Annotated in this window: 42 protein-coding genes and 1 tRNA gene; 8 read left to right on the forward strand and 35 right to left on the reverse strand. The window is 51.6% G+C overall.

Annotated elements, in window-relative coordinates; translation table 11 throughout:
- Window positions 1–102: 102 nt before the first annotated feature.
- On the reverse strand, window positions 103–327 hold the full coding sequence (locus CSA35_09260; GenBank protein PIE53784.1) for a hypothetical protein: 225 nt from the start codon (window positions 325–327) through the stop codon (window positions 103–105).
- A 177-nt stretch (window positions 328–504) separates the two neighbouring features.
- Between CSA35_09260 and CSA35_09265 the strand changes: the two genes are divergently transcribed.
- Window positions 505–726: a hypothetical protein gene (locus CSA35_09265; GenBank protein PIE53785.1), complete on the forward strand. Its 222-nt coding sequence runs from the start codon at window positions 505–507 to the stop codon at window positions 724–726.
- Window positions 727–985: 259 nt separating this feature from the next.
- Here CSA35_09265 and CSA35_09270 read toward each other — a convergent pair whose 3' ends face one another.
- The 15 genes from CSA35_09270 to CSA35_09340 all read right to left on the reverse strand — a co-directional run bounded on the left by CSA35_09270 (window position 986) and on the right by CSA35_09340 (window position 16,237).
- A complete protein-coding gene (locus CSA35_09270) occupies window positions 986–2,107 on the reverse strand; it encodes an integrase (GenBank protein ID PIE53786.1) in 1,122 nt (373 codons plus the stop codon).
- A 177-nt stretch (window positions 2,108–2,284) separates the two neighbouring features.
- A tRNA-Leu gene (locus CSA35_09275) sits at window positions 2,285–2,370 on the reverse strand.
- Window positions 2,371–2,472: 102 nt separating this feature from the next.
- Window positions 2,473–2,949 (reverse strand): hypothetical protein, encoded by a 477-nt coding sequence (locus CSA35_09280; GenBank protein PIE53787.1) that lies wholly within the window; start codon window positions 2,947–2,949, stop codon window positions 2,473–2,475.
- A gap of 51 nt (window positions 2,950–3,000) precedes the next feature.
- On the reverse strand, window positions 3,001–4,290 hold the full coding sequence (locus CSA35_09285) for an adenylosuccinate synthase (protein ID PIE53788.1): 1,290 nt from the start codon (window positions 4,288–4,290) through the stop codon (window positions 3,001–3,003).
- A gap of 100 nt (window positions 4,291–4,390) precedes the next feature.
- Window positions 4,391–5,659, reverse strand: a complete 1,269-nt coding sequence (locus CSA35_09290; GenBank protein PIE53789.1) for a carboxyl-terminal protease — start codon at window positions 5,657–5,659, stop codon at window positions 4,391–4,393.
- Window positions 5,660–5,690: 31 nt separating this feature from the next.
- Window positions 5,691–6,893, reverse strand: a complete 1,203-nt coding sequence (locus tag CSA35_09295; protein PIE53790.1) for a peptidase M23 — start codon at window positions 6,891–6,893, stop codon at window positions 5,691–5,693.
- Complete coding sequence (locus CSA35_09300) at window positions 6,893–7,777, reverse strand: cell division protein FtsX (protein ID PIE53791.1); 885 nt, start codon at window positions 7,775–7,777, stop codon at window positions 6,893–6,895. Before CSA35_09300 ends, CSA35_09295 begins: the two co-directional genes overlap by 1 nt.
- Complete coding sequence (locus CSA35_09305) at window positions 7,764–8,459, reverse strand: cell division ATP-binding protein FtsE (protein ID PIE53792.1); 696 nt, start codon at window positions 8,457–8,459, stop codon at window positions 7,764–7,766. Before CSA35_09305 ends, CSA35_09300 begins: the two co-directional genes overlap by 14 nt.
- A 1-nt stretch (window position 8,460) precedes the next feature.
- Window positions 8,461–9,402: a transketolase gene (locus CSA35_09310; GenBank protein ID PIE53793.1), complete on the reverse strand. Its 942-nt coding sequence runs from the start codon at window positions 9,400–9,402 to the stop codon at window positions 8,461–8,463.
- Window positions 9,395–10,210 (reverse strand): transketolase, encoded by an 816-nt coding sequence (locus CSA35_09315; GenBank protein ID PIE53794.1) that lies wholly within the window; start codon window positions 10,208–10,210, stop codon window positions 9,395–9,397. The genes CSA35_09310 and CSA35_09315 overlap by 8 nt, the downstream gene beginning before the upstream one ends.
- The gene (gene csaB / locus CSA35_09320) at window positions 10,207–11,295 is read right to left on the reverse strand and encodes a polysaccharide pyruvyl transferase CsaB (GenBank protein ID PIE53795.1); all 1,089 of its coding nucleotides are present in this window, start codon (window positions 11,293–11,295) and stop codon (window positions 10,207–10,209) included. The genes CSA35_09315 and csaB overlap by 4 nt, the downstream gene beginning before the upstream one ends.
- A complete protein-coding gene (locus CSA35_09325; protein ID PIE53796.1) occupies window positions 11,208–13,118 on the reverse strand; it encodes a hypothetical protein in 1,911 nt (636 codons plus the stop codon). The genes csaB and CSA35_09325 overlap by 88 nt, the downstream gene beginning before the upstream one ends.
- Entirely contained in the window at window positions 13,103–13,690 is a 588-nt protein-coding gene (locus CSA35_09330) for a septum formation inhibitor Maf (GenBank protein ID PIE53797.1), read from the reverse strand. The genes CSA35_09325 and CSA35_09330 overlap by 16 nt, the downstream gene beginning before the upstream one ends.
- Window positions 13,691–13,694: 4 nt before the next feature.
- Window positions 13,695–14,474 (reverse strand): bacitracin resistance protein, encoded by a 780-nt coding sequence (locus CSA35_09335; GenBank protein PIE53798.1) that lies wholly within the window; start codon window positions 14,472–14,474, stop codon window positions 13,695–13,697.
- A complete protein-coding gene (locus tag CSA35_09340) occupies window positions 14,474–16,237 on the reverse strand; it encodes a ribonuclease J (protein ID PIE53799.1) in 1,764 nt (587 codons plus the stop codon). The genes CSA35_09335 and CSA35_09340 overlap by 1 nt, the downstream gene beginning before the upstream one ends.
- A gap of 178 nt (window positions 16,238–16,415) precedes the next feature.
- Between CSA35_09340 and CSA35_09345 the strand changes: the two genes are divergently transcribed.
- A complete protein-coding gene (locus tag CSA35_09345; GenBank protein ID PIE53825.1) occupies window positions 16,416–16,877 on the forward strand; it encodes a transcription elongation factor GreA in 462 nt (153 codons plus the stop codon).
- Window positions 16,878–16,921: 44 nt separating this feature from the next.
- Here the strand turns inward: CSA35_09345 and CSA35_09350 are convergent, their stop codons facing one another.
- The 8 genes from CSA35_09350 to CSA35_09385 all read right to left on the reverse strand — a co-directional run bounded on the left by CSA35_09350 (window position 16,922) and on the right by CSA35_09385 (window position 25,449).
- Window positions 16,922–18,628, reverse strand: coding sequence for a hypothetical protein (locus CSA35_09350; GenBank protein ID PIE53800.1), 1,707 nt, complete (start codon window positions 18,626–18,628; stop codon window positions 16,922–16,924).
- On the reverse strand, window positions 18,598–19,098 hold the full coding sequence (locus CSA35_09355) for a hypothetical protein (GenBank protein PIE53801.1): 501 nt from the start codon (window positions 19,096–19,098) through the stop codon (window positions 18,598–18,600). The genes CSA35_09350 and CSA35_09355 overlap by 31 nt, the downstream gene beginning before the upstream one ends.
- A 31-nt stretch (window positions 19,099–19,129) precedes the next feature.
- Complete coding sequence (locus CSA35_09360; protein ID PIE53802.1) at window positions 19,130–20,272, reverse strand: hypothetical protein; 1,143 nt, start codon at window positions 20,270–20,272, stop codon at window positions 19,130–19,132.
- A gap of 23 nt (window positions 20,273–20,295) precedes the next feature.
- Complete coding sequence (locus CSA35_09365; protein ID PIE53803.1) at window positions 20,296–20,751, reverse strand: hypothetical protein; 456 nt, start codon at window positions 20,749–20,751, stop codon at window positions 20,296–20,298.
- Entirely contained in the window at window positions 20,748–21,752 is a 1,005-nt protein-coding gene (locus CSA35_09370; protein ID PIE53804.1) for a hypothetical protein, read from the reverse strand. Before CSA35_09370 ends, CSA35_09365 begins: the two co-directional genes overlap by 4 nt.
- Before the next feature lie 143 nt (window positions 21,753–21,895).
- A complete protein-coding gene (locus CSA35_09375) occupies window positions 21,896–23,383 on the reverse strand; it encodes a peptidase M23 (protein ID PIE53805.1) in 1,488 nt (495 codons plus the stop codon).
- 91 nt (window positions 23,384–23,474) lie between these two features.
- Complete coding sequence (locus CSA35_09380; protein ID PIE53806.1) at window positions 23,475–24,824, reverse strand: transcription termination factor Rho; 1,350 nt, start codon at window positions 24,822–24,824, stop codon at window positions 23,475–23,477.
- A 16-nt stretch (window positions 24,825–24,840) separates the two neighbouring features.
- Window positions 24,841–25,449, reverse strand: a complete 609-nt coding sequence (locus tag CSA35_09385) for a hypothetical protein (protein ID PIE53807.1) — start codon at window positions 25,447–25,449, stop codon at window positions 24,841–24,843.
- A gap of 34 nt (window positions 25,450–25,483) precedes the next feature.
- On the opposite strand from CSA35_09385, the gene CSA35_09390 reads away from it, so the two are divergent.
- A complete protein-coding gene (locus tag CSA35_09390) occupies window positions 25,484–25,972 on the forward strand; it encodes an ECF transporter S component (protein PIE53808.1) in 489 nt (162 codons plus the stop codon).
- Here the strand turns inward: CSA35_09390 and CSA35_09395 are convergent.
- The 5 genes from CSA35_09395 to CSA35_09415 all read right to left on the reverse strand — a co-directional run bounded on the left by CSA35_09395 (window position 25,969) and on the right by CSA35_09415 (window position 31,437).
- A complete protein-coding gene (locus CSA35_09395; GenBank protein PIE53809.1) occupies window positions 25,969–26,793 on the reverse strand; it encodes a hypothetical protein in 825 nt (274 codons plus the stop codon). The two genes, CSA35_09390 and CSA35_09395, sit on opposite strands and share 4 nt — an antisense overlap.
- Entirely contained in the window at window positions 26,790–27,749 is a 960-nt protein-coding gene (gene pfkA, locus CSA35_09400; protein ID PIE53810.1) for a 6-phosphofructokinase, read from the reverse strand. The genes CSA35_09395 and pfkA overlap by 4 nt, the downstream gene beginning before the upstream one ends.
- A 109-nt stretch (window positions 27,750–27,858) precedes the next feature.
- A complete protein-coding gene (locus tag CSA35_09405) occupies window positions 27,859–28,608 on the reverse strand; it encodes a hypothetical protein (protein PIE53811.1) in 750 nt (249 codons plus the stop codon).
- Between the two features lie 336 nt (window positions 28,609–28,944).
- Window positions 28,945–29,694 (reverse strand): SAM-dependent methyltransferase, encoded by a 750-nt coding sequence (locus CSA35_09410; protein PIE53812.1) that lies wholly within the window; start codon window positions 29,692–29,694, stop codon window positions 28,945–28,947.
- A gap of 714 nt (window positions 29,695–30,408) precedes the next feature.
- Window positions 30,409–31,437, reverse strand: a complete 1,029-nt coding sequence (locus tag CSA35_09415; GenBank protein PIE53813.1) for a hypothetical protein — start codon at window positions 31,435–31,437, stop codon at window positions 30,409–30,411.
- A gap of 266 nt (window positions 31,438–31,703) precedes the next feature.
- On the opposite strand from CSA35_09415, the gene CSA35_09420 reads away from it, so the two are divergent.
- Together CSA35_09420 and CSA35_09425 are read left to right on the forward strand one after the other, a co-directional pair.
- A complete protein-coding gene (locus CSA35_09420; protein PIE53814.1) occupies window positions 31,704–31,907 on the forward strand; it encodes a hypothetical protein in 204 nt (67 codons plus the stop codon).
- A 377-nt stretch (window positions 31,908–32,284) separates the two neighbouring features.
- Window positions 32,285–33,034 carry a hypothetical protein gene (locus CSA35_09425; GenBank protein PIE53815.1) on the forward strand — a complete coding sequence of 250 codons (750 nt, stop codon included), beginning with the start codon at window positions 32,285–32,287 and terminating at the stop codon, window positions 33,032–33,034.
- A gap of 177 nt (window positions 33,035–33,211) precedes the next feature.
- Here the strand turns inward: CSA35_09425 and CSA35_09430 are convergent, their stop codons facing one another.
- Window positions 33,212–34,009, reverse strand: coding sequence for a sirohydrochlorin cobaltochelatase (locus CSA35_09430; protein ID PIE53816.1), 798 nt, complete (start codon window positions 34,007–34,009; stop codon window positions 33,212–33,214).
- Window positions 34,010–34,384: 375 nt separating this feature from the next.
- Here CSA35_09430 and CSA35_09435 point away from each other — a divergent pair, with 375 nt between their 5' ends.
- Window positions 34,385–35,413, forward strand: coding sequence for a glycerol-3-phosphate dehydrogenase (locus tag CSA35_09435; protein ID PIE53817.1), 1,029 nt, complete (start codon window positions 34,385–34,387; stop codon window positions 35,411–35,413).
- A gap of 121 nt (window positions 35,414–35,534) precedes the next feature.
- Window positions 35,535–35,825 carry a hypothetical protein gene (locus CSA35_09440; GenBank protein ID PIE53818.1) on the forward strand — a complete coding sequence of 97 codons (291 nt, stop codon included), beginning with the start codon at window positions 35,535–35,537 and terminating at the stop codon, window positions 35,823–35,825.
- Between the two features lie 65 nt (window positions 35,826–35,890).
- Here CSA35_09440 and rpoD read toward each other — a convergent pair whose 3' ends face one another.
- From rpoD to CSA35_09455, 3 genes are all read right to left on the reverse strand, one after another.
- Entirely contained in the window at window positions 35,891–37,030 is a 1,140-nt protein-coding gene (gene rpoD / locus CSA35_09445; protein PIE53819.1) for an RNA polymerase sigma factor RpoD, read from the reverse strand.
- A 194-nt stretch (window positions 37,031–37,224) separates the two neighbouring features.
- Complete coding sequence (locus tag CSA35_09450) at window positions 37,225–37,905, reverse strand: hypothetical protein (GenBank protein PIE53820.1); 681 nt, start codon at window positions 37,903–37,905, stop codon at window positions 37,225–37,227.
- A 76-nt stretch (window positions 37,906–37,981) separates the two neighbouring features.
- The gene (locus tag CSA35_09455; protein PIE53821.1) at window positions 37,982–38,911 is read right to left on the reverse strand and encodes a histidine kinase; all 930 of its coding nucleotides are present in this window, start codon (window positions 38,909–38,911) and stop codon (window positions 37,982–37,984) included.
- A gap of 209 nt (window positions 38,912–39,120) precedes the next feature.
- On the opposite strand from CSA35_09455, the gene CSA35_09460 reads away from it, so the two are divergent.
- Window positions 39,121–39,804 (forward strand): DedA family protein, encoded by a 684-nt coding sequence (locus CSA35_09460; protein PIE53822.1) that lies wholly within the window; start codon window positions 39,121–39,123, stop codon window positions 39,802–39,804.
- Between the two features lie 9 nt (window positions 39,805–39,813).
- On the opposite strand, the gene CSA35_09465 is transcribed toward CSA35_09460, so the two are convergent.
- Together CSA35_09465 and CSA35_09470 are read right to left on the reverse strand one after the other, a co-directional pair.
- Entirely contained in the window at window positions 39,814–41,610 is a 1,797-nt protein-coding gene (locus CSA35_09465; GenBank protein ID PIE53823.1) for a hypothetical protein, read from the reverse strand.
- A complete protein-coding gene (locus tag CSA35_09470; protein ID PIE53824.1) occupies window positions 41,574–42,314 on the reverse strand; it encodes a haloacid dehalogenase in 741 nt (246 codons plus the stop codon). The genes CSA35_09465 and CSA35_09470 overlap by 37 nt, the downstream gene beginning before the upstream one ends.
- Window positions 42,315–42,459 lie beyond the last annotated feature (145 nt).

Below are 42,459 nucleotides of genomic sequence, written 5' to 3' on the forward strand. Positions count from 1 at the left end.
TTGAGAACAAAATCAACTTCTCCAACACGCTACAAGAAGCTCTTCGAGAAAGGTTAGGGGTATAATAAAAAGTCAGCCCTCCGAATAATCGGGGGGCTGACTTTATGCTCTTTTTAGCTCAACAAGCACCCTGGCAAGCCTGTCTATAGCCTGGTCGAAGACAGCCTCCTCAACCCCTGGAGCTGGCTTCTGATGGGCAAAAACCAGATGCAGCAACTCATGAACAATAGACTGCTCCTCATCCGAACCAAAGCCCTCAATCAATTCCCTGTCCTCAATTCGCTTGATACGGATAAGAGCCTGCTCCTGAGCTATTACATACATCACATTGCCATCAACACCAGGCGCAAGCTCTCCTTTCTCAGCATACCTGATCTTGATATCCTAATTAGAAACGCCCAGAATCGAGGCCCATTTCTTGCATAACACACTAAGTGTATCGTCCACTACACAAACACCTCCACTATATATGTGTTAGCATTAGTCAGGGAAGGAGGTGATTCTATGGCGAAACAACATCACGTAATCCCCCAAAACGGGGGATGGGCTGTTAAGACTGACCACGCCGAAAGAGCTTCAAAGGTGACCGACACCAAAGCAGAAGCAACCGCATTCGCACGTCAAGTCAGTCAAAACCAGGGGACGGAGCTAATCATCCATAACAAGGATGGACGCATTGCCCAGAAAGACAGCCATGGCAACGATCCCTATCCCCCAAAAGGATAGGAAGAAGTAAAGGCCCCGCCGAGCGCACCGGTGGGCGGGGGAGTGAAATTCAGCGTCTTGCGAGCCGGTCTCCACGATACACAAATCACTTTGCGACTAAGAGGATAGACACAAAAAGCCCCGCAGCCATCACCACTCATACATAATCGCTTGTGCCTATTCTACTAGGCATCAGTTTGTCTTTCAAGGGGCAATCTCCGTAGGTCACTTTTTATTTTCTTACTTACCCCCTCACCCCATCCAACCAATCAGCCCACCACTACATCATTTCTCTTCTCTGTGGCAGGTATTCGGCATGGTTGTAGGCAGCTCGAACGGTGTTGCGCTGCACGTGGGCAAGCTGTCGCTCGATCACATCCGGTGACCAGCCGTTCTCATTGAGAATCGTGCTTGCCATGCTGCGGAACCCATGCCCTGTCATCTGCTCTTTGGTATATCCCATACGCCTGAGAGCAGCGTTGATAGTATTCTCCGAGATCGGCTTGCCCCATGCACGAATAGAGGGGAAGACAAGCTGAGCATGTCCTGTCAGAGGGTACAGGTCTCTCAAAGCGTTGACGGCCTGTTTTGACAGGGGAACTATATGAAGCCGCTTCATCTTCATTTTCTCCGCAGGAATTCTCCACTCTGCCTTATCAAGATCGATCTCGCCCCACTCAGCCGACCTGAGCTCACCTTGCCGGACAAAGCAATACGCCAATATCTGCATGGCGATCCTCACCACCGCAGAACCGCCCATGGTCTCAATCGCCCGCATCAGGGCCCCTATCTCCTTCGGGTCTTTCACTGACGGGTGGTGCTTATGATTCAACGGAGTCAAAGCCCCTCTTAGGGCTGCCGCCGAATCCACCTCCACAGTCCCCGTCGCAAGCCCATAGCGGAATATCTGAGAGCAGATATGGAGAATCCTGTGAGCCGTATCATGGTGGCCTCTATCGTCTATAGCCTTCAATATCGGCAAAAGAGTACGCGGAGAAATGCCCTGTATCGGCTCATCTGCTAAATGAGGATACACGAACCGTTCAAGACAATATCGAGTCCTCTGAGTTGTCCCAGGGGCCAAAACGGGCACAACTTGCCGTGCATGCCATTCCTCCGCCACATCTCGAAACGAAAGGCCCCCTGAAGCAGGGGTGAAGGGACTTTCCCCCTTCGAAATCTCCAGCTTGATACGATCCCTTTCCTCCCTGGCCTCTTTCAACCCCACACCAGGATACCGCCCCAAGCTTTTCTTTCTCTCCTTGCCATTTACCCAGAAGCGAAGCCGCCACAGCTTGCTCCCCCTCGGGGTAATTTCGAGATACAAGCCACGGTCATCTCTCATCATGTATGACTTCTCTTTAGGCTTTGCCTTCCGTATTGCCACGTCACTCAGAGCCATGGGTTCGCCCTCCTGACCGTACATATTTCACCACCACCGTGCAGATGTACGGTTTTATGTACGGTGATATGTCCGGTTTTGTACGATTTTAGGCGAACCTCTACGTCAGGTCAAATAAGAAAAAACCCGCCGTCAGGCGGGTTTACGTACTCATATGACACTATGTGTTTTGATAACTGGTGCCGGAGGGGAGACTCGAACTCCCACGGAGTTACCCCCGGCGGATTTTGAATCCGCTGCGTCTACCATTCCGCCACTCCGGCACGAGAACTACTTTTACCATAGAATAGCTCTTATGTCCAGAGTCTTTCAGAGAGCTCGAACAACACAGGCCTCCTGCAAAAGTCAGAAAGGGATCGAATGGCTCACCCCATATGTGGAGCAGATAAAGACCGCCGGACCATCCGTATGCCGTGCTCTCCGTTTCTGTAATATCGCTCTAAAGCCCTGCTCACTCGAAAACCGTGACGTTTGTAAAAAGCCAGAGCTTCTCTATTGGATAATCGAACGGTGAGCTCCACCAATCTGCACCCCCATTCTTCCCCGAGGACGTAGCTCCCACAGAGAAGCTGACTTCCCGCCCCCATCCTTCTCCATTTCGGATGAACCGATAGCTCCATAATCCATAAGGATTTTCTCCAGCGCTCCACAGCTATAAATCCCCGAAGCTCCTTGCGATAGAAAGCTCCCAGATACCCCGTGACGTTTTCCAATTTTCTGAGATCAGCCATGATAGCCGAGGGAGGCCAGGGTGACACTTGGGAGATGTCCTCTATCTCTGCCATAGCAGGGACATCCCCGGGAGAGCAAAAATAGATATCGAACATCAGCACGGGGATCATCCTTTCGGAGCAACGAAAAAGGCGAGATCATTCGACTCCGCCTTGTCTTAATCACAGGCCCCGAATGATCATCTGATCTCGGCCAGGACCAACGCCAATCAAGACAACGGGAACCCCGGTGATTTTTTCGATATATTCCACATATTCCCGAGCCGCTTTCGGAAGATCGTCGAAACTCCGTATATGGGAGATATCCTCGGTCCACCCAGGGAATGAACGATATTCTGGCACAACGTTCTCAAGAAAACTGATATTTCCCAAAAACTCGGTACACCGTTCTCCGGCAACGGTGTAAGCTTCGCAGACTTTTATCTCGTTCAGCCCCGTCAACACATCCAGCTTGGTTAAAGTGATGCGGGTCATGCCGTTAATCCGAACGGCATACCGAAGAGCCACCATGTCCAACCATCCACATCGCCTGGGACGACCGGTGGTTGCCCCGTATTCACCACCCTGATCCCGAAGATATTGCCCGAGATCTCCCTTATCCTCCGAGGGGAAAGGTCCCTCACCAACTCTGGTGAGATACGCTTTGACCACGCCAAACACTCGCTGTATATATTGGGGGGCCACCCCCAAGCCAACACATCCGCCAGCAGCAGTCGGACTGGAGCTGGTCACCATAGGGTACGTTCCGTAATCCACGTCCAGAAGGGTCCCCTGAGCCCCCTCAAGAAGCACGGTCTGCCCCTTCTCCAAGGCCGTATGGACAACTAAGGAGGTGTCGTCCACGTAGGGAGCTAAGGCCTTACCCCAGGCTAAAGCCTGTCGATAGACCTCATCAAAGGATAAGGGGGATTCATCGTATATCTTGGAGAGAAGCTCATTTTTCTCGTCCAAATTCAGCTCAAGTTTCGTTCGAAGCACTTGGACATCCAAGAGGTCCTCAACACGGATGCCGCTTCTGTTGTATTTATCCACATAGCACGGACCGATCCCACGGCCTGTTGTACCGATTTTATTCCCCTGACGCCGGGCCTCTTGGGCTTTATCCAGCTTTTTATGGTATGGCATCACCACGTGGGCTGCTCCACTGATCACCAATCGAGCCCGGTCTTTCCCCTTGGCTTGAAGTTCTGACAGTTCCCCTAAAAGCTGCTCTGGATCGAGCACCACGCCATTCCCGATCACACAGGTCTTGCCCGAATAGAGCATACCAGACGGCAGGAGATGGAACACGTGCTTCTCACCCTGGACAATCACCGTATGTCCTGCATTAGCTCCTCCCTGATATCGAGCAAAAATATCTACCCGATCCCCCAAGGAATCGACGATTCGTCCCTTACCCTCATCGCCCCACTGTGCACCTATAATGGCATCTACTTTGCCCTTTAAAGCCATTGCTGTTGCCTCCTCACTAAAACGGCATTATACGCCTCGTTCTGATTTGATGGCATATTCTGACGCTCTTTTTACTAAAGATGACACAACCGATACGATATTATGGCTTCATAGTGCCATCGTCTTCAGAAATCACCTGGTCACCTGAGATCATTATTGGATAGAGATCCTCAGAGAGGGGGAGAACAATCTCCCCACTGATCAATTGCAATATCGCCTTTACGCCCCACGAAAGCTGAGTATCCTTTTGACGATCCTTGGTCCACTCGCCTGGAACGTCTATATCCGGTGAAATACCGACATGGTCGATCACAGTGCCATCGGGCGTGTGATACCGAGCGATGGTCACATAAATGGCAGATCCATCCAACAGGTTGAACAAGGTCTGAACCGACCCTTTCCCAAAGGTCTTCCGCCCCACGAGAAGAGCTCTATCTCTGTCTCGGAGCGCTCCAGCCACAATTTCCGATGCGCTGGCACTCCCCTCATTAACGAGCACAGCCAAGGGCAAGTCAGTGATGGTACCGGAAGTACCGTAAATCTCGTCGTTAGCGCGATCCACTCGACCCTTAGTGCCGACGATCAACCCACTGTCAAGGAACATGTCGGATATTTCAACAGCAGCATTGAGAAGCCCTCCACCGTTATTCCTCAAATCCAGGATCAAACCTCTGGCATGATCCTCCGTTAAGGAGAGGACAGCCTTTTTCAGATCTGCCGGGCTGGTATCCTTAAACTGAGAGAGGCGGACATATCCTATATCGTCGCTCAACATCTCGAATCGAACCGATTTGAGTTTGATCTCCTCACGGATCATTTCCTTTTTGAGAAGCTCCGATTCGCCCTCTCGGCGGATCCACACCGTTACGGAAGTTCCAGGTTTCCCTCGTAATGAATCGACTATCTTATGAAGATCCCACCCCAAAACCACCGTCTCGCCGATCTTCACGATCTGATCCTGAGGCTTGAGACCAGCACGGTCAGCGGGAGTGTCCTCTATGGGACTAATTACGAGAACGGCACCATCCCGCTGCCCGATATAAATACCCAAACCACCGTACTTACCTCGCAAATCAGTCTGCTCCTGCTCCAATTGTTCTGGATCTACAAACCGCGTGTAGGGGTCACCCCACGCAGAGACCATACCGTTCATCGCACCGTATACCAAGTCTTTTTCTGTAACGTCCGTACTGGCTCCGTCCACCTGATAGGCTTCAATAATGGCCCGAGCTTGCTTCATAAGCCACAGAGAGTTCAAGGAAAAGGGTGCCACTCGATCCAGAGTTTTTGCATGACCCCCATCACATATGGAGAAGATCGAAACTACGACCACCAAACCTATGAGCAACGATCTTGCTCTATTCAACATCAATCGGATCCTCCGTTTCTTATTTGCGTGATCACAAATACTTAAGGGGGTTCTTGGCATTCCCGTTCACTCGAACCTCAAAGTGCAGATGGGGCCCGGTAGTCACGCCCGTATCTCCCACGTTTCCTACAACTTTTCCTTCTGATATCCGCTGCCCCTCCGAGACAAGAATTCGACTGAGATGAGCGTACACAGTGGAAAAGCCCCCCCCATGATCCAAAATGACGATTTGGCCGTATCCCCGAAGCCACCCGGCATACAGGACATCCCCAGTTGCCGCAGCATGTACGGCAGTTCCCCTGGGAGCGCTGACGTCGATGCCAGTATGCATAGTTTTGGTCTTAAACTTAGGGTGAACCCTGTACCCAAACCGACTAGTGATCTTCCCCCGAAGAGGCCACCGAAATCGACCTTTGTGAGCGGGAAGAGGAGGAGTTTTTGGCGAACTCGGTCTTCCCTTATTGGTCAACCTCGCTTTCGCTTTCACGTATTCTTTGATCTTCCGCTGGACTTCTCGCTGATCCGCTTCGGCCTCTTTCATGCTGATTATGTAAGCTTTTCGATTACCCCGAAGCTGAGCCAACAGATTGTTCCTCTTGATGACCGCCGCTTCCAGTTTCTTTTTCTGGACAGCTAACGCTTTTTTTTTCGCAAGGAGATCCTTCTCTCTCATGGACAACCCTTCAACCAGCCCCTCGATTCGCTGGCTCTCTCGCTCTACCGAACGAATCAGAGACTCGTCTTGAATCGCCAGCTTCTGAAGAAGATATCCCGTGTTCATTGCGTCAATAACGTTTTGAGACGACAGAAGGAGGTTCAACTCGGCCATACCACCAAACTTGTAGATAGCTACCAACCGTTCTCCCAAAAAAAACTTTAATTTTTTCCTCTTTTCTTCAAGTTTGGCGATACTCTTCTCCATGGTCGAGATCTCCAAAAGTAACTTCTTTCTTTTCAAATTTAAAAGAGAGACACTCTGCGCCGCTACTTGACGTTTTTGATCAAACCGAGCCAGCTCTCGAAGGTATCCAGCCTCCATTTTTTTCGAGGCCTTGATCAATGTCTGCTGCCGTAGGATTTGACGTTTGAGGATCCCCATATGGTGCTCCTCTTCTCGAATCTTGCGATCCAGTTCCTCCATAGTTATTCCACCCGAAGCGACTCCTGCAAAGAAAAGCAGCAGGAGGGAAAACAACGACACCCCGCATAGCAGCCACCGACGATTATCGATCATCACAAGGGCCTCAAAGCCTGACGAATAAAGCGATTTATGGCCAGCCAGCTGCAGAGCCACCCCACGACAACACCCGTCCCTACCAAGGTACCATACAAGCGATAGAGGATATCACCTACTTGGACGAATTGAAGAAGAGGCAAGGCCGAAGAGATGGAGGATATAACGTCAGCGTAGAACAGATGGATAATGGCTACGGCAAGCAAGGCACCATTCAGGCCCAAGAAAATACCCTGCAACACGAAGGGAAGCGCCACATAAGATCGCGTAGCTCCCACAAGAAGCATCACGGATATTTCCTGTCGTCGAGAGTATATTGCAATTCGGATGGTGTTAAAGAGAACCAAGGCACTGACCAAAACGGCAGTCAGAAGAACGACAAAAGCGACCTTCCCCGAGAGTAAGGACACTCGAGTCAGCCTCTCGGCAAGAGCCCCAGCATAGACGACATCGTCCACCGAGGAATAGGTCAAAAGCTCACGAACGATAGACGACACATCCTTAGCCTGTTGGGCCTTAATTTCCACAGTCCACGGAAGAGGATTTTCACCTAGTAAGGTTACAGCCTTGGCCTGATTTCCAAGCTTAGCTTTCAACTTCTCCATAGCATCATCTGGAGAACTCCTCGTAACCGATGAGACCCATGGAAGTCGCTTCATCGCCGTTTCTACCGTTCGGGCATCCTCTGCAGAACGTAAAAAAGCCTGGATCGACAGATCACCCTCTATAGAGGCCGTCATCTGTTTTATATTGAGAGAGAAAAGAGCTGTACTTCCAACGAGAAAAAAAACGGCTGAAGCGGTCAGCAAAGTAAGAAGGCTAACCCCCCAATGTGCCCTTATGACCCGAAAGGAATCCCTAAATCCATATCTAAAGATCGCCATCAATGTGGTATTTCCCCCCTCGCTCGTCTCGAATTAGCCGCCCTTCGTGGAGTTGGATCACCCGTTGGCGATACGTATCAACCAAGAGTCGATCATGGGTAGCCACAATCACCGTTGTTCCCGATGCGTGAATGGACAGGAGAAGCTTCAGCACCTGCTCGGCAGTGTGACTATCCAGGTTTCCTGTCGGTTCATCGGCTAAAAACAACGCTGGAGAACTTACAATAGCTCGCCCAATGGCTACCCGCTGCTGTTCACCTCCCGAGAGTTGCAAAGGCGAAAGATTACGCCGGTGCCACAGGCCAACTCGCTCTATAGTCTCGTCGGTACGCCCCTTGACAACCTTCGGAGGAAAACCCATGGCCTCCAGGACAAAGGCCACGTTTTCCCTGGCAGTCAGGTGGGGCAGCAAACGAAAATCCTGAAAAACCATCCCGATATTTCTTCGATACTGGGCAAGCTGTCTGCGCTGGAGCCGGCGAACGTTCACCGATCCCACAGAGATCTGCCCTTTGCTTGGCCTCGCTTCTCTGGTGATAAGACGGAGCAGAGTACTCTTGCCCGAGCCGGTCTCTCCGATCAGGTAGACAAAATCACCTTTGGGAATCGAGAGGTACAGATCGCTGATGGCCACGATATCTGGCTTGAAAACCTTGGTCACACCGGCCATACGAATATCCATATTATCGCCTCCTCATGGTCCAAGCCTCCACGGCAGCACTGACCACGTGTTGATAGGTTAACCCATAGTATTCTCGAAGCTCGCCAGGGACCCCACTCTGACCAGGCCTTCCAGCAACAGAGACAAAACGAATAGGAACAGGATACCGACAAGAGAGCAAAGCCGATACAGCTTCTCCAAGTCCTCCTCCGGCTCCATGTTCTTCCGCCACAACACAACAACCCGTCCGATGCACAGAACCCAGGATGGCCCGTTCTGAGAGAGGCTTAACGGAATGACAATCCACAACCTCGGCAGAGATATCTTGCTGAGCTAAAATGGATGTCGCATGAAGAGCCTCATGGACCATGATACCACAGGCACAGATGGTCACCCCTGTTCCCTGGACCAACGGAGACGAAGACATACAGGTCTCAGCAACATCCGACGATGTGTACAGATCGGGGAGCGCTTCTCCACAGAGTCGAAAAAACACCGGGACATGACTGTCCGCCATCCGTCGAAAAAGAACCTCGGCCGAGGCTCCATCACAGGGGACCTCAACCGCCACACCAGGCAACCCACGCATGAGGGCCAAGTCTTCAAGCATTTGAGCCTCCGCCCCTTCCTCCCCTGCCGAAAGACCTCCAGAGGCCGCAACAATACGAACAGGGAGCCCTGGGACAGCTATAGCGGTTCTAAGAGCATCATACCCTCGCCCCAAAAGGCGAGAGGAAGAAGAAAACAGCCAGACCGATTTACCGGCAGCAGCCATTCCGGCCCCTGTAGCGACGAGATCTTGCTCAGACATTCCCAGGTTGATAGACCGCTCGGGGTACACCTGAGAAAAGCCAGGTAACCTGGTTCCTGCCACATCGGCATGCAAAACGACGAGATAGGGATCATCGGCCGCAAGAGATATCAGGACATCGTCCAAAACGGAATCCATCCGTTTATCAGCCACGATTACCACTCCTCCCCAATTCTTCCAAAGCCTGTTCGGTCTCCAGACGGGAGAGACCGGCCTCAAGGGTACGGCTTCCCTCGAAAAGAGAGACCCCTTTTCCTCGAACGGTCCTGGCAATGACCACGCAGGGAACTGTCCTTTTCTCTCTGGCAACGGTAAAACCATGTTCAAGACTGGCAAAATCGTGACCGTCAACCTGAATGACTTTCCAGCCGAAAGCTCGGAACTTCTCATCAAGGGGTTCGAGTTCCTTGATGGAGGCCACGGAACCGTCTTGTTGATTGTCGTTTCTGTCGACCACGAGAGTGACAGAACTCAATCTCCTGTGGGCAGCTGTCATCGCCGATTCCCACAGCACCCCCTCCTGGAGCTCTCCGTCGCCGATCACGCAGAAGACTCTATTCGAGCGGCCATCCATTCGAAAGGCCAAGGCCAAACCATTGGCGATTCCGAGAGCCAAACCAGGAGCCCCTGCCGATACGTCCACTCCTGGCGTTCTGCCTCCGTCGGGACGTCCTTGAAGCAGAGAGCCCAAACGACGGTAGTTCCATAGAGCCTCCCGATCAAAAAATCCTCTGTGAGCCAAGACAGCATACAAAGCCGGACATCCATGCCCCTTCCCCATAACCAGACGATCCCTGTCAGGATCATCCGGGAGATCGGGACTGACAATCAATTCCCGCTCGTACAGGTATACCAGAATATCCAACGCCGATAAAGCCGAGGCACCATATCTTGATCGAGCGTTTCCAACCATCCGAATCACGTCCCTACGAAGGGATGTTGCGATGTCAACGAGACTCATGATTCGACCACCTCCTGCCAAGAGCGGCGGAAACAATAGTCGATCTCAGTACGACATCGACTAAGCCATTCCAGATCAGGCCCGGAAGGCTCAAGCAGCTTTCCATCTTTCCATATCTCGTATCCAACTGACCGAGCAAAAGCAGACACCTTGGGATCGTAAGGAATGGCCACTCCCGGCAACCCTGCCAGAGACGACAAGACACAAAAATGGAGTCTCATTCCCAGAGCAATTCTACCCTGAGACCATACAGGGTCGTCGCCCCCTTTCGGGAAGCAAATCGGCATCCGAGGAAGGTCACCATTACGAATCAGGGAATGCAACAGTTCTCCATCCCCAGGACACATAGCAACAGCTATCGACGGACAACCGCTTCTTTGGAGGTACTCTGCCATCCAACGAGCTGCCTGACGCTCCAATTGGCCATCCCAGGGACGGAGATTCACCAAGACAACATCTCCCGATCCTGAGGACACATTCAGGGCGGTCACGAGATCAGGACAGTTTTGGGCAGAAATTCCCATCGACTGGGCCTCCTCCATGGAAGGACGATCCCTCAGAACCACGGACACACACAAATTCAGAGCAAGTCTGGTCAGCCACCATCCTGTTCGAGTACGAAAAGGTCCCAAGGAATTGCCAAATACCCAGGGACGACAGCCAGCCATGACAGCCATAACGACTATTCCTCCGTAATAGAGCACCGACCGAAGACTGGTCACGTCCTGAAAGAGTCCCCCACCCCCAAAAAGGCAGGTTCGAGACCGCCGTAGCCCCCTCCAAACCGATGACGGAGACCATCGACTTACCGCAGCGACGCCAAAGTTCCGAGCGGACTCATTGGGATTTCCCGAAAAAACCACAATCCGACTTCGAGAGATGCCTAGATTTTGTAAACGATCTATAACCGAGCAAAGAAGGAGTTCATCCCCCAGGTTTCCCATACCATAGTAGCCGCAGATGGCTACATCGTATGAATCACTCACAACGACCTGCCTCAAATTCTGAGACGTCGTTTTACAAAGCGACGTCCGATGCCCAGGACAAATACGACGGCCACTCCAACCACGATGCCCACCCACCATCCATTGAACGTCCTCAAGACGGTGAGGGAAAGGCGAGTATGAAAATGACAGAACGTATTTACTAAGGAAGAAAAAGCCACCGTAGCCCCCAGACGGAGAATCTCCCTATAACGGGGAATCCATTCGTTTCGCCGCACCCACATCCATAGGATTAAACAGGGGTATCCCAGAAACGCCTCCTTCGTCCTTGGTCGCGCTACGAGCCAGGATTCCAAGCTCTCCCTTAAGGAAATCTCCCACCCAGGAACCGAACTGACGTTGCCACTACGAAGCACCATAAGACCGGCAGCCGCCACGAGGATCCCAGCGAGAAACAGCTCAATCCACAGAGGAGGTCGACTCAGCAACTCGCCCCAAGACTCGGGGTGAACCCGTCGAGCAAAATCGTGGCAGACCACCAGAAGAATCGGCAAGAAGAGAGTAAGCTTCACTCCCGAAAAAGGGGTAAGTCGCATCATATAGAGAGGCGCACTGTAGAACGAAGCAACGGCCATCCCACCCACGATTGCCACAATGGGGCCAACGAGCATAGCACGACCGGGTTTTCGCCACCAACTCAGGGAAAGCAAGCACCCCTCAGTGGCAGCCAAACCGGTTGTCACGCCACCCATAAGACGTCCTAAGATAGAGAGCCTGATCATCCCCAAAGCCAAGACTACCGAAACCAAGACAAAAATCAGCCCCGATTTGGCCGCAACCGGCCGCTGATCATCCCTGAAACGGCGTACCAAGGACCACCCGTACAACAGACAAAGAAAGGCCACAGACAACGCACCAGTGGGAGAGCTCCCCCAAGAAGACAGGACTACAGGCCATCGATCATCCAACTTTCGATCAGCAAGACATCGGCGAAGTTCACGAACATCCTTCAGATAACGCTCAAGAGCTTCGCCTCCCCCCATAGGATCGGCCCGCAACAGAAGGAAGGAGACGGAGCGCTCCACACCAGCGCGAACCATCCGGCTCACCATAGTCCGCCGGTCGATCCTTCGGACCATGACCTCCTCATCGGTAACGCTATGGAGGGAGAGAACCCGTGGCCAGACAGCCCATTGAAGCGGTTTATCCCCAATCTGGCGGGAAAATTCAACCTGGGTGACAAAGAGACCACGTTCTCGAACGAGATCGGCCAATGGGGATAAATCAGGATATCCAGACACGATATCCCCCGATGGGGACAGCCCTACTACATTGGGATAGGCCTGACAGACAGCCCTTACCGACGCCGCTACGGTCCCTGCTGGCTGAAGAGACGCCGGTGCCGGACGATAGATAACCGGCAATCCCAGACCAGCGGCAGTCTCCAAGCCGTCCCAATCAGGCAGGATCCCCTGAAGAGCCAATTCACTTTGTGACGCAGGAATAACGAACACATCTTGCTCATGTACCGACACCATCGTTCCCTGAGGAAATCGCAGGGACAGAAAAGAACGCCACAGATCAGCCCGAGGATCGGAGGAAGGGAATACCAAAGCAGTCCCCGAAGAAACAGAGAGGCCTGAGCGAAGGCTCTTAGCCAGTTGTGACACAGGACCATACCACAGGGACAAAGCTCCAGAGCTCAAATCGTCCCCAACGCACTCCCGAACCATGACACCCCGGACACCAGCATCCACCAGAGATTGCAGGAGTTCCTCCCGTCCTCGCCCTGACTGAGAACCCAGGCAGGATATCTGAGTCCAATCGGTCAGGATAACCGAAGATCGTCGGGATGATTCGACACCCCAACGGTGCAATAGTCCCGGGAGGCTGAGCAGAAAAGCCGCCGCGATAACCAACACGTACATTCGTTTCCAGGTGAAACCCATCACATCACCGCCCATTGTCGGCTCAACGAGATCCCCTCGGCATCCAGCATGGCTGACAGTCGCCCAAGAGGCAATCCCACAACATTGTAGTAATCGCCCAAAATCTCTTGAATCATCAACGCTCCTCTGCCCTGTACTGCGTACGCACCGGCCTTATCCATACCCTCGCCAGTGGCACAATAAGCAAGGACTTCGCTCTTGGACAAAGGACGAAATCGAACCGTCGTCCTCTCCACACAGACATAGGAACGCCCTCCACGACACAAAGCAATCCCACTCAGGACCTCATGTGCCCTTCCTGAAAGCCGCTCCAGCATATTCTCAGCTTGGAGCATATCGGCAGGTTTCCCAAGAACCTGACCGTCTAGGACAACTACCGTATCAGCAGCCACAATAAAGGTCTTGGACCCCGTCGAGGTCACGGAAAGCGCCTTTTTCAGCGCCAACCGTGCCACCAAATCTCCAGGAGCCTCATGTATCAACGGCGTCTCGTCAACATCTGGAATCTGCACGATAAAAGGCCACCCTAACATAGCCAAAAGATCCCGCCTCCGGGGACTCCCCGACGCTAAAATCAAGGGTTCCACGGTATCACCACCCCAAGAACATGGCTGTTCCACCCACAACCAGACAGTACCAGGCACACCAACGCCACCGTCCCAGAGTCACCACCCGATGAAGCAGGCACAGTGCGCCGTACCCTGACACCCCGGCACAGAGCACTCCCAGACTCCAGCCCGGAGGCATAACAATTGAGGAAAAATCAGACAGTTCTAGGATCATAGCTCCTGCGATGGCGGGCAAAGACAGCAAAAAGGAAAACCGAAAGGCCTCCTGAGGTGACAGCCGAGAAAGCAACCCCGCAACGATGGTCACACCAGAACGGGAAATGCCAGGGATCACGGCCATCCCTTGAGCAACACCGATAACGGAGCCGGCACGGATCGACACGCTTCCGCCCTTTCGGGGAAGGTGATCGGCAAGCAACAAAAGCAACCCTGTAACGATCAAAGCCACCCCCACAGCAAAGACAGACATCGACAGGCGTTCCACCAGTGGCTTGAGGGGCAGGCCGATAGCCACAGTGATAAGAGTTCCAAAGATAACAGCCCAACCAACGAACCAACCAGTCATCCGCCTGGCTTGGGGATGAAGCACCCCGAAAAACCACTGAGATCCTAAGGTGACAACATCCCTACGAAAATAGACCAATGTCGCAGCCATGGTGGCACCATGCAAGGCCACATCGAAAGCCAGAACCGGCTCGGTAAAGCCGAAAAAGGACTGAGCCAAGGCCAGATGTCCCGAACTACTTATAGGCAGAAACTCGGTTATTCCCTGGATAAGACCCAAGAGCAGGCTGTGGATCATCAATCCATCACGGTGATCATGGAGATCACCCTGGGACTCGAGCCAGCATATTTTCTGAAAAGCTCTCTGCACCGCCCTCGGACCTTATTTTCCAAGAACTCCCGGGAGACATCTCGCTGCTTGCCCGCCTTATTGACCGTCTGCCGAATAGCCTCGGTGAATTCACGATGAAGCCGTTCAGCATCGTGGAGGTGCATAAAACCGCAACTTTCAAAAGACGGATCCGTCAAGAGGCGGAATTGAGCATCCAGGGTGAGAGAGACCACGAAAACTCCGTCCTCGGCCAGTTCCTTTCTCTCCCTCATAACGCTACTCTCCAGTTCTCCAAAAACCAATCCGTCCACCAAGACAGCCCCGGCCTGAACTGCCGGTTTGATCTGAGCTCCTTTTTCAGTGATGGATAAAACATCTCCAATATCCATGATGAAGGTGTTTCTAGCGGGGATCCCCACCTGCTTACCTAACTGGGCGTGACGAACCAACATTCGGTACTCTCCGTGAACCGGAACGAAGTAGGTTGGTCGAACGATACTGAGCATCATCTTCAGCTCCTCACGAGAGGCATGTCCCGAGACGTGAGTCCCCCAGCTTTTCTCGTAGATGACTTCGCAACGACACCGAAAGAGCTGGTTGATCGTGTTGCTCACCATTTTCTCGTTCCCTGGAATAGGCGCAGCGAATACGGCCACCACATCTTTCGGCCCCAGTTTAACCCGATGATGTTTCCCTTTGCTCATAAGAACCAAGCCAGAAAAAGGTTCGCCCTGACTTCCAGTGGTCACGATAACCAAGCGATTGTGGGGGACCTTATCGATCTCTTGGAGAGGGACCAACACCTCGCCAGCCACCTGAAGATACCCCAGCCGCCGCGCCAAATCAACGTTGTTGATCATGCTCCGACCAGCAAAACACACCCTGCGGTTGAAGCGAACAGCGACATCTAAGATCTGCTGGATACGATGGAGGTTACTGGAAAAGGAGGAAATGAGCACCCTACGATTTCGCTGTTCCCGAAAAAGACGCTCTAATGTGCCCGATATAACGCTCTCCGACTGCGTAAAGCCCTCTTTCTCTACGTTGGTGGAATCGGACATCATGAGGAGGACCCCTTTTTTCCCAAGCTCAGCAAAAGCACTGTAATCGGTGATCCTGCTATCCACCGGGGTGGGATCCAATTTAAAATCTCCCGTATGGACAACGGTCCCCAAGGGGGTATCAATAGCCAAAGCCACACCATCGGGAATGGAGTGGCATACCGAGATAAAGGACACTGAGAAACATCCGAGGGATACCGTATCGCCTGCCTTGATCTCGACAAACTTAGGTTTATATTCCGGTCTTGCTTCGCTCAACCTATTGTTAGCCATACCCAAAGTAAGTTTTGTCCCATAAACCGGGACGTCCAGAGCAGGCAATACGAAGGGAAGTGCCCCTACGTGATCCTCATGACCGTGAGTCAGAAAAATCGCACGGATTCGGTCTTTGTTAACTTCAAGGTACGACGTGTCTGGAATCACCACATCAATGCCCAACATCTCCTCCTCTGGAAACATCAGACCACAATCGATGACGATCATATCGTCACCGAACTCCAGTATATACATATTCTTCCCGATCTCTCCAACACCACCAAGAGGAATAAAGCGCAGGCTCTCGTCCTTTGCCCTCGATCCTCGGCTCGTTTTTTTCCGACTTCGATTCCTCTCGTTTTTATTACTTGGATCCTTGATTTGGTTTATCACGATGAGGCACGACCTCCATATCTCTTCTCAAAATCATAGGGGCAATAATTCTTTTTATCTCTAACATAGATACACAGCATAAATCCATAGGTTAATTGTATCTCCTTGACAAATCTGATAGAATGGTTCGCTGACGATCATAGCCAACAAGGAGGTTTCGGTCTTGAGCGATAGATCTGCGATCACAGATGGAATCCAGATGACCCAAGAGGGGTACGACCAACTTTACAAAGAATTGAAGCATTTACGGAGCGAGGAACGATATGCGCTGGCTCAGAGAATTGAGGAAGCCCGCTCTTTCGGAGATTTGAGCGAAAACGCCGAGTACACCGCCGCCAAGGATGATCAGGCAAAACTGGAAAGCCGGATCCAGAGACTTGAACACCAACTCAGCAAGGCAAAGATCATCGACGTCTCCACACTGGATGGCAGTCATGTAGCCTTAGGAACCACAGTAACTATCGAGGATTCCAGCCTGAGCAAACAGTTCAGCTACTCCATAGTCGGCTCCGAAGAAGCCAACCCCAAGCAAAACAAGATATCGTCAATAAGCCCAGTGGGACAAGCTCTGATGGGGAAACGCCTCGGAGATGAAATTAACGTTAAAGTCCCTAACGGGATGAGAAAAATTCGAATCACAGATATCAAGGTCGTCCGTTAAACCCAAACAAGAGGACCTGCCCGCCACAGGGCAGGTCCTCTTTGTCACTCTTTGGGCAATCCTTCAGGCACCTCGAAGGGGTCGTCAAGCTCCGATTCTCCGAAACGAGCTACCCGATCAGGAAAAGCCGTCAACTGAAAACTCAGGGACGCCCAATCATCCCCGGCACACCGATCATCCCGATACGTCAAAACCCATTGATAACAGCAGTTATTGGCATAGGTCAACCGATAGGCAATCTCGTCCAGATGCTCCTGATCCAGATCGTAGGCTCCTAAAAGACTCAAACGAAAGGAACTCGACAGGCGGAAAGCGAGACGTTGATACAACAGGATCTCGTCATCGTAATCATCCCAAGCGTTCCATACACCCTCGACATCCTTTTGAGCGAAAGGCGAAGCCCCGTCAACCCATCGCCTGACATAGGCCGTCCCCGCCTCAAAACCACTACGCCCTCTGAAAAGAACACCTACTGTAGCGTCAGTCACCCGTTGATGTTGCTTTCCCCAGGATAGATCGTACCGAAAATCCCGATACGCTAAATGCCAAAAGGGCTCCCAACTTCCCGAAGGCGCACCGATACGACCGTAGGCCTCTCCTCCTAATTCCAAACGTTCCGTCTCAGGAAGAGGATTATCAACCTCCTCATAGTGCCCCCACGTGGCCTTAAGGCGAAGGTATTCCCTGGGGTGTTCTGCTGAAAGCCGCCACCATGGGGACGTGACGTACACCTCAGGCATTCGCCAGAGACTTCGATTATGAAGACTTCTGAGTCTTTTTTCTCCTCCGAGAGTCTCTCTCTGAGTCCAGCGGACACCGGCTTCCCAGTCCGTTTCCTTGACCAAAACCCCCCATACAGGAGTGTAAACCTTTCTGTCCTCCCAGGAGCGGTACACCCAAGCAGTTTCTCCGTACACTTGAAGCCACGGCACCAGTTCCTGCTCAATACGGCCTTTCCATTCCAGCCCCTCATCACTCCATGCCATAGTCGACACCTCAAGGCTCCCATCATCCCAGTACAGAGACCCCGATAAACCAGCACCGACCCCCTTATCCGAATTGTAGTCAACCTGAGGAAGGAACGCATTTCCCTTCTGATGTTCCTGGAGATTGACCCGATAGTCAAACGGGTACGTGAAAAGGAGTCGCTCGCCAAGATAGACTTGGGGCGAGGAGATCAGCACCTTATCACCAGGGATAAGCACAAGGCGCTTGGCTTTCAATCGGTAATGAGGATGTGGCTGCGGGCATGTAGTAATAAACACACCTTCCCACCGTCCCACCATCGCATCCTCTGAGAGAGGTACGGTCTTCTTAGGCAGCCAACCTTTTCGACGAGCGGAGGCTACGGTTGCGACCTCAATCTGCTGTCCCTTGAGGTAAACCATCTTCCCCGATTCGTCCAAACGGGCAGATCCTGACGTCTCATACAGAACACCCTCCCGGGCAGTCAAATCGTACTCGGCATATTGCCCTCGGAGAACACGTCCTCCCGATATCAGGGAGACGCCATTGGCCGCCGATGAGGAGGCCTTGACAAGATTTGTGGCAGTGTCAATCTCCAAAGTATCTGCATACACTCGCATCCCCTGATAGCGAAGCACTGCATTCCCATGGGCGTGAGCCATACCACACGATTCATCGAAGGTCAGCTCATCAGCATCCAACGTCGCCTCAAGAGGCGCTCCCCAGAGAGAGGAGGCCATGACGAGATAGACCACTAGCGCCCAGAGGAAACGTCGCCCTGCCATTCCATTACCCCTTCCTCGATACGTACCCTCGACGGAGACCCATCACCCCGCTGTCCCACAAGGCTATACCCATCCCCGGAGACCTGAATCCCTTTAGGAAACGACCACAGATCAGGAGAATCGTCACCCCAGAAAATTTCTGGAGCTCTCCATGAAAAAAAACGGTTTTCTCCTTCATAGGTGCCCGATACAAGGGACAAAAACAGCCGATCTGAAGATTGATCGTATGATCCTCCGGGCGATACGAGCTTCCACGTCGAGCCATCGGGAGCAGAGCGTCGACCAGATACGGCCTTGAGTTTGTTTGTCCTCCCGAGGCATCTGACAGACCTGACCTCAAAAACCCAGAGATCACTCGAAGCACCTCGGGAAAAGGTCACATCGTCGAACTCAACCGATGCAGAGACCCTCTCCTCGGCGGGGACATCAAGAGCCAGATCCTTGGAAAGCATGAACGTCAACCCCAACAAAACAGCTGTTCCTCCCATGCCGAGCCAGAACTTACCAGACAACGGCAAGGCGCCCTTTCTCGGATACAACCCGAAGGACCTCGCTTTGCAAGACCCTGATAAGGATCAACTTCTGTGCCACTGATACCTTGACCTGATCGGCATCCAGCCAACGCAGCTTGTAACCGTCGGCTAAGGACCAACGAAGAGGAGAGCTGTTCACTCGCTTCGAAAATGCCGTTCGCCCCTCGGACTGAGCTGACGACGCCAGCATATCAAACATAGCCTCGGCCTCACCCTGAGCCCATAGAGAGAGGAATTGCTCAACGACCTTCTCCCTGGAAAGACTTTCTCGTTGAATATCGTCTGCCGAAACATTCTTAGAGACTTCGTTTTTCAGCTCAAGCGACAGATCGACGGAGCGCGGCTCCACGACGGGAATGGGGTCAACTTTCGGCTTCTGAGACACCAGCAGAGGCCCTGGCCCCAACCAGGCTGGAGGTTCGGTCTCCACAATCGGCTCCTTGGGGGCTTGAGGGTTTAGCTGGGGCTGAGCCTCTCTCTTCACAGGCTCCTTTGGTAACTTAGGAGATACAACCACAGGGAGCTCTACAATCCGGGGCTCCACCTTTCCGGGATCCGTCTTCGCATCAGAAACACCAAAAGAGGTTCCTGAAAAGGCAAACACCTGCTCAGAACGAATGCCAAGTCCCTTCATCATCAAGTCAAAGGGACCATCCTGCTTGGGGAAAAAAACCAGTCCCTGCACCACACCCGAGATTGGCTGATCCAGTTTCTTTTCATACGACATCGGGGAAAAACGCTGGCCGTTACGAGCCGCCAGAAAAACGGTGTTACCTATACCTCCCAGGTTGAGTGGTTTGGGTCCGAAATTATACACGGTCATCAAAAAAGATTCAGCATGACCAATCCGAAGCTGCTCTCGAAACGAACGCTTATATGCTTCCTTCTGTTCAGCAGAATATCCCTTGATCAAAGCATCCGATTCCACCCAAGGATCGACCAAAGACTCTGGATAGTGGACGAACCACACCAGACAATCCCGTCCCCAATGAAAGGACGTGTTGGCTTCTAAAATATCGACAGCATCCTCCAAAGGGGAGGCCATTACAGGAGAGGCCATCAAAATCAGGAACATCCCCCAACGGAAAACATGCCGGAATCTCTTGATCACGGGAATACTCCTTAATTTATTATTCAGAGCCTAAAATCAATTACAGCGGAAACACCGACACCCTGAACCCGAACAAACCGCTGAAGAGGGTTGACCGAGTCCACCGGGATCAGAATTTTCACCCTGAAACGATTTTTAAAAGACGTTTCAAGCGCAGCAACTGCTCGAACTCGTGATACCCCGTCTTTTCGAGGGCCAGCTACCTGGGCAGCTCCAATCCTGGTCCCACTTCCCAGGGACACGATGGGAACCACCTTGGTATGCCCTTGAACTTTGGCTCCCCGATTGAGAGTCACAGTGTTAATGAATTTGTTAATAGGATCAGCGATCTGGTCGATCACAAATCCACCGATAGCTACCCCGGCGACATCCTTGAGAATATCTTCCAGATCCACAGCCCAGGCAGGAGCCCCCAGCCCAACACTTGTTAAAGCGACGGCCCCCACGACAAAACGCTTTAACGACGATAAAGCGGTCATAGATTATCAACCTCGCTCTCGGAGGGGGCTACATCTTTTGAAACGATCTCACCGGTCGGGATCATGTTTCGCAGACCATCTGGAACGGAGTACCCGAGAACAGAAACGGATTCGGGAACTTCCAGGTGAAACACGGTGCCTTCAGGCACCTCTTTCACGTCCCCACGAACCAAAAAACCTCCAGCCAAACCGAGAGGGCCTAAAAGGATGGCTCCAGCAAGGCTTCCTCCGACAGCGGCTATCTGGGCCCTCTCAGCTTGGGCCGCCTTGGTCGCAACCTCCCCCACCGAGACCGGTAAGGAACCCGGCGCAGGAGGCAACAGACGCTCCAAAGCAAAAATGACCTCACCAGGTCGCCCAAAACTCCTGGGCTTCTTCACTTTGGAAGCAGTACCCTCGACCAACGTACCCTTCGGAGCCACCAAAACTTCTCTGACAAAAAGGCTATCTGTCAGGGCTCCACGTACAACATCCCCCACGGTAACGGTGGAGGGCGAAATAGTTTGAGATAAGGCCACACGAATCACGGTTCCTGCAGGAACCGTGACGGATTCCCATTGAACCGGGTCGGAGACTAACAACCCCAGAAGCCGTTCCAAACGCATAGCCAAAGGACCTTCTCCCTTGGACTCTCCCTCAAGCAAAGTCTCCAAACCGGCCAATCTCTTGACCACCGGTCTTGATGGGTGGCTGCGTTGCTCGGTGATCCACTCGGCAACAGCCAGTTTAAACAAAAGAGACGGCTGAGATGGCGTTCCTTCTTCAACAAAATTGATCACAGCGGCCTGACGCTCAGCCACAGTCCCAGGAAGCTCCCGACCAAACAGGGATTGTTCCAAGCCGCTCAGACGCTCGATGAGACCACCGGGACGAACCTCGCCATACACTTCCTGTTCCATGTCTCCGAGTCGCTGAAAAACCGGAGTCTGATCCGCCCAAGCCACCCCGAGCAACGTCAGGGAGAACAACATTCCCGCCAAAAATATCACATATCGTCTCATCTCTTATGATGCCCCCTTTAAGGCTAAAAATCGAACGTCTCCCAATCTCAAAAAGAGAGACCTCGACCAACACAAAACAAAAAGGCCGGGCCAGAAAAACTGGCCCATGCCTAGATTATACCAAACAGAGGGGACACACGTCCTCATCGAAGATATTTAAGAGGGTTTCTGGGTTTATTGTGAATTCGAACCTCAAAGTGGAGATGAGGACCGGTGGAACGCCCACTGGTTCCAACTGATGCTACGACAGTGCCGGTAGAGACTCTTTTCCCTTTACGAACGTACAACCTTTGACAGTGAGCATATAAGGTGCTATGCGTACTATCATGACGGATAACTACCACTCGACCATACCCGCCCATCCATCCAGAATAGACGACGACGCCCGACCCAGCTGCTCTGATTTTAGTATGTCTTGACGCCTTAATATCAATTCCCGTATGGAAGGATCGCCTTCGTGTCAGAGGATGACGACGCCATCCAAAGGGGCTGTTAATACGCCCCCTAACTGGCCACCTGAACGAACGGCTTCGTCGCGAGACCGCCTTCTTCGAACCGACGGAACCGGAAGAACGGTAGTTATTGGCCGCCTGACTCGCACCTGGAAGAAACAATACCTGGCCGACCGACACGCGTTTTTTCTTATTGAGCTTATTGATCTCCATAACCTTTTCGATACCTACCGAGTATGCGGCGGAGATCTTGCCCAGAGTATCTCCCTTTTTCACCGTGTAGAAGAGGCCATCCTGATTAGGGACCTTCAAGGTAATTCCAGGCTTCAGGGAATCAGGATCTTTGAGATTGTTGGCACCAAAAAGGGTATCGATAGTTACATTGAACTTATTGGCAATGCCCCAAAGGCTGTCACCTTTTTTCACCGTATACTTTTTAACGAGGAGGGGAACCATCCTCTCCTTACGTGCCTTGATCTTGGCTTGACGCCGACGGACCTCTTTCAACGTCGCAGACACGTCCGCTGGAGATCGGGGAATAAGCAAAATCTGCCCTAAAGAGAGACGATCAGGGTTTTGTAAAGCATTGGCTTTTACGATATCTTCTTGGCGGAGGCCAGCACTCTGGGCCAAGTTATAGAGAGTGTCTCCGGCACGAACGGACCGCTCAACCCATTCAACGACCACCTCATCCAAGGTTATTCCTTGCATGACATCTGCCTTACCAGGCCCCTGAACGATGTCCTTATGCATAAAAGAGGACGAGGGATTGGGATTAAAGCGATCCAGGCCCAAGGTTTTTTCTGATCTCCCTTTGTCCATGTCCTGACCAGACAAGGGGTACAAATCCTCCTCAGGAATTACCTGATCCAAAACCAGGTTTCCTTCCTGATACACGGGTTCCACAGGAATTGGACCAATGCCCCCGGAGTCATCATACACCTCAGGGAGATCTGTCAAGGCTGCAAAAGAACTGGACATGTCTACAACTACAAACCGACAAGGCACCTGCTCTTTAAAGACAGGGCAAACTGCCGAGGCACACCCCCAGCCCTCTCCTGAACGATGCCCAGCGGCCAGAGTCAAAAACGATGCACCGAAAACAGTTACGCCAAGAACAGCGAGAAACCCTATATGCCATGAAGACCTCGAAGGATCTTTGCTCACATTGAACCACACTCCCTATTCCCTCTTACAGCACAAAGCCGTTCTTTTTACAATAAACGTCTTCCGCTTAAAAGGCAACCCCACTTTTGTTCATCAGGGAACGTTAGGACATCTTGATCCCTTGAAGAAAATCTCTATTCGTCTCTGTCTTTTTAAGACGACCTAGAATGAGATTCAGAACCCCAGCTTCGTCAACCCCAGAGAGCTTTCGACGGAGAGCCCATAACCTCTGGAGATCCTCCTCAGGAAGAAGCAAATCCTCTCGACGAGTTCCTGAACGTACGATATCCACAGCAGGAAACGTCCGCTGTTCCGCCAACTTCCGAGACAGGTGGATCTCCATGTTACCCGTCCCTTTAAATTCCTCGTAAATCACGTCGTCCATACGACTTCCGGTCTCTACCAGGGCTGTGCCAATGATAGTTAAGCTGCCGCCCTCCTCGATATTTCGAGCAGCTCCGAAAAAACGCTTTGGGAAGTAGAGAGCTGCTGGATCCATCCCACCAGAGAGAGTACGTCCCGAAGGAGGAATCGTCAGATTGGAGGCCCGGGCGAGTCGGGAGATGGAATCGAGAAGGAGAACCACATCCTTGCCGGCCTCCACCAAGCGCTTGGCCTTTTCCAAAGCCAGATTAGCCACACGCATATGTTCCTCGGCCGGACGATCAAAGGTCGAGGCGATAATCTCTCCGTCCACCGATCGAGATATATCTGTAACCTCTTCAGGACGTTCATCGATGAGAAGCATCATAAGGATACTGTCGGGATGGTTTACCGTTATTGAATTGGCCAGATCCTTCAGAATGGTCGTCTTTCCCGCCTTAGGAGGCGACACCACTAAGGAACGCTGCCCCTTCCCTATGGGAGAGAAAAGGTCGATGATTCGGCTCGAAAGTCTCTTGCTCTCAGTCTCAAGGACGAGTTTTTCATTGGGAAAGATTGGAGTGAGTTGAGCAAAATGGGGGCGATGTTTTGCTGCTTCGGGATCGGTAAAATTGACGACCTCAACTCGTAGCAGTGCTTCGTAGTGCTCCTGTTCCCGAGGTTTTCGAACCATTCCCCAGATTACGTCGGCATTTCTGAGGCCAAAACGGCGTATTTGCGATGCGGATACGTAGATATCGTGATCACTGGGAAGAAGCCCCTTAGGACGGAGAAAACCGTACCCATCGCTGAGAATCTCGAGAGTTCCGCCACCGAAACGAGTCTTCATACGCTTGGCTTGTCCTTCAAGGATAGCCAAGATCAGATCATCCTTGCGAAGGGTAGAGATCCCAGACAGATCGTCCTCTTTAGCAATCTGTCGAAGCTCGGGAATTGTCAGAGCCGCTAATTTTCCGTAAGAAAACCTAGGGTTGGGAGGAGATTTCCGAGGAATTCGCTCTGTTTCTATCCTGGACGAATCAAGGACTGCAGGGATGGTCTGGGCCACGCTTTTTTCTTCTGGGGTCATTTCGGACTGGATCCTCTCATTGTGAATTTAGAACAGAACCGTGAGCCTCCACGATATCGAAGGCCATTCGGCGAACCAAGCGATCGTTCAGGTCCACTTGAACAAAGTAGCTCCCTATAGGTAAGGGAGTCCCATCTTCTTGGAGAAGGTAAAACATGCGATCTTTATCAACGCTGTCCAAAATCTGTATTTCGTCGTAAATTATTTGATCCCGGAAATACCACCTAAACCGAATTTCATCTTCTCCGTTTCCACCGACGGTATTAACCAACACGCAGAGCTGGCGTACACCATACCCAAATCGATCACCCACACCGTAGGGGACCCCTGCATCGTCTACATCGATACAGACCACAGTCCGGTCAACCCAAGCAGCACCGAGGGGACCTTTGTGGAAGCCGATCCACAGGAAAAACAGGACAAAAAATGCGATAGAGGTGAATATGAAGAGGACGAAGAACTTTCCGCTTTTCAACGATGACACACCATTCTCAGTCGAACTGGTCCAGAAAGGAGAAGGAATAATTCCCATCTGGATCGGGCCAAGCGGGATACCAAAGAGTATATTGGACACATGATCGGATTGACAAGAGCGATAGTACCAGAAACCCCCAGGATAAGGCAAGAGGGAGAACCTTCCCCAGAAAGGAGAATTCCACATGCGTAAAGACATAACACGGTCCATAGCACTCGGAGCTCTCGGCATCGCCATGGTCGCAGGAGCCACAATATTAAGTGTTCCTGTCCCAGGATTTCGGCTATATTTTAACTTAGGCGAGGGTATCATATACACCGTCGCCATCCTACTGGGCCCCCGACTGGGCTGTATCTGCGGAGGTCTGGGGGCCGCTTTGGCTGACCTCATTCTAGGGTATCCCCTCTGGGCCCCCCTCACCCTGCTTATCAAGGGCCTAGAGGGCTATGCCGTCGGCAGCTTGGCACCCAAAGGACGTATTCGAGCTCTGGCCACAGGAGCAGCCATCATGGCTGGAGGGTACTCTCTCTCGGCAGGACTGCTCTACGGCTGGGCAGCTGCCCCCATTGAACTGGGCACCGATATCATACAGACCGGCATAGGAGCTGCCATAGCACTTCCTCTGTCCACCGTTCTTCGTCACAGAATTCTTTCGAAGAAGCTGACCGATTAAAAGCCAGCACTCCATCGAAGTTCCTGAACAAGACTGATATGGTCCTCCAGGGGAATCCCGTCCACCGACGGTTCTCCCTGGAGGGTCGTACCATCCACCGCTCCAGCTGTCACCTGAGCCTTGATCATAGCAGCGACTTCTTCGCCGTCCACACCACACCACCATCCGACGGATACAGAAAGGGCAGCAGCCAAAGCGTAGCCCCCCCAATCAGAGACATCCACAGGCAAAGCGACATCGGCTGAGATCACGGAGAGACACGAGCCATATTCAGGCATCAAAAACATGAGATCTTCCAACAAAACCCCCATCCCTGCCTCGTTTCCTCCGTCGCCAACGGCCACAGAGACAATATCCCTTTCCACGACATCGTCCAGAGGCACGACCACCTCCGAGATATCCTGAGAACGCATATCGTAGTATCGTCCGTCCGAAGCCCGCCCAGGACGCTCGATAAACACTAATCCGTCGGGAGACCACCTTAAAATTGAACTCCCCTCCTCGGCTTGATGGACCGCCACACCTCCGATAGCCGATGATGCCGCCTCTACGACTGCCCAACAGGACGAGTCAGTCCACAGTGACGCCTCCACACCGCTTCGAGAGAGAGCCCGCCCCAAAGCAGCAGCTCCACCGGGCCCGTCGGTCTCAGCCGCACCTACAGCGGGAATGAAAAAGCCCGTCACCACCGCCACTCTTCGGCAACGGAGAAGTAACTCCACGGCCCTGGCCAGATGCTCCCGACAAGCAAGCCGGGATGGGCCTCGAGCTGCACGATCTGACGCGACCAGGGACAGAGCTGAGGCAAAAAAATCACTCATATACTCAGAGTGTCGATCAATTCGATCAACTCAGGGTTCAGGGGCTTTCGCCCCTCCCAAGAAAGACTCAGAGGTGCGGCTACCATACGATGACAGAGACTTCCTATCATAATTCCTCGGCCACCCTCCAGTAAATTCTCCACAGCAAAAGCGCCCATCCGGGAAGCCAAAATAGTGTCAAAAGACGTAGGTGAACCTCCTCGTTGAATATAGCCGAGAACCGTCACCCGGGCGTCGTACCCACCGGTATCCTTCAGCTCCTCCTTCAGCCTGACAGCTGATATGGCTCCCTCGGCCACGATAATTAGAGAATGCTGTTTCCCCGCCTTGCGAGACTGGTGAAGCCGTTCACACAAAAACCCCACATCCAGTTTGCGTTCGGGAACGACGACAAACTCAGCACCACTTGCCACTGCGACATTCAAGGCTAAAAAACCGGCTTCCCGCCCCATGACCTCCACGATAAACAGACGATCATGGCTGGACGCCGTATCCCGCAGTTTCTTCACCGCCTCAAGGGCCGTGTTGAGCGCCGTATCGTATCCGATAGTCTCGTCGGTTCCAGCCACATCGTTGTCGATAGTACCGGGGATGCCCACCACAGGGACGCCACGCTTATGTAGCTCCCATCCTCCCCTGAAGGACCCGTCACCACCGATGACGACCAAGCCCTCGATCCCGGCCTTGTCTATGGATGCGACAGCAGAGTCCATCCCCTGGTCAGTCTGAAACCGCTCGCTCCGAGCTGTTCGAAGCACCGTACCTCCTCGATGGATAATCCCCCCCACATCTCGCGGTTCGAGACGCTGAAAGGCCCCATCCATGAGCCCCTCGTATCCCTGATACACGCCATAAACCTCAACCTTCCTGTACACGGCAGAGCGGACCACCGCCCGAATAGCGGCATTCATACCAGGGGCGTCCCCTCCGCTGGTGAGAACGGCAATTCGATTCATCAAAAGGACCTCCCAACGGGAAAATACTGCTCTCATTGTATCACGGGAAATAAAAAAACCCCGGACATCAAGACCGGGGCTTTGGTTTCGACAACGTGGTGGTACAGTATTACTTCTGAAGCTCGTCGATACGAGCTTTGATAGTTGCCAGCTCAGCATCCAAGACATCCAGCTGTTGTTGCAGCTCCTCCCGCTGAGCCTTAATGTTCCCCAATCGAATAATAAGCCGATCAAGCTCAAGACGCTCGGCAGCCTTGCCCGTGAAGAATTGATCCGGGTTGTCATGGTTCACATCCCAGTAAAAATCGATAGACGATCGCCCCATGGTGATCGGGCTGACGGCCGGTCGTATGGAAAATCGAACGGTCTTGGCCTTTTTTAGCAGAGACTGACCGGATTTTTCGTTATACCTCGGGAAATAGACGAATCCCTCCCGATGCCCCGTCAGCTTGAAATTAAACCTCTTATCGTAATCGACCGGAGAATATTTTTTATTGGCGATCCACAAGGTCAATTGCTCGCCAAAGGGAGCCATTCTCATGGCAGGACCGTAATTTTCAATCTCGATGAAAATGGGGATATACCGCTCCAGCTGAAGGGTCTTGAGAAGCTGGTATTTATAGTTTTCCTCCTCGTCCTTGGTCCACAGGTTTGCCTTGGCCTCCTTTTGCACAAGAGCCTGAATGTACTCAGCAGCATAGTATGATACAGTAATCTTAACGTATCCGACTCCATCCTCGTTCTCGTATGTGACCGACTTTCTCCACCGGGAAAGAACCGAATCCGTCGACGCCCAGGCGCATACGGTCCACAGAACACCAAGCAGCACTCCCACAGCGATACTCGTACGTTTACTCATAGGGGGAACAGCCTCCTTCGTGCCAATCTCACGCCATTATAGCAAAAAAGCGAATCCTTGCGACACGGGAGACTTCAAACATCGATAAGCTCACTATATCGGAAGCACACAGCCCCTTTGACACATACGTTTGAGCTCAACCCAGGAAAAAGCCTCTCCCGAAGGACTTTTTGAGACAGTAAAATCCAACACAGACCAGGCAGAAGAAAGCTCCTTAAGTTCCTTAGTCTCAAAAAAACCGCTGGTGAGGTTCCCATACAGGGCATCATTAAGCAAGACAAAGTTGTTAGGCTTGACGTGACAGATCCAGAGTCCGTACCAATAACATCAGAAAAACTACTTCCGACTTACCAAAGCAATATAACAAAACTTATCCTCATTCTCCATAAAGAACTTCTTCATTTCCAAAAACTGCTCATAGTTAGGGTCTTTGGAAGCATTTTCGTATATTCTCATCATTCCCTCAAAGCCCTCATCCCGCACAAGCCCTTCCTCACTCATGAATGCCATACGTCCTGTTTTTATCTCACAGTGATCAAAACCCACGTTTTTAAACAGTTGTACCCAATGATCTTCACTCAGTGGCGTTGCTGGTATATTGATGACTTTTCTCAACGCCCCTATAAGCTCAGGATCTTCGTTGGGCAGGTTGACATCATGAGTCAACAACACACCACCATTTTTGAGTACCCTAAAATATTCCCCTATAGCTTTTTTCTTGTCCTCGTTGCTGAGCATGGTAAGCATCGCCTCGTTGATCACGACATCGAAGCATTCATCCTCAAAGGGCAGATTTCTAGCGTCCGCTTTGACAAGCTCAATTGCATCCTCAAAGCCTGCGTCACGTATATTACTCGCAGCAGTTTTTAAAGCGTTCTCACTCATGTCAACGCCCACTATATTTGCACCATACTTGCTTGCAACATCAATCAAAGTCGTCCCCATGTTGCAGGCGACCTCAAGAACGTTTGAGTTTTTACTGATGCCAGCCCTTTCAATGAGCCACTCAGTCGCAACTTTTCCGCCCGGCCTTAGCGTTTTCTTACCAATCCTCGCCAATAGTTCGTGCCCTGGTACTCTTCGCATCAAAATGACCTCCCAAAAGACATCGCCTTACAAAAACAAGAGCTTCGTATAGACTCGACCAATCACACCATAAAAGTAAGGATACACTACCCTCTTGGTACGACTATAAACCTTATCTATATGGTAAGGTTTATTATAGCAGATAGATCAACAGACAGAGCATAGGGGAAGTTTGAGGCCGGTGGATTGTACACAACACATGGCATATAGAGAAGCGTGCAGGAAATAACAGGTTTGTTTGCAAACCAAGTAAGAATTGGGCGTGAAAGAACCTGAGAAATAGTTACACACATATTGAAAGAAAATAAACACCATAACAGATCTCTGAACAGCGTGACTCCTGGCGAAAGGGTCTGCTTGTTCCAAGAAACAGGCCTTCCCCGTCTTGAGAAGAAGGATCTTAGCCACCCCTTGAACTTAACCTCCGAGATTCTCTCCGTGGAAATATTAAGTACGGGATTTACGTCATGCCCGTCCCTTCGGAGGATGGTTGCCCATGAGTCATCGTTAAATCCTGCCATGTCGTTCATAAGCATGGTCACCGGCCACCACCATACACGGCGTCAAAGTAACCCGAGTGACTTTCAGTGACTTTCATAGATCTCAGACGACAGCGAACATCGTCCAATGTCGGCGTCCCCTCCACTGTTCCAATCACAAACTGATCGTCTTCCCGGTCCAAATCACGATCTACGTCTCCCTAGCTTACCGAGATTATCGGATTAAGAAAGGAAATAACAACGCTCCTCCCCACAGGAGGCATGAAGCTCCCCCCCCTACGGAACATCCCCCTGAGCCCTTTGTTTTTGGGGGCTCTGAAGCACTATTGTCACCAGGATACTCGTTCCAGTAGGGATCAAGAAACTCTCGAACCTGAGGATCAGAGGGAATCGAGGAGGTTATGTTTATGAGCGACCAATCATAGTCCTCCATCTCTCCCCGGTGGTTCAGAAAAATCCGAAGATCTCCCACGTGATGTCCATAGGCTCCCGCGTGCAGTATGGGAACCCCTCGTATAACCTTAGGGTATCTTAAAGTGATATGGGTATGCCCCCCACAAATAACGTCGATATCCCCCACGTTTTTCGCCAACTCCCGATCCCAGAGGTATCCCAGATGGCTCATGACGATCACCAAAGAACATCCCTCCTCCTCTCGAAGAAGCCGGACTATCCGTCGAGCAATATCAAAGTATCGCTCGTCAGCATAAGGTTTGCTGTCGTAGGCTTTGATAAGAAGCCCGAAAAAGCCCACCCGAATCTCTCCGAGCTGAATGACCTTGTAGGGAAGAAGTTTTTGGGACAACGAAGACGAGGTCTCCCGAATAAAATTAGCACATATCGAATCAAAACTAACAGACGAGAGGGCTTCATCCAATCCCTTGGCTCCAAGATAAAAATCATGGTTTCCAGGAATACTAATGTCAATAGAACAGAGTGAAAGCCCTTGAAACTCAGGAATACCCCGAAATTTCTCAAAAGTTGAGGGATCCTCCTCGTAAACCACGTTATCCCCCATATTAAGAGCCAATACAGGAATTCCCTCCTCTCGTGCTTTCTCCTTGACATTCTTGATGACCCAAGCAATTCGAGATAATCCCCCTAAGTTATCCTTATCAGGTTTAATAGCCCCCTGAAGATCACTTAACATCAGGATCCGAAGAGAGACCCCATAAGCCGGATATGAAAAAAAAACGAAACAAGAGAGGAGTAGAACACCGTATTTGAATCTCAACGCAAACATCTCCCTTCAACATACAGCATACTGACAGCTACAGGGGACCTAGTTTATGAAGAATAATTCAGAGATACCTTACGAGCAGCCACTCCTATTTGAGAAGTTCAAACATTATAATTGTATAGAAAATGCTAGTTAGACGTCAACTTTTTCATTCGCATCGCTGGTTGCTGTCATTGCTCAATGATACTGTCACCCCATAACTGATCAGAGAAAAAGTCACCCCTCCGGCAGAAGTTTCCTGGCTACTATTGGGTATGAGACAGGAACGAGTGACAGAGTCATACAAGGAAATCAAGCGGATCAAGATCATGGAGCTGCTGGTCAACGGGAAAATGACTAACCAGGAGGCAGCGGAGTCTCTGAGGGGACGAACATCTGCCCCCAGAGCACCTCAAAGCTCCACTATGGCCCATGCTGCTATAGAGGTACGAGAGGCTCTGTCTGGACTGTTGTGGGTCGTGTATAAGGGGTGACGTATCTAGATGGAGGAGGTTGAGAAGACCCCCAGAGAGATTGCCACTCACGAAGAAAAGCGGGCCTGTGAGGGCCCACAAGCCCACTCCTGACCACCCATGGAGGCGTGGTTTCAAAAAGATTCACCATGATACTACACGTGATAGTTCATCTGAGCAAGAGGGGCCAGGAGTGACTTTTTCTGGCTTGACAAACACAAATATTACGATTAGTATGATTAGATAGAATATATCAGTTAGAGTTTGGCTTTTGTATCCACATTATTGGTGACTGGTATTATCTGTCTGGTGGTAAAAGGAGGTTCTGGAAGAGAAAGTACAAGCTAACTCAAAGAGGAGCAAATCGAAGCATTTTTTAAAAAGGATGGTGATTTTACATGTGCAGAAACGAAAAAAAACGCCACACAAAATCCATTATCTTGACTTTGTTACTTATATCTTTTTCTGCTCTTCTCTTGGGAGGTTGTGGAGGCGGTAGCGATGGCAATCCAAATGGACCTGGCCCTGCTCCTGGTCCCGACCCCGCCTCTAAACCCAAAACAGCTATGGAGGCTTGGGAGGGAACATGGAGTGGTACAGGAAGCGCCTCTGCTCTCGTAGACCAAGGTGAAGGCGAGGGAACATCGACCACCTCTATTACAGTTAATTCTCTCGTCATCAAAAAAGGGACTCGAGCAGGTGATGCTATGACCTTCACCTTGAACGGGAACGGAGAACTCAACAATCAGGGTACAATGGCTGGCACCGTAACCATGAAAGATGTGGAATTTTATATGATCGGCGCAGAGCAAGCAAGCGGTGACATCTCAGTCTCTGCCATAGAGGTAGGCAAGAAAGGGAGCGTGACTATAAACATCCCAGGGAAAAACCCCATGACGCTTAACCTTCAGGAAATGAATGAACCATTGAAGGATGATTTTACCCGCCCTTTAATCTTCACCTCTAAAGGCCTCTCCTATGAGGCGGAGTCTAATAAAGATGGTACGAGCGGCTCTGGTCAGATCGAGGTTATCCTCTCAGGAAACACCATGGATATCACCGGAACCGGATCGGGGGAGAGTAGTGAAGATGTCTCTCAAGGCTCTCTGAAAAATGGAAATATGAAGATCACTTTGACAAGAAAATAAATTCGCTCTTAAAGAAGAGCTCCCTGTCACACATGATAAATTGGTGCCCCCAAGGAGTCCATCAGCTCTGCGGGGGCACCAATTTCAGTTTTTTGATGCGTTTCCATTATTTTTTCTTCCGAGAAAGATACGATGGCATCTTTGCTCAGAGGTTGAATCAGATCACAAAATTATCGGCTATACTTCGTCGTCTACAAACCTGAATTTTTGAGCGAGCATTTCCCCCATCCAGGGTAACTCGCCTAATCCTGTAAGTACGGGATTTACGTCATACCCGTCCCTTCGGAGGATGGTTGCCCATGAGTCATCGTCAAATCCTGCCATATCGTTCATAGCATGGTCACCGGCCACCACCATACACGGCGCCAAAGTAACCCGAGTGACTTTCATAGATCTCAGACGACGGCGAACATCGTCCAATGTCGGCATCCCCTCCACTGTTCCAATCACGAACCGATCGTCTTCCCGATCCAACATGATCTGAAGCTGGCTATAGGCAGCGTTGGCAAAGTGATACGAGCCGTGTCCCATAAGGACGACAGCTCTATGAGCATCACCACTCTCTCCGTAGGACTCTTGAAGTCCCCTGACAAAGCGCTCAAAGTCATCCTGTCTGTACAGGAAAGGTTCAAGCAAAACAAGACGTGAAAAACCGTATTTTCCCGTGACAGCATCGGTTCCTCGAATCAGCTCTTGAAGGTCACCGTATTCCTTCCCAGGTATGATATGCGTTGAGACCACCGTCACGTGGGAAAATCCCTGATCTCTCATCTTCGCCAGTGCGATCTGAGGGCTATCAATAGTACCCCCCTCACTCTTGTTCAACTTTCTGCGGATTATATTGGACGTGTAGGCGATCCGAATCTCCCTGTCGGGACACTCGGCCTCTATCACCTTAAACAAGGTGTCGATCGCCAATCGTCCCGATGCTACAGTGGTCCCGAAAGAGACCATAAGAACTCCTTTTTTCGTCATTGCTTCCTCCCTATTGAATTTCTATTCGGGATTCGTTCATCAGGAAGAGGATAAAATCCTCCTAAGCAAGGATAGCAAGACCGAGACTGATTTCCCGTTCAGCCAGAGCCGATGTTTCACCCGACCGCGATCGTCCATGACAAAGAGGATGATCTGGCGAGTACAGTCTTCCTGATAGCGAATGTCCACCTAAAAGAAGATGCATCGGGCACCACTGGAAGACAAGCTCCATCATCCACATTGATGGATATCACAGATCATCGCCCCCTTGTCGCCATGTTGTAGTACCATGGTGTTCGAGACGAAAAACTGGAAGAACCCCATACCGAAAGGAGGAGCGGCGAAACGGCCCGCTTGTTTCGCCGAACGTGACGTATGAACACGATCACCGTATTTGGAGCCGGCAGCTGGGGCACCGCCCTGGCGATGCTCCTCGCACGAGGAGGCCGAAAGGTGACCCTCTGGTGTCGATCAAAAAAACAGGCCGAACGGGTTACCTCACTCGGCGAAAACGCCCGATACCTTCCGGGCATTCCAATACCATCAGACGTTCAAACCACGGACAATCTCCAGAGTGCCATGTCACACTCGGAATGCTGGATCCTTGCCATCCCGACTCAGGCCGTCCGCTCTATACTCAAGCAACTGAGTGCCCAAAATGTCTCAAAAACTAAGGTCTCGGTCTGCAACGTGGCCAAGGGAATCGAGATTGAGTCTCTTCTCAGAATCAGCCAAATCGTCGAGCACGAGGCCCCCTGGATGCGATACTCCATTCTATCAGGCCCTACTTTGGCAAAAGAGGTCGCTCAAGGGCTTCCTGCGGCTGCGGCTGTCGCATCGTCCAGCCCATCGGAGGCTACGCTATGGCAGACAGTACTCAACGGATCGACCTTTCGAGTATACACCAGCACCGATGTCTGTGGCGTCGAAACTGGAGGAGCCCTGAAGAACGTCATCGCCATAGCATCGGGCATGGCTCACAGAATGCAGGCCGGGGACAACGCCACAGCCGCCCTTGTCACTCGGGGACTGGCAGAGATAACTCGCCTCGGAGTCGCCATGGGGGCCTACCCCATTACGTTGGCGGGGCTAGCCGGGATAGGCGACCTGATGGTCACGGCCTACAGTCGCCATTCCAGGAACTTTCGCCTGGGAATGGCTTTGGAGGAAGGCCTGCCCCTAGCAAAAGCTATGGAAACCCTTGGTCAGGTCGCCGAGGGAGCTTTCACCGTTCAGGCCGCCACGGCACTGGGCAAAAGGCTTGATGTGGATCTTCCCATATCACGGGCGGTCCATCGGGTGCTTTACGAGGGAGTTGCCCCAGCCTCAGCTATGCAGGACCTCATGGCTCGAGATCCCAAGCCAGAATACCCGATGGACATTTTCCGAGACTCAACTCGTTAAGAAAGGACGCTCGCCCCCATTGTGCAACGCGTTTTTATACTGTATACTCCCAGAGCTCAACAAAATAAAGGTTTTAAGAAAATATTTTTAACAGAACAATCCTGATTCTATTCTGAAAGGGATGATATCCGTGGTGTGGGCAAAGTTTTTTGAGGGTATTATGTTGATCTGTTTCGGAATGGCATGGCCAGCGTCTATATGGAAGAGCCTCACCTCCAAAAGCACCAAAGGCAAAAGTCTGCCGTTCCTTCTTATTATTCTCGTAGGATACGCCGCCGGCATCCTCAAATGCCTCTTGGAACCCCACATGCATTGGCCAGTGTTCGGGTTGTATTTCCTCAACTCGACCATGGTCAGCATCGACACAGCCCTCTATTTCCGAAACCGAAGAAGAGAGTTCCAAACCCAATAACGGTTATTATTGTCATAAAAAAAGCGAGTCCGGAAGAATCGGCTCGTCTTTTTTTATATGTCTTCCTATTCCAAAAAGTCTCGAAGGGTCTTACTTCGACTCGGGTGTCGGAGTTTTCTCAGGGCCTTGGCTTCAATCTGACGAATTCGTTCCCTCGTGACCCCAAATCGGCGCCCGACTTCCTCCAAGGTGTAAGCGCGACCGTCCTCCAGGCCGAAGCGATATCGAAGAACCTCTCGCTCTCTGTCAGAGAGCGCATTCAACAGCCCATCAATTTGTTCGTGCAGGAGGTTACACGCCGCAGCTTCCTCAGGAGAAGGCAGATCACGATCCTCAATGAAATCGCCAAGTTGGCTGTCCTCTTCTTCACCGATAGGGGTCTCCAGGGAGACCGGAAGCTGCGCTATTCGCCGGATATCCTCGACCTTGGTTGCCTCAATCTCCATGGCCTCAGAGATTTCCTCGTCCGTAGGCTCCCGACCGAGCCGCTGAACGAGTTGCCGAGAAACTCGGACCATCTTGTTGATGGTCTCCACCATATGAACAGGAATGCGAATAGTCCGTGCCTGATCGGCGATAGCTCGAGTGATGGCCTGGCGAATCCACCACGTGGCATATGTGCTGAACTTAAATCCTTTTCTGTAATCGAATTTCTCCACAGCTCTAATAAGACCGAGGTTTCCTTCCTGAATCAGGTCCAGGAAAAGCATGCCCCGTCCGATGTATTTTTTGGCTATACTGACCACCAATCTGAGGTTGGCATCAATTATTTTCTGCTTGGCATCCTGGTCTCCGTCCTCAACCCGCTTGGCCAAGGCAACTTCCTCGGATGCATCCAGCAGGGGAACTTTACCGATCTCCCGAAGATACATACGAACCGGATCGGTCAACGGGATATCGTCTAGTTTTCCCAATTCGTCTACATAGACAGCATCCCCGTCGGAGCTTCCAGATTCGCCGGCCTTGAGACGGGGGGCTCCGGCATCGACGACCTCAACTCCCATTTCCATGAGATTTTCGAAAACGTTCTCCAGAACCTCGGTGTTCCAGAACTCGACGGGAATATATTTTTCTATGTCTTTTTGAGTAACAAATCCACTTTTACGCCCCTGAAGGATAAGCTCACGAATTCGATCCATATACAGCTTGAGATCGTCTCTGGAAAAGCTCATCTCTCCTGTGGTCACGTTTTTTGCTTCTGGCATATCGAAAACACTACTCCCCCTGAATAAAGAACCCATACGTGCGAATAATCGAACGTGCCACTATCATCTTACCAATAAAAAACGCCGATCTCAACGACTCAGCCCAACCCAAGATCGACGAAAAAATCTGAATTCGAGGAAAAACATTTTCAAAAAAGGGGAGATATGTCCCACTCATCCGCACTCTAAAATCATTACCCCAAGGCAAATCGAACATCAAGCATCGGCGGCATAGCGACGTCTGGAGGAGGACCCACGACCTGCCTGGTCTCAGGCATCTCGAAGGAGTGAAGCACCGTCGAAATACGAAGATCCATGACATCGTCGGTCTCGTAGGAGACTGCCGAGCGACGAAAGCCGAACCGCTCAGCATAATATGGAATAGATCCGTCGCATGCCCCGTGAGAGATCATCCCCGATATCAATCCATCTAAAAAGGCCGTCTCGTCCTTCAATGGAAGGGGGGTGGTCATCATGATAATTTTTCGCACTCCCCGGGGCATAGATGAGCTTCGAAAAAGGCACTCGGTTACACCTGCAGTCAAAGCGCTTTCGCCCCCTTCGTTTCCATCCTCAAGGACAGTCGAGACGACATCTTCCATAGCCGGAGAGTAGCCAAACATGAGGGAAAACCCCAGAGAAAACCCTGAAATACCTTCAGGGTTTCCGTCCCACATCATGGTTCCGGCGATACCAGCCCCCAAACCACACACATAGAGGAACTCGCTTCCCAGTGCCAAAGCCCCACAGGCAAGGCGAACCATCTGTTCTCCCTGTATTTGGTTTGCCGAGACAGGGCACCAATCCATATCGTAGGGAAACAGATCAGACACCTCGAAGTCCAGGTCATTTTCCCAGTAGGGCAGGCGATTCATTCCCATTCTCCCCTCGTACAGAAAAGAGGCGGCCACCTCAGGTGACCGCCCTCGAAAAAGATCATATCGAGAGTTGTCAATCCGTCACCAGCACCCCTTGTCGACCTCGGAGCAGCGAACAAACTCTCTCCACAAGGTCACCGATCTCGGGCTTTGTAATTTGAGAGTCGGCACCGATACTCGCCGCCTTACGTCGTATATCCTCCGACATGATTGACGAGAAGATAACGACTGGCATGGCCCGGTGTTGTTCATCCTCCTTGACCAAGCGAGTCAGGGCAAAACCATCCATCTTAGGCATCTCAATGTCGGATATGAGCAGGTCAAAGTGCCCCGGTTCCTCCTCACTGATCCGATCCCAAGCGGCCTTACCATGCCCAACACTTTCCACGTTATGGAAGCCTCCCTGAGCCAAGACATCCATGACCTGACGTCGTATCAGGGGTGAGTCCTCAGCGACCAGAAGACGATACTGATCCAAGTTGCCCAGCCCTTGTGTCAGAATCTCAGCCTGAGTCTCGCTCAACCGATACTGCGACATGAGGGACGGGTTCACCGTCTGAACGATACGCTCGTAGTCGAGAAGAATGATGTTCCGCTCGTCCCGCTTGATAACGTACAGGGAGTTTTCACCCAGAAACGTCCCGGTCAAAGAGGCATCTAACTCGTCCGAGTTGATTCGATAGATTCTCTCGACGGCATCCACCACAAAACCAAGTTTTATCTCGTTGAACTCGGCAATGATGATCTTGCTGTCCTCTCGCGAAACGCTTGCCTCGATCTTGAGGTATTTCCCCAAGTCGACCAACGGAAGAACCTCGCCTCGAACCGTCGTGATCCCCACCATGGATGGATTAGCGTCTGGTACTTCCCGACAGCCTGTCCAGCGGAGAATCTCCCGGGTTTTATCCACGTTGATAGCAAAAGCCTGATGTCCCAAGTAAAAGACCACTACCTGCCATTCATTGGTGCCGACCTCAGTGAGGACCTTGTCGTTCAACCGCATAGCCACAACCCCCATTCGCACAGGTCACAAAAATCGATTATAGTGTACCACAAAACAACACACACTCCGCACATGAAGACAAAAGACTCCCCGTTATGCTATAGTCTCATCATGCTCGTATCTCGGCTCTTTTTCAACAATATTTTAAATTCAAAACACAACAAAAACGATCAAGTCTGCACAAACAGGAAAAAGGAGGATACTCCATAATGAACCGTCATACATTGCAAGTACTCATAATTCTGATCCTCGGACTAACCACCGTCATCGTCGGTCTTACATACCTGCCCACCATCACTGACTGGATCGTGAGGACTGTGGGCTCAATGGGGTACCTCGGTGTCATGCTTCTTATGGCTCTTGAGTCGTCGTTTTTCCCGTTTCCCAGCGAGGTCATTATACCGCCGGCGGGGTATCTGGCAGCCCAGGGAGAGATGAATCTGACCTTGGTGATACTGCTGGGCATCATCGGGAGCCTCCTGGGGGCTCTGTTCAACTACTGGATCTCCATGACAGCGGGACGACAATTCTTTGAACGATATGGCCGACTGTTTCTGGTCTCTACGAAAACACTGGAAAAAGCGGAGCGATTCTTCACCCGCCACGGGCATGTCAGCACTTTTGTCGGACGACTTCTGCCGGGCATCCGTCAGTATATCTCCCTGCCAGCGGGTATCGCCCGAATGCCCCTGATCCCCTTCTCCATCTGGACATCCCTGGGGGCCGGTATCTGGGTGACCATTCTGGCCCTGCTGGGTTACTGGATTGGCAACCACGGGAACGAGATTCACCAATGGATGCACAAAATCTCCATAGGCCTGGTGATCATCTGCATGTTCGTGATCGGCCTTTACGTGTTCACGGTGCGTCGCTCCCGTCAGAAGACCCCCTGAAAGTTCGGGCTAGGCTATGGTTCGAAGCAAGGCCAAGAGAAGACCAGGGTAGCCGATGGGAGTCTCGGCAATGGCACCACTGAAGCGCTCGATTATTTGACGAGCTTTTTTGTAGTAGCGCCGATCATCTGTCATAAACCAGAGAGTCACCAGGTTTCCCGCCATAACGGAGTTCCCCGACAGCAAGTCTTCGTCCCATGCTTTTGAACGAGCAAACAGCAACCCCTCATCGTCGGTTTGAGAGAGGCAATAGCCACCGTCACCATCGTCGAATAAAGCATCACAGCGTTCGAGATACTCTTGGGCTACGGTAAGCCACCGCTGCCCCCCCGTGGATCGGGAGGTCTCCAACATCCCCCAAATAATGTTCGCATAGTCATCCAAATTAGCCGGAATTCCGCTCGCATGCTCCAGTTCGGAGTCCCGAAACCGGTGACACTCCCGGACAGCCATATCCGTGTATATTGGCCTGTTCATGAGCCTTCCGCATCGAGCCAAAGCAGCAATCATAAGGCCGTTCCAGTCGGTGAGGACCTTTTCGTCCCTCTGGGGCGCCGTCCTATCGCTTCGAAAAGACTTCAGGACTTGACGGCTCTTGTTGAGAAGAACCTCCAGGTTTTCAGGGCTCGAAAATCTTTCTTTCTCGGCCAGAACGTCCAGGGAGTCAACCAAGAAAAGAGCGTTGGTGCCGGATGATATTCCCTGTTCATCGACGTAATTCCCTGCCTCGGTCACACCGTAGCACCGACAAAACAAGGGCGCTTCAGTGCCCAATACATCATAAATCTCCCTGGCAGACCAAAGATAAAAATCGGGAACCGAGGCATGAGAGGCAAAGAAGCCTTTCTCCGAAGAATACAGATTCAGGAGTACATACGCTAAGATCTCGTCAACCACCCGACGGTACGAAATCTTTTGATATTTATCAAACCCCTCAGCATAAGCGACTGCCATCATAGCCTGATCGCTGAGCATTTTTTCGAAATGAGGATGCCGCCAGGCCCGATCAACAGAGTATCGATGGAAGCCCCCTCCCAGATGGTCTCGAATGGCTCCCATCGCCATTGCGTCCAACGTGGCCTGACAGATCTCGTTGCAACGATCACAGTGGATGGCCCGTCCTATCTCAGACAAAAACAGGAGCCGTTGAACCGTAGGGAACTTGGGACCTTCGCCGAAGCCGCCCCACCGAGCATCAAAAATAGCCTGCAAACCCAAAGACGCCTCTCGGATGGTGTTGTCGGTCGGAACCCCTCCCCCCCTCCGGGGCCCCTCACAAAGGGATTGAAGAATTTCCCCAGAAGCTCGACGAAGAGACTCGTTCTCGACCTGCCAAAGCCATTTGATCCTGGGAAGGCAGTCTAACATTCCAGGACGTTCGGGAGCACCCCTGAGAGGCATGAAGGAGGCCACGAAAAAAGGCTCCAGCTCCGGGGTGAGAAAAAGATTGAGAGGCCATCCCCCCGAGCCATTCATCACCTGTGCGACATCCATCGCCGCCGCATCGAGTACAGGGTATTCCTCTCGATCTACAAGTACTGGTATAAAATCATCGTTCAGCAGAGCCGCCACCTCTGCATCTGAGAAAACCTGAGTTGTCATGACCGTGCACCAGTGACAGGCTGAATATCCCAGATGAAGAAAAAGAGGCTTATTCTGCTCCCGTGCAACAGCTCGAGCCTCATCACCCCAAGGATACCACTGAACGAGATCTTGGCCATGAGACCGGAGATACGAGTTTTCTGCATCCTCCAAGATATATCGTCCTTTCACGACAACCCCTCCCTCTCCACGATAGGCACCAATTCCTCAAGGCCATCCAAGACCTCCCACGCACCGACAGCTGATAATGCTTTGTCGTCGAAACGCCCTGTCGTTACCCCAATGCCTCGGACACCAGCGGCCATGGCCGTCTGTATATCGACATCGGTATCTCCCACGTACAACGTCGAGTCAGCTGACGCTCCAAGAGCATTCATCGCACCCAGTACCATATCCGCCTCGGGCTTGGGGCGGTATATCTCGCCCAATCCCGTAACGAAATCGAAGCGATCAAAAAGGCCCACAGCACGAACGACTGGCTCAGCTTCCTTCCGATTGGTCGCAATACCGAGGCAAACTCCTAAAGATCGAAGCCGATCCATCGTCGGGAGTGTCTTGGGAAAGGGGACGATGCCAGCATATTCGATTTCCCGAAAGATTTTTCTATACTCGTTAAGCCAATGCTCATCGTAGTCGCCCCACAAGGCATGCATCCCCTTTGAAAGGGGGATACCCACGATGCCCATGACCTGTTCTCTTGAGACCGCAGGAAGCCCCATTCGTTCGGCAACCCCGTTCATGCAGTTGGTGATTCCCTGACTACTATCTACTAATGTCATATCAAAATCAAACAAGATAACTCGAATCATGCCCATCACATCCTTTTTACCTGTACCTGCATAGAACACAAACGGCCGACCCAGTATACTGGATCGGCCGTCGTAGGTGCAAACAAAAAACGCCGCCACTGCTACGACACCACCGGCGTCACGAACGAGGTTTGTTCTTCTACCCGGAACTGCCCAACAATCGCGTTGAGCCGTTCGGCACCGGACGAGAGGTTCTGAGCCTCTTGCGCCACCTGCTCCGAAGCAAGTGCCGTATCGTCGCTGC

Origin of the sequence: Dethiosulfovibrio peptidovorans, from assembly GCA_002748665.1 — a bacterium.
GTDB classification, from domain to species: Bacteria; Synergistota; Synergistia; order Synergistales; family Dethiosulfovibrionaceae; genus Dethiosulfovibrio; species Dethiosulfovibrio peptidovorans_A.

Excerpts from the sequence above, each read along its gene's own strand:
- CSA35_09265 (PIE53785.1), top strand. The coding sequence starts at position 505 with ATGGCGAAACAACATCACGTAATCCCCCAAAACGGGGGATGGGCTGTT.
- CSA35_09270 (PIE53786.1), bottom strand. The coding sequence starts at position 2,107 with ATGGCTCTGAGTGACGTGGCAATACGGAAGGCAAAGCCTAAAGAGAAG.
- CSA35_09280 (PIE53787.1), bottom strand. The coding sequence starts at position 2,949 with ATGATCCCCGTGCTGATGTTCGATATCTATTTTTGCTCTCCCGGGGAT.
- CSA35_09285 (PIE53788.1), bottom strand. The coding sequence starts at position 4,290 with ATGGCTTTAAAGGGCAAAGTAGATGCCATTATAGGTGCACAGTGGGGC.
- CSA35_09290 (PIE53789.1), bottom strand. The coding sequence starts at position 5,659 with ATGTTGAATAGAGCAAGATCGTTGCTCATAGGTTTGGTGGTCGTAGTT.
- CSA35_09295 (PIE53790.1), bottom strand. The coding sequence starts at position 6,893 with ATGATCGATAATCGTCGGTGGCTGCTATGCGGGGTGTCGTTGTTTTCC.
- CSA35_09300 (PIE53791.1), bottom strand. The coding sequence starts at position 7,777 with ATGGCGATCTTTAGATATGGATTTAGGGATTCCTTTCGGGTCATAAGG.
- CSA35_09305 (PIE53792.1), bottom strand. The coding sequence starts at position 8,459 with ATGGATATTCGTATGGCCGGTGTGACCAAGGTTTTCAAGCCAGATATC.
- CSA35_09315 (PIE53794.1), bottom strand. The coding sequence starts at position 10,210 with ATGAGTCTCGTTGACATCGCAACATCCCTTCGTAGGGACGTGATTCGG.
- csaB (PIE53795.1), bottom strand. The coding sequence starts at position 11,295 with ATGGTGGGTGGGCATCGTGGTTGGAGTGGCCGTCGTATTTGTCCTGGG.
- CSA35_09325 (PIE53796.1), bottom strand. The coding sequence starts at position 13,118 with ATGGGCGGTGATGTGATGGGTTTCACCTGGAAACGAATGTACGTGTTG.
- CSA35_09335 (PIE53798.1), bottom strand. The coding sequence starts at position 14,474 with ATGATCCACAGCCTGCTCTTGGGTCTTATCCAGGGAATAACCGAGTTT.
- CSA35_09345 (PIE53825.1), top strand. The coding sequence starts at position 16,416 with ATGACCCAAGAGGGGTACGACCAACTTTACAAAGAATTGAAGCATTTA.
- CSA35_09350 (PIE53800.1), bottom strand. The coding sequence starts at position 18,628 with ATGGCAGGGCGACGTTTCCTCTGGGCGCTAGTGGTCTATCTCGTCATG.
- CSA35_09365 (PIE53803.1), bottom strand. The coding sequence starts at position 20,751 with ATGACCGCTTTATCGTCGTTAAAGCGTTTTGTCGTGGGGGCCGTCGCT.
- CSA35_09370 (PIE53804.1), bottom strand. The coding sequence starts at position 21,752 with ATGAGACGATATGTGATATTTTTGGCGGGAATGTTGTTCTCCCTGACG.
- CSA35_09380 (PIE53806.1), bottom strand. The coding sequence starts at position 24,824 with ATGACCCCAGAAGAAAAAAGCGTGGCCCAGACCATCCCTGCAGTCCTT.
- CSA35_09390 (PIE53808.1), top strand. The coding sequence starts at position 25,484 with ATGCGTAAAGACATAACACGGTCCATAGCACTCGGAGCTCTCGGCATC.
- CSA35_09395 (PIE53809.1), bottom strand. The coding sequence starts at position 26,793 with ATGAGTGATTTTTTTGCCTCAGCTCTGTCCCTGGTCGCGTCAGATCGT.
- pfkA (PIE53810.1), bottom strand. The coding sequence starts at position 27,749 with ATGAATCGAATTGCCGTTCTCACCAGCGGAGGGGACGCCCCTGGTATG.
- CSA35_09405 (PIE53811.1), bottom strand. The coding sequence starts at position 28,608 with ATGAGTAAACGTACGAGTATCGCTGTGGGAGTGCTGCTTGGTGTTCTG.
- CSA35_09410 (PIE53812.1), bottom strand. The coding sequence starts at position 29,694 with ATGCGAAGAGTACCAGGGCACGAACTATTGGCGAGGATTGGTAAGAAA.
- CSA35_09415 (PIE53813.1), bottom strand. The coding sequence starts at position 31,437 with ATGTTTGCGTTGAGATTCAAATACGGTGTTCTACTCCTCTCTTGTTTC.
- CSA35_09425 (PIE53815.1), top strand. The coding sequence starts at position 32,285 with ATGTGCAGAAACGAAAAAAAACGCCACACAAAATCCATTATCTTGACT.
- CSA35_09430 (PIE53816.1), bottom strand. The coding sequence starts at position 34,009 with ATGACGAAAAAAGGAGTTCTTATGGTCTCTTTCGGGACCACTGTAGCA.
- CSA35_09435 (PIE53817.1), top strand. The coding sequence starts at position 34,385 with ATGAACACGATCACCGTATTTGGAGCCGGCAGCTGGGGCACCGCCCTG.
- CSA35_09440 (PIE53818.1), top strand. The coding sequence starts at position 35,535 with ATGATATCCGTGGTGTGGGCAAAGTTTTTTGAGGGTATTATGTTGATC.
- rpoD (PIE53819.1), bottom strand. The coding sequence starts at position 37,030 with ATGCCAGAAGCAAAAAACGTGACCACAGGAGAGATGAGCTTTTCCAGA.
- CSA35_09450 (PIE53820.1), bottom strand. The coding sequence starts at position 37,905 with ATGAATCGCCTGCCCTACTGGGAAAATGACCTGGACTTCGAGGTGTCT.
- CSA35_09455 (PIE53821.1), bottom strand. The coding sequence starts at position 38,911 with ATGCGGTTGAACGACAAGGTCCTCACTGAGGTCGGCACCAATGAATGG.
- CSA35_09460 (PIE53822.1), top strand. The coding sequence starts at position 39,121 with ATGAACCGTCATACATTGCAAGTACTCATAATTCTGATCCTCGGACTA.